The organism is Clostridium sp. CTA-1 (assembly GCF_054768215.1).
Genome location: NZ_BAAAAP010000019.1, coordinates 1 through 57,671, shown reverse-complemented (window position 1 = coordinate 57,671; position 57,671 = coordinate 1). Strand labels below are relative to the sequence as shown.

Below are 57,671 nucleotides of genomic sequence, written 5' to 3'. Positions count from 1 at the left end.
AGTTTTAGGCAAATATACATCCACTAAAGCTGTAGCTAAAGGCGTTTCATCTGCGGATAATATAGTTAATTTTTCTGTTGGATAGGTCATAGAATAAGAAATTGATTCTCCTATAGGTTTAATGGTATTACTATGAGCTAATTTGAAATATTTCGCCCCCGGTACTGCCTTTACCTGTTTTACAGCTAAATTAACCACACCATTTATAACTCCTGGAGTTACGTCTACATAAGCCTTTGGAAGAACTATTTTATATTCACTAAAAGCCTCATTCCACTCATATTCATATTGATTTCCATTTGGTGCATAATATAATATTTTATTTGCCCCTTCCTGATTACCTTTAGTAGTATTATTACCTAATACTTGTTTTATCTTTTCTCCATATTCTTTACTTATATAGGCTATGTAATAATTCCCATTAGAAGTTATTTCATTTGCTATAGAAGAATGCTTAGAAAGATACTCTACAGAATAAGCCTTATCTCCTATTACTATTAAACCATCCTCTATAGGAAGACCAGGATATTCATTGTCTCCTATAGTATTAAAGTCCATCACTGTTTCATAAGCAAGATTCTTAGATTTCTTGTTTTTATAAGCCTCACTCATAAGACCTTCTTTTGCAATCAAGGTATATTTTTTATCTTTTTCATATTTCCCTGTATAATGTACTCCATTATAAGTTCCACTTTTAAGAGCAATTTTTACATAATGCTTATCCACATCTAAAGATAGATCTATAGGCATTTCTTTTCCTTGACTATCTAGTATTTTTATATTTTCTGGATTTAATGTAGCTTTATCTACTTCTCTTGAAAATCTAATTTTCCATACTTTATCCAATGAAACATTATATTTTGTTTCATATTGTTTAGGTGAAGCTGCTTGTACATAATTATAGTTAAATATTGGTACAATAGCTAGAGAAGAATATAATAAAATCTTTGCTACAGTTTTTTTACTAAATATAGCAAACACCCCCCTTATTAAATTTTAAAAGTTAAAAAAATTTCATTTTAAAATAATTATCGTATATATATCTAATTTCTTAATAAATTCCTATATATAATATCCAAATATTATATATTAAATTATTCTGATTTGTATTATTTAATCAATAATCATAATACTCTTTATTTATTTTACTGCTCTTTGTATTCTTACTTTTTTTCCTTTTATTTTCATATCTTCACTGGCTTTAAGTACTATATTCCCTTTTCCTTCTAATATATCTACATAGGAGTGATTATCCTGTATATCTATTATACCTATATCATCTACATTAATGGTTTCTATACTAGTAATAGCACCTACAATATCTCCTGGTCTAATTTTTTTCTTTCTTCCTGCACTTATATATATTTTAGTAATATCCTTTTGTTTTTTATTATCTTTTTGTACTTTTATTTTAAGCCTATCTTTTATATTTTCTTCAAATATTTTTTTACCCTTATTTACTTCCTCTAAAGAAGGTTCTTCCCTTTTAGATATTTCTTTATCTATATAATCTTCTATATCTTTTAAAAATCTAACTTTGTTAGGCTCTATAAAGGTTATGGCTACTCCTTCTTTTCCTGCTCTTCCTGTTCTACCTATTCTATGAACATAACTTTCCTTTTCATAAGGCATTTCATAGTTTATAACATGGCTTATATTTTCTATATGAATACCTCTAGCTGCTACATCTGTACATACTAAAAACTGAAATTGTCCCTGTTTAAATTTTTTCATAGTTTCTAATCTATCCTTTTGTTCCATACCACCATGTAGAGCAATAGCGTTAAAACCTTCTTTCTTCATATACTTTAATATTTCATCTACCTTTTCTCTTGTATTACAAAATATAATAGAATTATCTACTACTTCTTTATATATTATTTTCTGTAAAAGGGAAAATTTGTTTTTTTCCTCTACTTCATAATAACATTGATTTATAGTTTTTGTAGTTATATTTTCTGGATTTATATTTATATTTTCTGGATTATTCATATATCTTTTACATAAATTCTCTATTTTATCTGGTATAGTAGCTGAAAACAACATAGTTACTCTATCTTTGGGTAATCTTTTGATAACAGCCTCTACTTGATCTATAAATCCCATATTAAGCATTTCATCTGCTTCATCTAAAATAAAATATTTTATCTTTTTTAAATTCAAATTTTCTCTTTCTATATGATCTAAAGTTCTACCTGGAGTACCTACAACTAAATGTACCCTTTGTTTTAGTTCCCTTTTTTGAAGACTCATAGGTTGCTTACCAAAAATCGCTGTACATCTTAATCTTTTATATAAAGCTATATTTGATATTTCCTCTTTAATTTGAAGAGCTAATTCTCTAGTAGGGGTAAGTACTAATACTTGAGGATCCTTTTCTTCTAGCTCTAATTTTTCACAGACAGGTATGGAAAAAGCCGCAGTCTTACCGCTACCGGTTTCAGATTTTACTATAATATCCTTATCCTTTAATATTAGTGGTATAACTTGTTTTTGTACCTCAGAGGGATTTTTATATCCTAGTTTTCTCAGGGATTTTAATATTTCATCACTTAATTTATAATTTTCAAAAGTTAATTTATTCATAAACTCAACCTCATTTTTATTTTATATAATTCTTTATTGTAGTTAATATATTTACATTTAATTTAAATAAAAATCTTTACACAAATTCCATAATTCTAAACTACAAAAATATTACTTAGTTTAATTAAATAAAAGCATCTACCTTTGGTTAGATCCAATATAGCAGATGCTCTTTCTTTTATTTAAGCTTAATGCCCTTTTCAATAAATTCTATTTTACCTTCTTTTAAAAGTCTTCCTACTGCTCTTTTAAATGCATTTTTACTCATGTTCAAAAGTTCCTTTATAGCTCTTGGATCACTATTATCATTTAAATAAAGCTTACCGCCATTAGAATTTAGCTTTTCTAAAATAGTATCTACATCCTCATCCATTTGTTTGTATGCTTTTTTTCTAATGCTTAAATCTAGTTTACCATCTTCCTTTACTTTAGTTACTCTAGCCTCCACTATATCTCCATATCTAAACTTTCCATATAATTCATTTTTAGGTATTAGTCCATGGTATTCATCGTCTACAGCAACAAAAGCTCCTATTTCTCTTTTTATATCATATATAAACCCTTTAACTTCATCATCCTCTTTATAAGGGGATTCTGTACTTAATACTCTATATACATTCATACTAGCACATAGTCTATCGCTTTTGTCTATGTATAAATAAACTAAACATTCCATTCCTTCCTGTATACCGTAAGTTTGTTCTTTAAAGGGTAAAAATAAATCTCTTTCTAGTCCCCAGTCTAAAAAAGCTCCCATTTTAGTTTTTTCTATAACCTTTAAAGGAGCTATTTCCCCAATAGTTATTTTAGGCCTATTTATAGTAGCTATCATCCTATCTTCTGAATCCCTATAAACAAAGACTTCTACTTCGTCACCTATTTTAGCATCTTTAGGCACTTGCTTTCCAGGTAATAATATATCATTTTCACTTTTATCCTCTTTAGAATTTAAATATACTCCCATAGGAGCCTCTCTTATTATTTCTAACTTTTGTATTTCACCTAACTTTATCATACTGCACCTTCTTTATTAATTAATTTAATACTATTTATGTAAAATAATCTATTTATATTAAACAATAATTTTTAAAATTATTAATTATTTACCACAATTTTACTGAATATATTTACCTACATAAGTATAACTTATACATTATACCATATAATTCTCATATTTATATATATTTAATTATTTTACTAATGTTTATTATTATTTTGTATATATAAGTAATATTTTATACTTAATAATACATTATCACTCTTTATATTTTCAAAACAAAAAGAGGAGCCTCAAAATAACTTTTATTTTAAGACACCACCTTTTTATTTATTAAATTAATACTTTTTCTTTTTATGGTTGTTTTTTGATTTATTTATAGAGCTACTTCTTTTCTTTTTATTATTATCTTTATGCGCTGAAGTAGATTTGTCTTTACTCTTTGGATAGCTGGAACTTTTTTCTTTAGAATTAATCAAAGTTCCCTTATAAATCTTTTTTTCCTCTATATTGATATTAAATTCTTTTTCATACTTTCTTATTAATGGTATTTCCTTTTCTGTTATTATGGAAATAGCAGTTCCTTCCTTAGAAGCTCTTCCTGTTCTTCCTACTCTATGCAAGTATTCCTTTGGGTTTTCAGGTAAATCTAAATTAAATATATGAGTTACGTCTTTTACATCAAGTCCTCTAGCGGATAAATCCGATGAAACTAATATTTGAATTTTTCCTAATCTAAAATCTTCTAAAGCTTTTTTACGTTGTTCTTTTTCTGCAGCACCATATATGCCATAGGCTTTAATTTTATGATATTGAAGTTTTAGTGTAGTTAATTCTATTTCTTCATTTCTATTTATAAATACAATAGCTCTTTTAGGATTTGTAGCTGCTATAAGTTTCCTTAAAATTTCAATTCTTTCTCTATGTTCTCCAGTAATATATAAATGCTTAATATTTTCATTTACAGTATTTTTTTCTTTAACTTTTACTATTTGAGGTTCCTTCATTAAATCCTTTGCAATATTTAAAGTAGATTCAGTTATTGTAGCTGAAAATAACATCAACTGTCTTTCTCTTAAAGTTGCCTTTATTACATCCTTTACTACTTTTAAATTATTTTTATCTAAAAGTTTATCCCCTTCATCTATAACTATAGTTTTAACTGTATGCGCAGTTATTTTTTTCTTCTTTATAAGCTCTAATATTCTTCCTGGAGATCCTACAATAATATGTGGTTTTTCTTTTAATTTTTCAATCTGTCTTTTTATATTTGCCTCTCCTATTATAGCCATAGATTTTACATCCATATTTGAATTTGAAGATATATTTTTTATCTCATTATTTATCTGCATAGCTAATTCATGAGTAGGAGCTAATATAATAGCTTGCATTTCTCTTTTTTCTGTATTTATTTTTTTAAATATAGGCAATAGGTAAGCTAAAGTTTTTCCAGTACCTGTTTCTGACTGACCTATTATATCTTTATTTTCCATAGCTAAAGGTATAGTCTTTTCTTGAATTTCTGTAGGTATATTTATATTTAACTTTTTTAGTCCCTCAATTAATTTAGGCTCCAAATTTAATTTATCAAATGAATCATTCATATTATTCTCCTTTATATAATGTATATAAATTATATTTATAATTAAAAACTTATATAAGTTTAAACTTAGGAAATCATTTTGTCAAGAAATTAATCCATCTTATACCAAGCAACTCATACAGCTAAATTACTACATTCACTTTAAATTCATAGTATCATCTATTCATAGTATCATCTAATTATTTTTTAATATTAAAATTTATAAACTTCTGCATCATTTAATTTATTGAACAAAATTACTATGTTATAATGTAATCACTATATATTACTTATTAATGAAACTCCTCATAAAAACAAGTAAAAATATAAAGTAATATTTTTTATATACGAAATATACAATAAATAAAATATAAGCATTTTTTTGCTATAATCCAGAAAGTGGGGTAATAAAATGGAGACTAATATATTATTAGAATCTGGTACAGGAGAAGTAGAAATAATAGAATTTTTAGTTAATAATAAACACTATGCTATTAATGTTATAAAAGTAAAAGAAGTAATAGAAGTAGATAATGTAACTAAGGTACCTCAAAGTGATCCAGCTATCGAAGGATTAATTCTATGCAGGGAAAAGATTTTCCCACTAATAGACCTTTCTTATATATTGGGTCAAAAGAATACTTCAAAGAAAAAATTTAAAACTATTATATGTGAATTCAATAGGGTTAGTGTAGCTTTTAAAATAGATGAAATAGTAGCTGTTCACCGAATAGGTTGGGATAAAATATTGAAACCAGATGATATAGCTGCTAATCCATTGGTCATAGGGAACATATTATTAAAAGATAAAATTATATTATTACTAGATTTTGAAAAAATAGTTACAGATATAAATCCAAGTACAGGTATTAGTGAAGAAAGAATAGTTAATGTAGATTACAAAGATAGATCTCATATTAAGGTATTTTTAGCTGATGATTCTTCCTTAATAAGAAAGCTTTTAAAAGACACCCTTACTAAAGCTGGATTTAAAAAGCTAACTATATTTGATGATGGAAAGCAAGCTTTAGACAAATTACTTGAACTAGTTGAGAAAAAAGGCGAAGATTTTACAGAGGATGTACAAATTCTTATTACAGATATAGAAATGCCCCAAATGGATGGACATACTCTTACAAGAAAAGTTAAAGAACACCCGATACTTAAAAGACTTCCTGTTATAATATTTTCCTCTTTAATTACAAAGGATTTAAAACATAAAGGAACCTCTGTAGGAGCAGATGCTCAATTAAGTAAGCCAGATATAGGTGAATTAGTAAGTATAATAGATAATTATATAGAATAAAACCTCACTAATTAAACAGAAAATTCAAATCGTAAGGGACTCACACCAAATTTGATATTTGGTGTGAGTCCCTTACTTTTGTAGTAAAAGAGTAGAAGTTTTATAATTATAAAAAAATATCTAAACTATATTAAAATAGGCAGAAGCTCACTGTATATCCCTATACCCTCATCTTTTTTTTATAATAATATAGCTTCTTCTACTCTTTCAAATCCTATTCTCTCTATCATTTTAGCTAATCTTTCACCGGGATTTCCCATTTCACTATATACATCAAAAATCCTTTGTACTAAAGCTGGTATTTCCTCTTCTTTGTACAATCCCTTTAATCTATTACCTATTCTATATTCCCTTCCAAATCTTCCACCTAAATATACTTGTAATCCTTGATCTTTAATGGCCATAGCTCCAAAAGGGCATACTGTAGCGCATTTACCACAATTTACACATAAGTCTTTTTTATATACTATTTTTTTATTTTCTACAGTAACAGCCTTTTGTCTACAGGATTTAGTACATATACCGCAGGCTTTACATTTTTCTTCATTAAGTTCCACATATGCCTGTCCCATAATTCCTATATCATTAATAGATGCCTTAGCACAGTTATTAGGACATCCTACTAGAGTTATTTTAAACTTTGATGGCAATTCATAGCCAAAGTATTTATCATGAAGCTCACCACAAAGTTTTTGTGTATCATATAATCCATGAACGCAAACGGTACCTTTACAAGATACTAAAGGTCTCACTCTTTTACCTGTACCTCCATGAGCCATGCCACTAGATACTATTTCTTTTTTTACTGCTTCTATATCTTTGTATTTAATCCAAGGAATTTCTGTAGCTAATCTTGTAGTCACTCCTAAATAGCCTTTTCCATAATTATCTGCTATTTCTGCCAATTTTATAATCTGTTTAGAAGTAAAATTCCCCGCTCTACTTAATATTCTTACAGAAAAATATCCTTCTTGTTTTTGAGCTAAAAATCCTTCACCTTTAAGTTTTGCAATTTCATTTTTACTTATCATTTTCATTAGTTGCCTTTAAAGTAACCCTTTTATGGTTATTTTAGCTTTAAAATTATTTTTAAATATAGATTTTTATTAATTTAATACTAAAATAAATATAAAATAGGTCAGTATTAAAGCAACAATTCACCTCCCCTTCTATTTTGTTCCATTATTAAATTAGTCTTTGTAAAAAACTTAAAACTTCTTTAATCTAAGATTACTTTCATAATTTTTAAATAAAAATTATATAACCTCCTATAATTTCTCAATTATAATATTACTATAATCTATAATAATAATAAAATAGTTATTTAATTATATATATAATAAGTATAACCTTATATATTTATTTTAATTTATCATAAAAATGTAAAAATAATACAAACCAAATAAGATGATGTCTCAAAATAAAATAGACTTAATTTAGCACCGCTATGGCAAAAGTATACTTTATCAACAAATTTATTTTGCTAAAAAGTTCTAAACCTAGCTCCATCAAAATTAAATCTACTTTGAGACACCATCTTTATAAAATAAACTTTATCTTATGATTCCACTCTGTAATCATCATCCTTCTAAAGTAGGATATAAGATCTTCCACACTTCTTATATATAAAACTTTCTATATTAAACTACTACATTTTATATTTATGTAAAATATTATAAATTTTAATATATTAAAGTTATTTACACACATCAATCCATAAACCCTTAGTTATACCTTCTAGCTCATCTAAGGTTACTTCTATTGCAGTATTTGCATTACCTGCTGCAGGGTATACTTTTTCAAATTCTTTTAATGATTGATCTAAATATATATCTATAGGATTTTCAAGCCCAAAAGGACATACTCCTCCAATGGCATGACCTGTTACTTCCAATACTACCTCTGGAGTCATCATTTTACCCTTTCCATTAAAATGAGCTTTAAACTTTTTATTATCTATTCTAGCATCGCCTTTAGCTACTATAAGCATATTTTCTCCCTTAACATGAAAAGCTAAAGTTTTTGCTATTTGACCTGGTTCTACTCCTAAAGCTTTTGCTGCTAATTCTACTGTAGCTGTACTTTCATCAAATTCTAATATTTTGAGATTTAAATTTTCATCTGTGAATTGTTTTTTTACACTTTCTAAACTCATAATCCTCACCTTCTTTTTATATCTAGTATACAAGGTATACTCCCCTTATCATAGCTATACATTACTTTTATTATATGTTTTTTCTTAAAATTTAACTTTAAGAATTAGAGTTGAATAATGATTCCACTCTTATAATGATTTTTATGTATATTATATCATATTAAAGTAACTAAGACTCCTGTTGCTTTTTATAAAATACTGCTTTAAAAATTAATTTTATTTAAAATAATTTATTAATTTGAAAAGTTTGAAAGATTAACAAATACCTTCTTTTTAAATGGCTTATTTTATGGTATAATGTCGCGAGAACATAAATTTTAGTAAAGGATGGTATAGACTTGATTACAGTAACAAATTTAAGTTTAAGATATGGGGACAAAAAACTTTTTGAAGATGTAAACCTTAAATTTACACCTGGTAACTGCTATGGTGTTATAGGTGCTAATGGTGCCGGCAAGAGTACCTTTTTAAAAATTTTATCTGGAGAAATAGAGGCTAATACTGGAGATGTATCTATACAGCCGGGAGTTAGAATGTCTATTTTAAAACAAGATCACTTTAAATACGATGAATTTCCTGTTTTAGAAACAGTTATAATGGGAAATGAAAGACTTTATCAAATAATGAAAGAAAAAGATGCTATATATGCTAAAACTCCTTTTACAGATGAGGATGGCATAAAAGCCTCTGAACTAGAGGGAGAATTTGCAGACCTAAACGGTTGGGAAGCAGAAGCTGAAGCTTCATCCTTACTTCAAGGCTTAGGAATAGGCACAGAGCTTCACGAAAAAAATATGAAGGATTTATCCGGTAGCGAAAAGGTAAAAGTATTACTAGCCCAGGCATTATTCGGTAATCCCGGAGTTCTTATACTAGATGAGCCTACTAACCACTTAGATATAAAATCTGTGAACTGGCTTGAAGAATTCTTAATAAATTTTGAAGGAACAGTTATTGTAGTATCCCATGATAGACATTTCTTAAATAAAGTATGTACTCACATGGCAGATGTTGACTTTGGTAAAATTAAACTATATGTAGGAAACTATGATTTTTGGTATGAATCTAGCCAATTAGCGCTTCAAATGGCTAAAGATCAAAACAAGAAAAAAGAAGAAAAAATAAAAGAGCTTCAGGAATTCATTGCTCGTTTTAGTGCTAATGCATCTAAATCTAAGCAAGCCACTTCCCGTAAAAAATTATTAGATAAAATCGATTTAGATAACATACAGCCTTCTAGTAGAAAATATCCTTACATAGCCTTTAAACCCGAAAGAGAAGTTGGTAATGATATATTAAGAGTAGAGGGTTTAACTAAAACTATAGACGGAACAAAAGTATTGGATAATATAAGCTTTATAATAGGTAAAGATGATAAAATAGCTTTTGTAGGAGACGAATTATCTATAACTACTCTATTTAAAATAATATCTGGTGAACTAAAACCAGATAGTGGTGAATATAAATGGGGAATAACTATAACAAATGCTTATTTTCCAAAGGATAATTCTGAATACTTTAATGATGTAGATTTAAATTTAGTAGATTGGTTAAGACAATACTCTGAAGAAAAATCTGAAAGCTATCTACGTGGATTCCTAGGAAGAATGTTATTCTCTGGTGAAGAGGCCTTAAAAGAGGTTAAAGTTCTATCTGGTGGAGAAAAGGTTAGATGTATGCTATCAAAAATGATGCTAAATAATGCTAATGTAATTATATTAGATCAACCAACTAACCACTTAGATCTAGAATCTATAACTGCACTAAATAATGGTTTAATGGACTATAAGAGTAATGTATTATTTACTTCTCATGACCATCAATTTATACAAACTATAGCCAATAGAATTATAGAAGTATCTGAAGCAAAATTTGTTGATAAAAAGGTTACTTATGATGAATATTTAGAAAGCAAATAAAAAACTATTTTGAAAATAAAAATCATAAAATCTAGAATGTATAACTAAATATATCGAAAACACTATCAATTTATTAAAATTTGATAGTGTTTTTTTAACAATAATAATTATAAAATAAATTTAATTCTTTACACTTTATATAGATTTAATAAAAAAATGAAGAGACATTAATAAAAATTTATTAATGTCTCTTCATTTTTTGTATATTGCAAACTTTTTAGTCTCTTAATTACTATTCTGTTTTAAATTTATTCATTTCATTTAACATATCCTGTGTCATTTCATTTAAACTTTGAGCTGTATTAGCCACTTCCTCTGAGGATGCACTCATCTCCTCAGAAGATGCAGATATTTCTTCTGCAGAAGCAGATATTTCCTCAGATATAGATGCTATAGTTTCTGATTTATTTAAAATTTCATTCTTATTTTTTTCTATAATATTAGCTGAATTATTTATATTTCTTATTTTAGGTATCATATTTGTAACAGATTTTGATATTTCCATGAAAGAATTCATAGCTTCATCTGCAGTAGATTTTTGACCATTTAATTTTTCATTTACTTCATTTGAACTTTTAACCATATCCTTAGTATCCTCTAAAACTCCATTTACTATGTTATATATGTCCTCTGAAGACTTTCTACTCATCTCAGCAAGCTTTCTTATTTCCTCTGCCACCACTGCAAATCCTTTTCCTGATTCTCCAGCACGAGCAGCTTCTATAGCAGCATTCAAAGCTAAAAGATTAGTTTTTTCAGCTATATCATTTATGAGATTAGTTATCTCATTGATTTTTTGTACATTAGATTCCATAGTCCAAATTTTTGTTTCAAAATTTTCAAATACCTTAGTTAAATTTTCTATAGAATTTAAAAGCTCCTTCATGTCTTTATTACTAACATTTGCTTTTTCATCTATTTCTTTAGACATTCCATCTATTTCTACTATGTTATTTACTGTAGAATTTATTTTATCGCTGAAATCATTAAGCATAGATACTATTTCAGTTAAAGCTTGTGCTTGATTAGTGGCACCTGTAGCTACTTCTTGTATTGCTGTTGATACATTCTCTGTGGTAGCTGTAAATTCCTCTGATATAGCGGCTAAATTATTTGCTTTATCATCTATATTAAAGGAATTGCCCTTTAAACTATTTATCATATTTCCTATAGAAAGCACCGTTTTAGATAGAGCCTTTGCCATATGACCTATCTCATCCTTTTCCTTCTCTATGTTTGAATTTACATTAGTTGTCAAATCCCCTGTTGCCACTATGTTTAAACTATCTCTCATGGATATTAAATTATTAGATATTTGTGTAGAAATAAACCATATGCAAACTAAAGCTATACCTATTCCTAAAATAGATACTATAATTATATTTCTTGTAATTTCAGCTACTTCTTTTAAAATTTCATTCTTAGGTGCATATATAGCTAAAGACCAACCGGTACTTTTCATTGGACTATAACTTATATATTTTTCAGCTCCTTTATATTTATATTGTCCAGTGCCTTCTTTTCCTTCAATCATTGACTTCTCTATAGCCGCTATTGGTTTTAATTCTTCATTACTTTGAGCATCTTTTATACTATTTTCTCTTTTAATAACAGATTCTTTATTTTTATGAGCTATTACTGTTCCAGTAGAATCTATTAAATATGCTCCTCCAGCTTCTCCTACCTTTATACTATTTGAAATATTACTTATATCATTTCCCGCTCTTACAGCTGTAAGTGCCCCCATAATAGTATTCCCATTTTTAATTGGGACTGTATAAATTATAACTACCTTACCATCAACTTTACTTACTATAGGTTCGGATATAGTACTCTTTCCTTCCATTGCTTTTTTAAAATAAGGTCTATCCTTTATATTAACTGTAGTACCATCAGTTTGGATTGACTGGCCCCCTTTACCAACTATACCCATTTTTATATGTCCATGTAATTTAATTTCCTCATCTAATATGGTTTTCTTTTTATCCCAGCCTAGCCTTGGATCTTTTATTGTTGGCATATTAGCTACAGTTTCTATTGAATCAAGAGTTCCATTAAGACGTGCTTCTATATTTTGAACTGCTTGTCTACTTACCTCTGACATAAGACTTGAAGCTTTTCTTTCTATCATTTTTTTGGACATGAAATATGCCATAAATGATATTGCAATACAAATAATTAAAAAAAGGGATAGAAAATATGTAAGCATTTTCCCTTTCATGGTTTTAAATTTCATTTATTACTCCTCCTTATAAAATATACTTAGTTATTACCTTTTATTATTCGATATTTTTTTCATAAATCTTTACAATATATTAATTATTTTAAAATAAATATAAAATATACAATTATATTTGTTATAAAATGTTGTTTAATTAAAGGTAACCCTTTCCATTTGATACTTTTTTGCTTTCAATATCTAATCAAATATATATAATAAAACACTAGAAAGGTTTAAATCTCTCTAGTGTTTATATAAATTACAATTATAAAATTTTATAAAATCATTAAAACATTATTCTATTTTCACTATATAATTTAACTACTTTTATATTTACTGAAACTAGATTTACTATACTAAAAAACTACAACTTGTTAATTATTATAAGTTTAATTTATTATAGCTTTTGAACATTTATAGCTACAGGCCCTTTTTCTCTTTCTATTATATCAAATAATACCTCTTCACCTTCATGCAAATCCTTATTATGAGTTTTTTCTTTTACCTGCATAGAATGAACATATACATCTTTTCCATTATTCCCTGATATAAAACCATATCCTCTTTCATTATCAAACCATTTAACTATTCCTGTATGCATACTCATTTATATCTCTCCTTTAAATATTTAGTACATATACTTACACTAATTCATCTCTATTTATATATTCTTTGCTTTTTATAAATTCCATATACCAAATAAACTTAATAAAAACTTTTAAAAATTTAAAGGTAGAATGGGTAAAAACAAATCTGTTTTTACCCACTCTACCTTTAAATTAAAATATGTTAAAGATGGATACTTAAAATACTAATCTAAATTTGAACTTTACTAATTATTTCATTTAAATTTAATACAACTTCTTTTAATGTTTCTGCCGCTTCCATAGTACTATCCGCTATTTTGGTTTGCTCTTGGGTAGATGCTGAAACCTCTTCTAACCCTGCTGCAGACTCCTCTGATATGGCTGATATAGAATGAATTGATTCCAATATATTATCTTTATCTTTAGATACTCTTGTTATATTATCATATAAATTTGTAATTTGATCTATTGTATTTTTTGTGCTATGTTCTATCGTATTAAATACTTTCTTAGTATCCTCTACTGCATTGTTCACTTCTAAGATTATATTTTCACTTTCATTCATGCTATTTTTAGAATCATTTACTTTTTTCTGTATCTCCTGTATTTCTTGAGATATTTCTCTTGTAGATTCTTCCACTTGCTCTGATAACTTTCTTACTTCTTCTGCTACCACAGCAAAACCTTTCCCTGCTTCTCCTGCACGTGCCGCCTCTATAGCAGCATTTAAAGCTAATAAATTAGTTTGCTCTGCTATATCTTGAATTTTCACCACTATCTCTCCTATAGAATTAGACTTAGTCCATAATTCATTTACATTTTGACCTACCATAAATAATGCAGTTTTATTTTCAACAAATTTTTTATTTAGTATATCTATACTGTCTCTTCCTTTAATATTTTCTTTTTCTGTTTCTTTAGAAAAATCTTTTACCTTATTAGCTGTATCTACAACTCCATTAAGTTCCTCAGAAAAACCAGATAAACTCTCAACTATTATCTGTGAATTTTTAGCTTGATCTACAGACCCTTTTGCTAATTCTTCTAGAGTTTTTCCTACAGCCTCTATAGAATCAGCTGTAGTTTCTGAAGATTGTGATAAAATTTGAGAATTTGAAAGTAACAAATTAGAATTATCTTTTACACTTTCAAATATATGCCTTAACTGTTCTCTTAAATCTACTACAGCCTGTCCTATTACTCCTGTCTCATCTTTAAACTTTAATATATTATTGAAATTTTCATCATCAACCAAATCAAAATTTGCAGTTTTTTCTACTAATTTTGTTATATGAAGTATAGGAGAAGATATTTTTTTACCTAAAGTTATCCCTGCCGTAATGGCTAATGATAACATTACTACCATCATTATTAAAAGAAAAGTAATCTTATTAAAAATTTGTTTTTCTAAACTTTTTTGCTCAGTTAAAATAATTTTATCTATAGTATCTATATAATTTCCTGTACCTATTACCCAATCAAAAGGTTTAAATAATTTACTATAAGATCTTTTTGGTAAAGCTTCACTTCCCCCTTCTTTAGGAAAATAATAATCCGTAAATCCACCTTCTTCTTTTTTCCCATTTTCTATTATTTCTTTTATTAAATATTTTCCTTTAGCATCCTGCATTTCTAATCTACTTTTGCCCTCTGTATCTTTTCCTAGCAAAACTACATTTATACCCTCTAAAGTATCTGCCCAAAAATACCCTTCTTTTCCATATCTCATGTCTCTTAATAAATCTGCTCCTAACTTTTTAGCTTCTTGTAATTTTAGCTCTCCTTTTTGGTAACGTTTATTAATCCCCTCCAAAACACTGATTGCACTTTCAACTTCATTTTGTATACCTAAATCATAAGACTGTACCATTATTTTTCGTTGATTTTCCAGCACTTTATCTTTTGTACTAAATAATTGATATATTGAGAAGCCTCCTATACAAAATGCTGTAATAGTAGATATTAGTATAGCCATAATTGCTATTTTGGTGCTTATTTTTTTCATCTCAAAATCCTCCGTCTCTTATTAAAATATATTTATAATTATATGTTATTATCGATAATGTTTTTATTTTTTTTATAAAATAATGTTTCTTTTTATAAAAAATATTTCTTTTGTTAGAATATTATGGATATTTTAATCATTTTTAAAATGCTTTTTAATAAATGAAATAATGWTTTTTATTTTGAAATTAATATATTACATCTATTTTATTAATATTTTTTTCTTTTTCATAATAACTATATATAAATATCAATTTTAGAATGGATAATTTAATAATTATGAATAATGAAAATAGCAAAAAAGATATTGATATAGAAGATATAGAAAATATAGATACTTTAATAAACCTATCTGATGAGTGTATAGAAAAGACCTTAAATAGGATAAAAAATATAAACGCTTTAAGAGATGAATTAATAAGACTTAAATTAAATCCAGAGGGATTAATTTATTTTAATAATGAAGTTTATCCTTTACTTTATACTTTAACGAATCTTAGCACCACCTCTCTAAATCTCTCTACTTCTGCTAATGTTCTATCCACTGCTATATATTTAAAGCCTAAGGATTCTAAGATTAAGGATACGCTTAAATTAATTTATGAAATAACTGAACAGTGTGAAGACATATATGATTCTTTAAAATATAAAATAGATACTCTTATATGTATATCTAAAAAATCCAAATAAAAAGGCTATATCTATTAAATAAAATTTAAGATATAGCCTAAATTTGTTGGTTACATATTAGTGTCATTTATAGAATCTAACCATACTTTAACAGGTTCTATAGTTCTTTCAATAGTTTCCTTCTGAAATGGATTATTCAGATTAGCCTCTTTAACTAATTCTAAGAAAGATTTGCTTCCTCCTTTTTTACATAAATTCAAATAATCTTCCCAAGCTTTTTCTCTATTTTCATTAGATTTATGCCAAAATTGCAATGCACAAATTTGTGCCAAGGTATAATCTATATAATAAAAAGGAACTGAAAATATGTGGGATTGTTTGAACCAAAATCCTCCTCTATTTAAAAAATCATTGTCTTCATAGTCTCTACTAGGAAGATATTTCTTTTCAATTTTTCTCCACTTATCTTTTCTCTCCAGAGGAGATGCATCAGGATTTTCATATACAAAATGTTGAAATTCATCCACTGTAACTCCATAAGGTATAAATATTATAGCAGAAGCTAAATGACTAAATTTATATTTTAATTCATCCTCTTTAAAAAACAATTCCATCCAAGGCCATGCAAGGAATTCCATACTCATAGAATGTATTTCTGCCGCTTCATATGTTGGGAATATATATTCTGGCACTTCATAATGTCTACTACAATAAGCCTGAAAAGCATGACCTGCTTCATGGGTAAGTACATCTACATCTCCAGAGGTTCCGTTGAAATTTGAAAATATGAAAGGAGATTTATATTTTGATATATAAGTACAATATCCCCCTGAAGCTTTCCCCTTTTTGCTTATAAGATCCATAAGTTCATTCTGCAGCATAAATGTAAAAAATTCATCCGTTTCTTTAGATAATTCTCCGTACATCTTTTTTGCTTTCTCTAATATATCAGAAGCATCCCCCTTTGGAACAGCATTCCCTGTTAAAAATTTCAAGGGTTCGTCATAATATTTAAGAGTTTTAAGCCCCAAACGTTGCTTTTGCCTTAATTTTAGCGACTCTGCTAAAGGAACTATATATTTTTCTACTGCATTTCTATAGTTTTTAACCATATTGGAATCATAATCTGATCTCATCATTCTTACATAAGCAAGTTCTACAAAATTATTGTATCCTAGTTTTTTAGCTATTTTATGTCTTACTTTAACTAATTTATCAAATATATTATCAAATTTCTCTTCATTTTCCGCATAAAAATTAGTAGAAGCTTCATAGGCTCTCTTTCTCATTTCTCTATATTTTGATTGAATAAAAGGTTCTAACTGTGCTAAATTCCTTTCTTCTCCTTCAAATACTATTCTAGCAGAAGCCTTTAATTTTTCATATTCAGTAATCAATTTATTTTCCTCTTTTAATTCCTCTAATATTCCATCTTCAAAGGTTTTAAGCTTCATCTCTGCCAATATAAATAATTGTTTTCCCCATTTATCTTCTAATTCATTCTTAAATTTTGAATTCACCAGCACTTTATAATATTTTGCTATAATCCCTTCGTATATAGGTATATTCTCATCCATAAAAGCTTTTTCTTTTTCATAAAGAGAATCTTCTGTATTTATAGAATTTCTTATATTCACAAGTTCTATCATACTTTCTACTTCATTTCTTAAAGTATTGATTTTTATTATTATTTTATCCTGTTCCTCTGAAGATTGAGATTTTTGAAAACCTTCTATTAACTTCTTAAATTCTAATAAAACCATCTCTATGTTTGGTCTTTCATATTTATAATCTGTAAATTTCAAAATATAACTTCCTCCTTATTTTAGATTTAATTAAATAATAGTTTTTCCCTTAATATAAATTTAATTACATCTTAGCATATTTTATCATCTTTATAGCATCAATTCCGAATATTAATAATATTTTAAATTTTTGAAATTATATAAAGTTATTTTATATAAAATTTATTTATTTTAACATTTGAAATATTGTTAATATTATGCTTTATAATAAAACTTTATTTCCATTTTTATTATAGGATATAAATGCACTTTTAAATTTAAACTATTATTGTAGAGAAATTTAAGGTAGGTGTAATAATTGAAGAAATTTTTATTTAAAAAAACTTTGTTCTCAGTGTTATTAGCTGGTTTTTTATGTATTTTCAAATGCACTAGTGTTTCTGCTGCTGATTATACTTCTTATACTGTAGTTTCTGGAGACAGCTTATGGAAGATTGCAGTAAAATACCAAATTGGACTAAGCAAAATAATAGAAGTTAATCCTCAAATCAAAAATACTTCTTTAATATATCCTGGTCAAAAGATAAATATACCAAGTATAGATACTATAAAAGCTTTAGAAAATGAAGTCATAAGCCTTGTAAATATTGAGAGAGAACAGGCTGGATTACCTCATTTAAGAACTAACTGCCAGGTTTCTAAAGTAGCTAGATATAAATCTCAAGATATGGCCACTAAAGGCTATTTCTCTCATACTTCATCAACTTATGGTTCTCCTCCTACCATGTTACAAAATTTTAATATAAAGTCTATTACCACTGGTGAAAACATAGCTTATGATAAAAAGATTCCTCAACAGGTTATGACTAATTTAATGAATTCTCCTGATGATAGAAAAAACATATTAAGCAATACTTATACTGAAATTGGTGTAGGTTTATATAAAAGTTCTTCTGGTGTATATTATTGGACTCAACTATTTATTAAACCTTAAGAATTAAATAAAAAGCTATGAATAGAGAATGTTTTATTCATAGCTTTTTAATGTTAAAATGAAATTTATTTTTGAATACTTTGTTACATAAGCATTCTATGTATTATATATTATATATTCTATATACTTATAATTACCCATATTATATGATTTAATTATAAATATTCTTCAACCCATTGAATATTTTTTATATTATTCTCTACAATATAAATTATCTATTTATCAAACAATCCACCAGTCTTTTTATTTCTAATGGCTTTCCTACTTCCTCCAATATTCTTTTGAGCCCTTAATTTAGAATTATTTTGTGAAGATTTATTTTTGTTTTCTTCTATTATTTTTTTCATTTTTTCTATAGTACTTTCCTTCATATTATTCTCCTCTAATTTCTATATTTTAATGATCACACAGACTTTCCCTTGAATATTATACTATTTTCTTAGAACAGTGAACACCCTACAATTTTGATAAATACAAATTTTTAACTAACTTTATTAACACAATACATCTGGAAATATTAATATTACATACTATCTTTCTATTTTTCTTTATAAATGTTTATAATTTTCACTGTAGCAAATCACTTATCATATCATATTAATTATAAGCATTTAGTGAGGTTTTAAATTTAAATGAATTGGAGAATAAAAAAACAAAACAGATACTTAAGAGAAAAGGCTGTAGCCTATGCTACAACTTATGCCTTAAATCCTAATCCCCAATATAGATACTTGCCTATAGTAAATAATAGTAGTGGTGATTGCACAAACTTTATATCTCAATGTCTATTAGCTGGTGGTGCGCCCATGAATTTTAATAGCGAGTATCCCTGGTGGTATAAACATAACAATACTATAAATGTAATGGATGATACCTGGTCTATATGTTGGGCTGTAGCTCATTCTTTATATTATTATTTAAAGGTAAACCAAGAAAAAGGTTCTTTTGGTGCAAAGGGATTAGAAGTTTACAATAAAAATGAATTAAATATTGGTGATCTAGTATTTTTTGAGGATAATAATAATCGTATATTTCATTCTACAATAATAACTTCTTTTCAAGGTAAAGAACCTTTAATATCACAGCATACCTTTAATGATTTAAATATTCCAATTAAAACTTCCTGGAAATATATCAAACCACATTTTTTAAAAATAAGTTTATAATTCTATGTGTGCTATTTTTAATACCATTGTAATATATTTTTTAGAGCTAATACTTAAGTTATATATTAGCTCTAAACTAATTTTTGTTAAAATATAAGTTAAAATTAGTTGTTTCAAAAAATAATTAGCTAGTATTTATTTATACTTATATTTAAGATTTTATACATATATAGCTATAGGCAAAGCTTGAATAGCTGGACCTTGTATACTTGTAATAATGTTATTTAAAGTTATAATATCATTATCGTTCAGTAGTTTTAAATGGGGAGTTATAGATTTTAAAAACTTATTGTAATAACCACTCATTCTAGTTTTTCTAAGCAAATCAATCTTATCTTGACTCTGTGCTATTTTAACAACCTTGCACAAAATTTTACAATTACAATAGGCCATATCATACATATATGGGTTTTCCTCAGAAAAATTATTTGTATTTACAGTTAATACTCCACTACAATTTTTTAGTCTTACTACAATATCTCTAGTATTATAACTGTTTAAATTTTCATTTAAATTTTTTAATTCTTTTAATACTACATTATAATTATTCATAAAGTGACTTTCATCTAATTTACTTTTTTCTTGAAGTAAATCATCTAATTTATTAACATCATAGCATTCCATAGTGTCTATTATACAACTTAATTGAGAAACTATACATATAGTATCCATATTAGCTTCAAACTCTACATAATCTCCACAATCTATATTATTATTTATAATATCTTTTTCTGTGATTTGTTTTATCATATTTTGGTTCATCATCATATTTTTTAAATTATGAAACAAATGAAAAGTAGTATATATTTTAGTAATTCCAAATTCTCTTATATTAGTATTTTTCCCATCTAAACTTCCCATAATATTAGATTCATCACTTAAAGAATTGCATTTGATTGATAAGCTTTCTTTATCCTTATTACATATGCTTTTTTCTCTGTTATGAAATTTATTTTTCTTTTTAGAATAAGTATCTTCATTTCTACAGCGTTTCTCCATCCCTTTTTGCAATCTAACAGAATCTGTTTTATCTGTAATATACTTTATACTTGTACTTTGTAAATATCCATTTATTAAAATAGAATGTAAATCCTGAATTAGCATCTTGTTTAAATAAATAGGCATGGATATCATAGGCTATCCTCATCCTTTAAATTATTTATACTATATATAATATTAATATACTATAATTTAGTTTACATATATGATGTCCTTAAAAAAATTATGCTTTAGCCTAATGCACATCTATTATTTATAAATTTTACTAAATTAAATAAGTTTTTGTCTATTATTTATCTGGTGCATAATAATAATTTGTAACTATTTGAGTAGATATATTATCCTCATCACCATAATAGTTTGAATTTATTTCTGGATTATTCTTTAAATCCAAACTATTTAATTGTTCTTTATTACCTCTTATTTTATTATTTTTAGTTTTCAAATAAACTCACTCCTTTTTAAATAGTTTTTTATTTTTAATAAAATTTTATTCATCATAAATTATATATATTTCCATCAACATAAGGTGATTTTTAAATATATTTTTCAAAAGTCCTGCATATTTTATTAATTTATTTGTATTTTTTTTATTATATCAAAAGTTTTTTAATTTATATAATATAAATTAAAAAAGATTAAAATAATATTAATATCTACTGTAATTTTTAAAACCTTATTACAGTATAATCGTAATATATAGATATTTTAAAATTACATTTATTTATTATAGTATAATTTTAGATTTAAAATACTTTTTGTCAAAAAAAGAAATATAGTTATTATTTATCTTTAATGTAAATCTATTGATTTTTATAGCAATTAATAATATTATTATAATTGAGTTGTTAAAGATGTATGACTAGTCTGTCAATTAGATAAAAGAATAGATTTTCATTTAATTTAAATTAATATTTATTCTTTTTATTATATTTTGTTATATATTAAGTTTTTAACTTAATCATATATGTTTTAACATTAAATTTTAAATAAGGGGGGTCTTATTAAATGGCAAAAACTGAAAATTCAAAACATCCTTCAGGTCTTTATATCTGTGGGATGACAGTTGCTTGGGAAAGATTTTCATTTTATGGTGTAAAATCTGTACTTATTCTTTTTTTAGCAACTCAAATTATTAAAGGGGGCTTTGGCTTAAGCAAAGCGGATGCAGCATCTTTGGTATCCACTTACGCAGCACTAACTTATTTAGCACCAGTAATAGGTGGCTGGATTTGTGACCGTTATCTAGGAGCAAGATACTGCGTAGTATTAGGTACTTTATTAATGGCTGCTGGTAACTTTGTTCTTTTCCTAAATCAAGGGAAGTTTGGGGTCTATGCAATGATTATATTAGTAACTATTGGTACTGGTTTTTTTAAAGGAAATTTAAATACAATGGTTGGTCTTTTATATGATCAAAATGATTCTAGAAAAGATGGTGCATTCTCAATTATGTATTCATTTACAAATATAGGTGCTATGTTTGGACCTCTTTTATTTGGACTTTTTGCAGATCAAATATTTTCTACAAAAGTTAATGGAGAAATAGCTCATTATGGATACAAAGCTGTTTTCTTAGGTGGAGCTATAGCCTGTCTTCTATCAGGTCTTTCCTTTGCCCTTGGTGTTAAAAAGACAATGGGGGATTCTGGTAAGATAGCAGCTGCCAAACTCGCTCCTTCTACAACAGGTGCGGATAATAAAAAACAATCAACTGCACCTTTAACAAAAGCTGAGAAAAATAGAACTATAGTTATATTTGTATTAACATTCTTTTCTATATTCTTCTGGACAGCTTATAATCAGGCCTCTACGTCTATAGCTCTATATACTAGAGATTTTATAGATATGAATATAGGAAGCTTTACTATGCCAGTACCTTGGCTGGATTCATTTAATGGATTTATGTGTGTTATATTAGGACCTATAATGTCCGCTCTTTGGATTAAACTTGAAAATTCTAAAAAAGGTGATTTAAACATAACACAAAAAATGGCTCTTGGCTTTGTACTATTAGCTGTTGGTTTTGTATTTATGATCTTTGCAGTATTACAAAGAGGCGGTTCCGCTGACCCTGCAGTAAAGGCTAGTGTAATTTGGGTATTATTATTTTATGTATTACAAACTACTGGAGAAATGTGTTTCTCACCAATTGGAAACTCAATGGTTAATAGACTTGCACCTCCTAAATATGCTTCTGTATTAATGGGAGTTTGGTTCTTAAGTACTTTTGCAGCTAACAAGTTAGCCGGATACGGCCAAGCGTTCATAGATAAATTAGGCCCATTACAAGTATTTATAGCTATTCCTGTAGCTCTTATTGCAAATGCTGTAATAATATTTGCACTTAATAGAAAATTAACTAATATGGCAGAACAATTTGATTAATATAAAAGCCCCACATTTTATTGTGGGGCTTTTATTATTATTGAATTTTTTTCTTTAATATTCCTAAAGCCAACATTCCTATCAAAGAACCTATGACTAGTGCTACAAAATAGCCAAATGGATTACTTATATATAACAGGTAATACAAATATTCCACCATGTGGAGCTCTTAAAGAACACCCAAAATCTATAAATAAAGCTCCTGCAGTTATTGATTATTTGCTAAGGAAGCTGTTCCAAATACATAGGCTACCTTTAGAATGTCATTAATTAGTAAACCACTTAATTTTAAAATCATATTATAATATGCTTAACTAATTTTATATTTAAATAAATCAATCTTACTTTATAGTATTTGGTTTAATATCTCTTTTACTTTTTCTTTACTAGCTAAGCCTTCTGAAAATGCACTAGCACTACCAGTAGCTAATCCCATTTTGAAGGCCTCCTCTAAATTATTATTTTTTAAATATCCTGATATAAAACCTGCTACCATGGAGTCTCCAGCTCCTACAGAATTTTTTAAAACTCCCTTAGGTACTCCACTTTTTATTACTTCTCCTTTAGATGAAATAAATATTGCTCCATCTCCTGCCATGGAAATAAGAACATTTTCCGCTCCCATCGTCTGTAATTTTCTACTATAACCTATTATTTCTTCTTCATTTTTAATTTCTACACCAAACAATTCTGACAACTCATGGTGATTAGGCTTAATTAAAAATGGTTTATATTTTAATACCTTTAATAAAAGTTTTCCAGTGGCATCCACTACAAATTTTATATTTTTATCTTTAAGTCTTTCCATTATAGTTTCATATATATTCTCTGGAAGAGTTTTAGGAATACTTCCCGCAAGTATCAAAAAATCTCCTTCTTTTAGATTATCTAATTTATTAAACAATTCATCTAAGTCCTCAGCATTTATAGAAGGTCCTGTTCCATTAATCTCTGATTCTTCCTTTGATTTTAGCTTTACATTTATTCTAGACATTCCATTTTTTAATCTAATAAAATCCGTTTTACATCCAAAGGATCTAACTCTTCTTTCTATTTCCTCCCCTGTAAAGCCAGCTATATAACCTAAAGCTATATTTTCTACATCTAAATTATTTAAGACTATAGAAACATTTATTCCCTTACCGCCTGCATAAATCTTCTCATAGCTTGTTCTATTTAAATTACCTGTTTTAAAATCATCTACCTTAGCTACATAGTCTAAAGCTGGATTAAAAGTAATAGTATAAATCATTATATTGTTACCTCCACTATTCTTGTTAAATTCTTGTATTTATCATCTAAAATTCTTGTTGTAATTATAGTAGCTTTACTAATATCGCCAAAGGTTACAGAGCTTATTTGATCGAACTTAGAATCATCAGCTAATACATAAGCATTTTTAGATCTTGTTACCACCTCTTCCTTAACTAAAGCTTCTCTAATATCAGGAGTTTTATCCATTATATTTTTCATTTAAAATACCATTTAATAATATATTCATCAAATCTACCATGGCTTGTTTCATAGTAATATTATTATTAGTTAAAAATTTATAGTCTAAAAATGTATCACTAACTTTTTCTAAAATTAAACTTACTATATTTATATTTATATTTTCTCCTATTACCCCTTGATTTTTACCTTCTTTTAAAATTTTTTTTACTAAATCTATTTTAAAATCTTTAAACTCTTGAATTTTTTTAAATTCCTCAGGATAGAATTTATAAGCTTCATCCAAAATCCTTACTGGTAATTTATATTTATGATAAGAATAAATTATATTATATAATTTTTCATCTAAAGGCATTTTCTTTTCTAATAATTCTAAAGTGCTTTTTTTATCACTATCTATTATTTCATTAAAATATTGACTTATTAGATCATTCTTACTTTTAAAATACTTGTATATGGTTTTTTTACTTATTTTAAGATCATAGGATATATCATCCATAGTAAATTTTTTCAACCCATATAATTCTATATTTTTAGAGGTTATATCTAGTATGTTTTGTTTCATTATTTTATTCTCCTTTATGTAAATGGTATATAATATATCATTTATTTTGTATACTAAAGGTTTTTTAATTAAGTATTTTTTCTTTATATTATACATCTATTAATAAAATTTTTCATTTTATGCTATAGTATCTAAAAACAATAACATTTCCCTAATTACAGCGTTTAAGCATAATTATCCCTAGAACACAAACTATTATAAGTAAAATCAATGCTATTTTTTCATAATTTACCCATAGAGCTGCCATAATAACTGAGCCAACAAAAGACCCTATATATTGAAAACTATTAACTATACCATTAGCTGTACCCCTATAGCTTTCCTCTGCTATTTCATTGGCAAGGGATGGTACTAATGTACATATACATATATATCCTGTCATAAATAATATAGTTCCTACTAATATAAATGTAAATGAACTTTTGTTAAAATAAAAAATCACACCTAAAGCAGTAACAGCAAAGGATATAATTAATAGCTTTATTCCATAACCCTTTTCTGAAACTCTTACAGCCCATGTCATAAAAGCTATAGCTATAAGAACTGAAGGCATAAATATTTTCCACATACCATCAATACCTGTAATACTTTCCAAATACTGTGGTAAAGCAAAAAATACTGCTGCCATTATAAAATTATTTAAAAAAGCTGCTATATTTAATTTTACAAATATATTATTGTCTAATAATATATGAAAAACTTCCTTAATGTTAATATTATTTTTAGAATATCCTTCTTTAGAATTAGTTTCACTTTTATGATGAGATTTTTCTTCTTTTAAAAATACTAATATTATAATCCAACTAAATAATATTAGCAAAGCACAATATAAGAACATATTATTTACAGATACATACCTATGTATTATAGGTCCTAAAGCAAAGGAAGCTGTAGCTGCAAAGCCCAATATAATCCCAACTATACTTATAGCTCTTGTTCGTTTCTCACAATGTACACTGCTAGAAATCCAAGAATATCCTACTGCAATTATAGCACCACTTCCCTGCAGGGCTCTAGCAATTATTAATAAATAAATATTTTTTGCAAAATAAGCCAATAATAGTCCTATAATTACTTGCATAAGCCCTATTAAAATAACTTTTTTATTCCCAAATTTATCACTAAAAACACCAAAAGGTATCTGAAAAAAAGCTTGCATAAGACCAAATATACCCAATGCTACACCAGCTAATACTGGAGTACTATAAGCTAAAGTTTTGCTATAAACAGATATAAAGGGCATAACCATAGTCATAGCCATCTGCCTTATACCTAAGGCAAACCCTAGTGTACATATAAACATTAATTCTTTTTTTGAAAACACATTCTTTTTCATAATACACCTCTCACATTAAAATTTACCAAAGAAACTAAATTGGTTTTTTAAGTTTCTGACATAAGCTTAATACTTCCCCTCCATGATTGTCAAGAATAATTTTTTTACCGTATACTTCTAAATTACTACTTGTATTTAAATTATATAAAATTTACTTAACATTGAAATTAGATTAAAAATATTAATTTATATTTAAAAAACCTTTATTTTAAAAATTTATGTAATCTTCACTTAAAATTTTTTAATATAGATAAATAAATCTTTATTTTTCAGACTTTGACTTTCTTTGACTTTAGATTTATCATATACATATAAACTTAATAATATTAATTAACAAGGAGGAGTTAAAGAATGTTTGATATGATACCTTTTAGAAAAAACAGTATAAACAAAAAAGATGACTTCTTTTCACCATTTTTAGATACTTTCTTTAATGATGAGCTCTTTTCACTAATGACTAACTTACAGGGTAACTTCAAAGTGGATTTAAAGGAAACAGATGAAAATTATTTAATAGAAGCAGATCTACCTGGAGTAAAAAAAGAAGATATAGCAGTAGAATTTGTAAATAATTATCTTACAATTACTGCAAAAAAAGATTCTTCTATAGAAAATAAAAAAGAAAATTTTGTTAGACAAGAAAGATATTATGGAGAATTTAACAGAAGTTTCTATATAGATAATGTGGATGAAAATAATATAGAGGCTTCCTTTGAAGATGGGGTTTTAAAAATTAATTTACCTAAATTAGATAAAGAAAATTTAAATAGGAAAAGGATCGATATTCAGTAAAAATATAAACAGCCTCTTGCAATTAATCATAAAATGATAGGTTATTTTTATAATAACAAGTATAACTAAAGGAGTGCTATAAAAAGTACTCCTTTACACTTATATATACGATTTGTAATATAGAAAAGAAACCTTCTCATACTATACATAATAAACAGTAAAAAAGCTATCTTATCTCGTTTTTTATTTTTCTCCCATTGCACATAACCAATTTTTCTCTTCTAAGGTTTCTATGGATATCTTCTTATATCCCGCTTTTTCTAATAAGTTTTTTATATAATTCACACTATATATTTTCATACCTGGTACTTTTTTTAGATATTCTTCATTTCTTTCTTTAAATTTTTTACTGGTATAACTGGCATTTACTATAATAAATTTTCCTGAAGGTTTTAATACTCTTCTTACTTCTTTAAAACTATCTAATAAATTTGGCCAAAAGTATGTAGTTTCTACTGCAGATATAATATCAAATTTATCATCTTCAAAGGGCATTTTATCTACACTACCATGAATAATCTCTACTTTCCCCTTTTCTATTAAATCTTTGTTATATTTTTTAGAAAAATTTACACAATCTAAAGAATAGTCCATACCAAAAACTTTTCCTTCTGGAACTTTATTAGAAAGTCTATTTACAGTTCTTCCTCCTCCACAACCTATATCTAATATGATATTACTATCTTTTGCTTTAAGTTTATCAAGTCCCCAAGTAGTTACTTCAAAGTGTTCTTTATTCATACTTTTTGCAATAAATTTACCCATCATTCCTTTAGGTCTTCTAAATTGTCCATAAAATTTATTTATTAAATTTTTCATAGTGTACTCCTTTCTATAAAAAAATTGTATTTTTACAATAATCAAGTAATTTTCAGATTCCCATAGTAGAATATTAAAAGATGCAGAAATTTTAAAAGCTAGAAAAGAAGGCATGTGGACTTATTATAGTATCACCAATAATAAAATTTTAGATATTATATCTATGATTGAAAATTTAAAATAAATTTTTTAAATACACTTTAAATATTAACAGCCCCTATTCACTTATAGAGGCTGTTTTATAATTTTACAAAATAAAAGTAATCTAAAAATTTAACTTCTATATTTTATATATATTTTTAAGTTACAAATAAATTATATTCTTAAATTATTGTAATTTATATCTTGAACTTTTGTTAAGTTAAAAGATGTAGTTTTTTCTTCTTTATCAGTACCAAAAATATTATCGAAGAAATCTCTAATCCCTTTCCATATTTTTCCAAAGAAACCTTTCGCTTCTTCACTAGTTACAACATCTTTTAATTTATTGCTAACCTGATTTAGCTGATCTTTTATTTGTTTAAAATCTAAATCTAATCCATTTATCTTATCCATTAAAGCTGTTATTTTTTGCATGTCTTCATCACTTAATTTATAATCATACTTATTAGTTGCATCTTTTACTATATTTTTTATTTCTTTTTCTGTTTTTGGTTTTTCCTTAACAACCTCTTTTTTAACTTCATTTATTAAGTTAGCTGCTTCATCTTGTCCTATTTTTTCTCCTAGGTTACCAGTAACCACCATTTCTTCATTGGCTACTTTCTTCTTCTCTTCATCTATTTTTTTACCGCCTTTACTACTTTCAAATCCCTTTAATATACCTGTAAGAGCCGCTGTACCAGATACGTTAAAAGGTGATCCTACTTTAACATTGGCATTTTCTACTCCTGCTGTTATTAAAGCATTTCTAATCATACTCTCAGTAACCCAATATATATTATGGGTAGATATGTTTAATCCACCTTTGTCTGTAGGTTCCACATAGGCACAAGATATAGATTTCGTTCCTATTTGTTTTCTTGTAGCCACCCCAGCTAAATACTTATCTTCTTCTTCTTTGTTAACTTCCATTACATTAGCTTCTTTTCTAGTTACTCCAAAATATTTAAGCATTTCTTCCTTTTGTTCATTAGTTAAATCTGCTCCTAATGTGACAACTTTAAAAGCATCTGCATAAACTTTATTGGCCGAAGAAGCAGATATTATTAAAGAAAAAGTAAACACTAAAACTAATAATTTACTAATCACTGTTTTGCATTTCATATTTTCAGTCTCCTTTATACTTTATGTGTAGTGATATATAAATCTATACTGTTAATTTCATAAATAGGATAGATTTATATTATCATCATATATTATACTACATATCCAAGTATAAAAAAGTATAAATATAGTTACAAATTACTTATAATTTTATTAACTTTTTATTATAAATTAAGATTAATTTTAGACTTTATTGGAAAATTCATATATTATATAATTAAGCAAAGTTTAATTATATAGTATTTATGACTATTTAAGTTACAGACTTATGTATAAAGGAGATTTGTTTTATGAAAAAAATTTTTATAGATACAGAAACTACAGGTTTAGAACCTGGTGAAATTATACAACTTACTTATTGTGTTTGTGATATAAACTCAAAGGGAGAGGAAAGAGTTTCCTTTTCTAAAAACTTCTTTTTTGATGTAGATTATATTGAAGAGTCTGCGGAAGCCATTCATGGTTTTAGTGTAGAAAAATTAAAAATTTTATCTAATGGTAAAAAATTTAAAGATTTAGCTTCAGAAATTAGCTCTGATTTAAAGGATGGAATATTTATAGCTCATAATGTTAATTTTGATAGAAAATTTGTTACTGCTGAATTTAATAGATTAGATGATATAAATTGGATTCCTAAAGAATTCTTTTGTACCATGGAATATTTTAAACCTATTGTTAAAGCAACCACTAGAACGGGCAAACTAAAAAAACCTAGACTAGAAGAAACTGTTGATTTTTTAAACATAGATAAAAAAGTAGTTCTAAAGGGAGCTAAAAAACTTTTTAATTGTGATGATGTTGGATTTCATGATGCTAGATATGATGTAGCTGCTCTTGTATCTTGTTATTATAGAGCTAAAAAATTAGGATACTCTTAATTAAGTTAACTCGTACTTTTCAAATAACTCTGAAATAAAATTTTAAGGGATACAGGTTATTTAGTATCCCTTAAAGTTTATTGATAATAAAAATATTTTCCCCTTTATTAGTGATCTAGTAAGTTGGACTTAACTTTCCTTAAAAGCTTCTCATAGAATATATAGCCAAACAAGCCACCTAGTGTATTCAATATTACATCATTTCATTTATATCAACAGTTCTTATACTTCCCCAATAAATTGCTATATATTGAAAACATTCAATAAATAAAGATGTAAAGAACAAATAGTCAATGTAATTTTAAAATTTCTAAACATTTTCCTTAATAAAGGTAAAAAAATTGATAATGCTATTAAAAGCGCTATATTTCCCATAATATTTAGCATATTAATCTTTTAGTACAAATATTTTTAGGATTATTTAAAACCTCCAAAACGGAACCAGCTTCTACAATTTCACCCTTACTCATAACTAATATTTTATCTGAAATCTTCTTAGCTAAATTTATATCATGGGTTATATAGAGCATAGAAAATCCATTTAAGTTTTGCAATTGCTTTAATAGTCTTAATATATTAGCCTTAGTGGATGGATCTAACATAGAACTTATTTCATCTGCTATTAAAAGAGTAGGTTCCATTATAAGTGCCCTTGCTATTGATACCCTTTGTCTTTGCCCTCCACTTAATTCATTACATTTTTTATTTACAAAGGATTTTTCTGTAGATAATTGTACTTTCTTTAAAACTTGTAAAGCTTTATTATTTCGCTCTTCAACTGATCCATCTTTTATTATATCCAAAGGTTCTCTTATAGCCTCCATTATAGTAAAGGAACTATTGATAGCAGACATAGGATCTTGGAATATAATTTGTATACCAAATTTTCTTGAAGTAAATTTATTACCTTCTAACTTTTCATTATTAAAATATACCTGACCTTCATCTGGCTTTAATATTCCAGATAGTATGTTTGCTAAAGTACTTTTACCAGAACCAGATTCACCTATTAAAGATACTATTTCACCACTTCTTATGTTTATATCACAATAATTTACCGCGGAAACTTTTTTATATTTAGTTTTATAAACTTTTTTTAATGAATGTGCTGTAAGTAAATTTACTATTCCACCTTTATTACAGCATATCTTTCTCCTATCTGATATTTCAGATAGATTAGGCTTTTTTTCTCTACACAAAATACCTCTTTGAACACATCTACCATAAAAAGCGCATCCTTTTTCTTCCGAAACTTCCTCATTAGGTATTCCCCATAAATCTCCAAAAGGATTTATTTCTATAGAAGAATTTATTATACCTCTGGTATAGGTATGCATCGGATTATTTATTATTTCTTTTGTGTACCCCTCTTCTAATAGGTTTCCCTTATATATAACCTCTAATTTTGTTGTTAATTTATCTATAACATATAGATCATGAGATATTACTATCATTGTCATATTATTTTTATTTTGCAATGCCTTTAAAAGCTTTATTACTTCATTTTTACTTATGTTATCTAAAGCACTAGTAGGCTCATCTACTATTAAAACTTCTGGCTCACAAGCTAATGCCATAGCTATAAGAACTTTTTGTCTCATTCCCCCGGATAAATTATGAGCATATTCTTCTCCGATATCTTCACTTAGTCCTACCATTTTCAATAGATTTTTTACTTTATTTAAAGCTTCTTTTTTATCAATATGTGAGTGTTTATAAATAGTTTCTAATATTTGTTCCTTTATATTTAAAACTGGATTTAATACTTCTGAACTATTTTGAAAAACTAGAGCTATTTTATCCCATCTATATTCATCTTTTTCTTCATCTTTTAACTTAAGTATATTTTTATATTTGTATATAATCTCACCCTGTACTTTAGAATTTGCTTTTAAAAGTCCCATTATAGCCATAGCTATAGATGTTTTACCGCTACCAGATTCTCCTATAACCCCTATGTTTTCTCCTATTTTTAATGTAAAAGAAACATTATCTACTGCTTTATATAACTTTTCATTTTCATAATAAACAGATAAATCTCTTACTGTTAACAAGTCTTCCAATAAAATTCCCTCCAATTGATATGTAATATATTAAAAATTTTCTATCTCTTTTCCTATAAAAGCAAAGGATAGTACCAAAATAATAATAGAAAGTAAAGGTGCTGTAATCCACCATTTCCAATAATTCGTAAAGTATATACCATCAAAATCTATGGCATGATTTAAAATCATTCCCCAACTTTTAGAAACAGGATCTCCTAATCCTAAAAAAGATAAGGAGGATTCTGCTATTATTGCTTTACTTATTATTTTTACCATACTAATGCTCACTAAGGGGAAAATCTGAGGTAATATGTGCTTTCTTAATATATGAAAAAAGTTTGCCCCACAACTTTTAGCGAATTCTATATAGTTTTCACCTTTTATAGATATAACCTTAGATCTTATTATTCTAGCAGGTCCTACCCAAGAAAATATACTTAATACTATTATTACATTTTTTAAATTAGGTCCAAAAAAAGCAGCAAGAACTATCATAACAGGAAGCTGTGGTAATACTAACATTAAATCTGTAAATCTCATTAAAAATTTATCAACTAATCCTCCATAATAACCTGAAATTATTCCTACAAAACTACCAAAAGCACCAGCTAAAATAGCTGTAGATATACCTAAAGTTATACTTATTCTTCCTCCATAACAAATTTGTGACCATATATCTATCCCTAAATCATCTGTACCTAAAATATGCTCTATTGAGGGAGGAATTAAGGAACTGGCACTAGGAATATTATAAGGATACTTACATAACAGGGGACATAAAATAGCTATACTTATAAAAATAAGTGCAACTAAAAAGGATAATTTACCCATACCAGAACATTTTTTAAAAATTTTACAATACTTTTTCATACGCTATCTCACCCTTGGATCTAATTTTTTGTAAAACATATCTGAAATCAAATTCATAAAAATAACCATAAAAGTAACTATTAAAAATATGCCTTGTATAAGAGGATAATCTCTTACACAAACTGCTTCTTTCATAAGTTTTCCAAGTCCAGGATAATTAAATACATTTTCAACTAATATAGCTCCCCCTACTATAGATCCTAAACTTAAAAATACTTTGGTTATTATAGGTAAAATAGAATTCCTAAGGATATGTTTAAATATAACTGTTTTGCTGCCAAGTCCTTTACTCTTTGCGGTTTTTATGTATTCTTTAGATATAACAGAAATAGCACTACTTCTTGCTACAAGATAAAACTCTCCTAACTTAGATATAGTTAACGTTATAATTGGTAATGCTGCATGATAAATTATATCTAGAAATTTATCCCCAAGGGAACTATAATCTTTAAAATCTGTTACAGCTCCAGAAAGAGGAAACAAATTTAATTTTCCTGCTAAAATAAATAAAAAAACTATACCTAATAAAAAACCAGGTATTTCAGATAAAGTCATAAAAAAGCCATATAATATCTTATCTAATCCTTTATTTTGATTAAAAGCTGATAATGTTCCTATAAGAGTACCTAATACAAAGCTTATAAATATAGAACTAATAACCAGCATAAAAGTCCACTTAAATCTAGCTTTCACTATATTTTTAACAGTATCATTGTAATAAATACTATATCCTAAATTACCTTTGCATAAGTTTTGAATGTAAGCTAAATATTGATTGCTTAAAGGTTTATCTAATCCATAATAGGCTTTATACTTTTCTATCTGTTCTTCTGAATAAGCTGATATTTCTGTTCCATTGTCTCCAGATAATATAACAAAAGGGTCCCCAGGCATAAGCCTAGGGATAAAAAAATTTAATGTAAGTATAATTACTATAGTAACCACATACTCTAGAATCTTTATAAACTTACTATTCATAATATCAACTTCCCTTATTTCCTTTGTAAGTAAGTTAATTTACTATGAGATACCACAAAGTGATCATACATATTCATATATCCATCATATTTATCAGTTTTGTGCACTGATATAGAAGATGTATTTATAATAGGTATCATAGGTATTTCTTCCGCTATTTTTTCTTGAAGCTGAAATACTATTTCTTTTCTCTTATCTGGATTCATTTCCTGCATTTGTTTCATACAAAGTTTATCTATTTCTTCATTTCTATATCCTGGTATACCATTTATAACACTGCCACCGCTTTTATCATTATTTGATTTGTAAAGTTCTCTTAAAACATCAGCATCTTTGCCCCAACCACCATGTTCAGTTATTATAGTTTCATAGTTTCCTGACTTTACCGCTGCATCTCTACTCTTCATATCCATACTTTTAATATTAACTTTTATTCCTGCTTTTTCTAATTGTAATTTTAAAAGTTCTGCCATTCTTAAATTATCCTTTTTATTTGAAACAATAATTTGGAAATTTATATTTTTTTCTTTTAAAAGTTCTTTAGCCTTTTCTACATTATAATCATATTTTTTTATATCTTTGTTATACCATATATGTTCCTTTGGTATATAAGCTGCACTTCCTTCTGTTCCTATTCCTCTCATAACTTTATCTATTATTTCTTTTTCATTTATAGCATAGGCTATGGCTTGTCTTACATTTCTATCTTTAAATTCTGGATTTCTATCCATATTTAAACATAATCTATACCCAAAGAAATTATGTCCCTTTATCAATTTATATTCTTTGTTATTTTCATATTTTTTAGCTATATCTGGTTTAACACTTTCTACTAAATCTATATCCCCTTTTTCAAAAGCAAGTATAGGATCACTTACTGGAATAAATTCTATAGTTTTAACATTTTGTTTTGGTCCCCAATAATCTTTAAAAGCAGTAAATTTATAAGAACCTCTTTCTTTATTATAATCCTCTAACATGTATGGACCACAACCTATAAAAGCTTCCTTACCATCAAATTTTTTAGGATCCTCTACCTTTTCCCAAATATGTTTTGGTATTATTCTAGTAGTTCCTAAGTTTTCTAAAGAAGCTGCATTTACTGTATTAACTGTTATTTTGATATAGTTATCTTTGAGCACTTCTACCTTATCTATAAAACATTTTTTACCTATGTATATACTTTTGCTTACTGGTGGATGTTTTTTGTAATAATCAAAGGTAAATTTAACATCCTCTGGAGTAAAATTCTTCCCATCTTGCCATTTTACTCCCTCCCTTATTTTAAACAAATATTCCTTACCATTGTTTTTTATCTCCCATTTTTCTGCAAGCCATGGTATAATTCCCTTTTCATCCTTTTCTATAAGAGAATCATATATTAAATTAGTCTTAGACGTTCCTGGACCTCTAGGATATGTTCTATATGGATTTGGTTCTCCCCAATCTCCCCCTTCTAATTTAAGGCTTACATCTCTTTTTTTTGTTTTATTATTTGCATTTGTAGTTTCTTTTGCTTTTTTATCTCCTCCACAACCTGTAAACAAAAAGCTTATAGCTATTAGCATTGTAAATACTAACAACATACTCTTTTTAGATAACCTTTTCATATTAGCCCTCCTACATTACTATAAACAATCTCATATTAATCTGTATTTATTTTTTAACTAAATAATACAATCTATTATTCCTGTTAAAAAAATTTATTATTAAATACTATACTTATCTTATTATTGACTTTACAAAATAGATCTAAAGAACCCTTGAATATTCTTTAAAACAATCAGAGCAAACCATTTTTCCATCCATTATTCTTATTCTATGTTCTGCGGTACTTTCTTTACAGATTTCACAGGTAATGTTTTTAAATAATTTAGCTCTTTCTGGTAAGGAGTAACTAGGTTCTTTGAATTGGAAAAGTTCCTTATAATCTTCATTTAATATGTAATTCATATATTCATTTCTATCTTCCCTTTTTTCCTTAGGACTAAATATTATTCTTATTGCCTCCCCATTTTTTCTATTAAAAAAAGAGAAAGCCATCTTTCCAGAATCCTTATGAATAATATTACCTTTTCCTAAGGAGCAACCTAATAACACTTGTATTGCATCTACTCCACAGGCATCATTTTCTGTAACACAAACTATTTCTTCATCCTCTGAAAATTTTATATTCATAGTTTCTATAGCTGCCTCTGCAGCTTTGTAGCCTATGGCTAGCCCAGGACAAGAATGCCCATGAAAATTTGTGCATTTTTCCCATAATCCTTCTTTCATTTTTATACCTCCAAAAATATTATTATTTACTAATTGAGCACTTTACTTCGTTAAAAACACAATATAAATGAACATATTGTGTTTTACTTTGAAGGTGCCATATAAAAATAGATTTGATTTTATATTTGTGGTATAAAAATTAACTCTATTTTATATAGCCCCTTTTAATCATGAAAATTCTCAATTATCCCATAAATACTTAATAGCAATTAATATGCCAAGAACATAAATAATAGTAAATGTGCATTTGCCAATAAAATCATTAAATTTATTCTCAAAATGACACTTCTTTTGTTTCATTTTGATATTTTTATCACTTTGATACATTTTTATCTTATTTTTCCTAAATTTCGTCATATTTCTTTATTTTTTCTTATTTATATTTTATACTATACTTAATAAAAACATTATTAACTTTTGTACAGTTTCCTTAATAAGAAATGTAACTATATATACCACGATTAACATTAATTATTATTCTCAAGAGTATTTTAAATACCTGTAGCTAAATATTTATCTAATAGACTTATGGAAAAAAGTCTATTAGAATTGTTAATTGTAAAATTTATTGAAAAGGAGAATGAAGTATGGATCCAATAAACTTAAAGCCTATTGGATATGTAAAATCGCCCTTTAAAAGTCTTGAAGAAATACCTCCTCAAAGTATTTATGCAAAGGATGAAAAAGCTACAATAGAAATAAAAGAAGATTTGGTAGATGGGTTAAAAGATTTAGACAAAAATTCGCATATAATAATTCTTTTTTATTTTAATAAATCTAAAGATTTTAATCTTATAACAAAAACTCCTTGGAGTGATGAAAAGAAAGGTGTTTTTTCTACTAGATCACCTAAAAGGCCTAATGCTATAGGCTTATCTATAGTAAAACTAATAGAAATAAATAATAATAAAATAATAATTGAAGGGGTGGATATGTTAGATGGCACCCCTGTATTAGATATAAAACCCTATTCAGACAAACTAAATCCTTAATTAGATAAAAGATTTCATATTCGTTATAATAACGAATATGAAATCTTTATCTAACAATAACTTTTTTTATTGATCTTCTTTATATATACTTTCTACTACTTCTAAGTATAGATGGCTGTGCTCCTTTTCTTTGTACTGCAATGGCTGAAACCTTATTCCCAAATTTAACAGCTTCTAATAAGGATTTAAGCATAATATTCTCTGAATTTATTTTTGTACTTAATGCACCTATAAAACTATCTGCTACTGCTTGATTGGCACCCTTTCCCCCAGGTATTTTTTCAAAGGAGTTGCATAAAAACATCTTAAAATTTTAAAAGTTCTTCAATTTCCTCCTCTGCCATATTGGATAAAAGAACTTCCTCTCCTAGATTTTTATCTATTACCTTATCTATAATTTCTTTCTTTTTTTGTTGTATTTTATATATTTTTTCTTCTATAGTTCCTTTAGCAATAAGTCTTATAACCTCTACAGTTTTCTTTTGACCTATTCTATGGGCTCTATCTGAAGCTTGGTCTTCTACTGCTGGATTCCACCAAGGATCAAAGTGAATCACTATATCTGCTGAGGTTAAATTTAACCCTGTTCCACCTGCCTTTAATGAAATTAAGAATATGTCCCCCTTACCATTATTAAAGTCTTTAACTAAACTTCCCCTTACATTAGCCTTTGTACTACCATCTAAATATAAATAGTTTATATTATTTGCTTTAAAAACTTCTGATATATTTTTTAATACAGAGGTAAACTGAGAAAACAATAATATCTTATGCCCCTCATTTATATTACTATTTACAATATCTAAAAGGGTTTCTATTTTTCCGTTACTCCCCTCATAATTTTCTATAAAAGTAGATGGATCACAACATATTTGTCTAAGCCTTGTAATTATAGATAATATTTTAATTTTGCTTTTATTAAATCCCCTTTCTTTTATTTCTTTATAAAATTCTTCTTTTGCACTTTCTGCAAAGGATGCATATACTTTTTTCTGCTCTTCTGTCATGCTAACTATTATATTATGTTCAATTTTAGGTGGTAGTTCTTTTATTACATGTTTTTTTAATCTTCTAAGAATAAAGGGTTTTATATGATTATTTAGCTCTCTTAAAGCTTCTTCATTTTTATCTTTAACAATGGGAGATTCATATTTAGCATAAAATCTTCTATAATTTAAAAGGTATCCTGGCATTATAAAGTCAAAAATGGACCAAAGCTCTGTTAGCGAATTCTCTATAGGCGTTCCTGTTAATGCAAAATAGTTATTAGCTTTTATACTTTTTACACTCTGAGCATTTAAAGATTGAGGATTTTTTATGTTTTGTGCTTCATCTAAAAAACAATATCTAAATTTAACTTTTTCATATTTATCAATATCTCTTCTTATAAGAGCATAGGAAGTTATAACTACATCTGATGCGTCTATAGCTTTTATATTTTCTTCTCTAGAATCTTTATCCCCTGATACTAGCGTACATTTTAAATCAGGTTGAAATTTCTTTATTTCATCTTCCCAATTATAAACTAGAGAAGTTGGGCAAACTACTAAAGAAGGCATAGGTTTATTCTTATTTTCCTCCACCTCGGATTTTATAAAAGCTATAGTTTGAAGGGTTTTACCAAGTCCCATTTCATCTGCTAATATTCCTCCAAACCCACAACTTGCTAAGGTTTTAAACCATTTAAATCCAAACCTCTGATAGGGTCTCATTATGGATTGAAGATTTTTAGGGACCTCATAATCTATATCCTTTATATCCCTTATGCTATTTACTAATTCTTTAAATTTCTTATTTCTCTCTACAAAATATATTTCTTTTTCTTTAAGAGAATTATCTATGTAAACTGCATTAAATTTTGGAAGGGTTACAACATCCTTTTTAAAATCTGAAGCTTTTATATTTAAATAATCTATTATACTGCCCATATTCAAAATTTCATCATTATTTAAAGGTATAAAGCCCCCATTTTTTAATCTGTAATACTTTTTCTTTTGTTTTACTGCATTAAATATATTAAAAAGCTCTTTTTTATCTACTCCTTCTATACTAAAACTAAATTCTAAAAGGTCTTCATTATTAAGTCTAACATTGGATTTATAACTAGAAGAATTATATACTTTTATGTTTTTAAATCCTTCTGAATAATATACTTCTGCACACTGCTGAAGTTCTTCCATACCCTGTACTAGAAAATCTAAAAGTTTTTCTTCCTCTTCAAGTTCATAACACTCCACCATTTTTTTAAAAGAAAATCTCTCTAATAAATTAGTGATCGCTTTTTCTTCTTCTATATTTCTAACTAGAACTTTATGGTCTAATCTATTATTATATTGAAAAGGGTTTAGTTTAACATCACCATATGTAAATATTATATCTACTGTTACTTTATCATCTTTTTTATCAAAATAAACAGTGCTTATTAATTCCTCCTCATAAAATCTTTTTTTAAATTCTTCTTCAATATATAAAGTTTTACTTATTTTCTTTAAGGATGGAATCACATAAGAGGCTATATCTTCACTAAAACTTTCGTCAAAGCTTATCCCTATCCCATCTTCTTTAGTAAAACCTTTAACAAATCCTTTATATAGATTAATTTGTTCTGAGGAAGGCTCATAAATTTTATCATTATAAAAAAAATATTCTTTAGTAATGGTACGAGGTAAACAACCTGTCTGTTTTAAAACTAATTTATCCTTTTCCTTTTGAAGACTAAATTCTAAAGGGAAATCCTCCCTTACAATGGAAACCCCTTTAAAATTTTCACCATCTAATTTTAATTCTATGGTATCTTTATCTATTATATTAAAAAATCCTTTAATCATAGTTTCTGAAATATAAGCTTTTTTACCATTTAAAAATGAACTTATATTTGAAAAATTTATATTTTTTGCAAGTTGGTCATATTCATATACTTCTAATAACATATTTATTATTTTTTCATCTTTTTCCGTAAATCTATGTACATATGGATTGAAAATAAAATTCTTTCCAAAAGCTAATTCATGTTTTTTTGTAATAGCTTCTAAAAATCCTCTCATATTTTTTACTACATAAAATTTATCCTCCCCCAACTTAAGTTCTAGTGATATATATCTCTCATTTGGTGTACTATCTATACATAGTTTATAACTTACAGATAAATTTTTGGGCTTTGTATCTATAGTTACTTCCTTTAAAAAATTTTCCTTTATTACCTCTATGAAGTCCCTTTTTCTTCTTTTTTCGCTTTCTTTTAAGATTATATCTTTTTCATTTATATATTTAATAAGAGTGGCTACAGAATGTTTGCAATTTATTCCCCAATATTTACATTCACAATTACTACTTATATAGGTACCACCCCTTAAAACTTTTATAGATACCTCATAGAAATCTTTACCTAAAGAAGATCTTACCCTAGATCTAATATTTAAATCACCATTTTTCTCATATGCTTCTATATATTCTACTTGATTATTAATATAACAATTCAATCCTCTTTCATAGATTTTTTCTCCTGCAGCTATTCTAAGGTCTTTATTTGTAATATTCACAAAAATCTTCTCCTTAAATATGTTTAAAACTTTTTATTTATATAAGTATTATACCACCTAGAAAACTTATATAAAATAATCTTACTTACCATTAAAAATAATCTTATTTCAAAAATACATATAATACTCATATTAATTTCACAATTATTGTAAATCATTATACTATTTTAGTATAATAATATTTTTTACAATAATTTTCTTTAATTTTATTTACATATTTTCTAGACACATAAAAAAAGACATATTAAAATAATACTTATAGAATAAAAAATACTGACATCTATAATAAGCTAGAAAATTATTTTATATTATAATTTTTTATCTATTCTTTTAAAGGAGAGTTGCTATGAAAAAATACAAACAAATATATATCGTCCTATCATTGACAGGTTCAAATTTTGGACATCTTATAAAGTTTTATACAAAGGAGCCTTACTCCCATGTTTCCTTAGCTTTTGATAAAGAATTAAAGGAAATGTATAGTTTTGGTAGGAAATATCCTAATAACCCCTTCATAGCAGGGTTCGTTAAAGAATCTTTGGACAAGGGTGCATTTCTTAAGTTTAAAAATGCTGAATGTACCATATATTCCTTAGATATTACGGAAAGTAACTATTATAAGTTAAAAGAAATAATTGAAAATTTTAAAGAGGAAAGTGATAAATATAGTTATAACCTTCTAGGTATATTAGGCCTAATAATTGGTTATCCATTAGAAACAAAGTATAAATATTTTTGTTCTCAATTTGTTTCTCATGTACTTATGGAATCCGGTGTACAATTATTTAATAAACCTCCTGGTCTTACAACTCCTCAAGATTTTAGAATATATGAAAATAAAAAAATTATATATAGCGGAAAGCTTAACGAATATAATAATTATGCTTACACCCTTTAGCAGAAAATAAACTATATTTTCAAAATTATAAAATAAGAAATATTGTAAATATGTTTTTTTAATATAGAGATTTTTTATAAAAATAAAATCCCTATTCAGTTATGACTTTGACATAACTAAATAGGGATAAACAAATATAAAAAATATTTTTATTAAATATTTTTCACTCCTAAATAAGTTCCATTCTCATCTATATATTTTACTCTATTTTCAAATTTAACCTTTGCCACTCCATCTACAAATTTTTCTGCTTTATCATAAATAGGTTTGATGATAAATTCACCTTCCTTATCTATATATCCCCATTTACCTTCTATTTCTACAGCTATTAAACCTTCAGTAATATCACCTACAGCATCAAACTTTAATGGTATTATCTCTGTACCCTCTTTATTTATAAAACCATATTTTTCTTCAAGACTTACCGCTGCAATACCTTCACAAAAATCAGCTACCCAATGATATTTTGTAGGTATAACTATCTCTCCATTTTTATCTATAAATCCATACCGTTCCATAAGTTCTACTGCAGCTAGCCCTTCTTTAAAAGTATGAGCTTCATAATATTTAGGCTTTATCGCCATATTTCCTGATTTATCTATGTATCCATATCTATCTCTTAACTTAACCGGAGCTAAATCTTCACTAAATTTTTTACCATAATCATAGTTAGCTTCTATAACCTTATTTCCTAGTTTATCTATATATCCTACCTTTCCTCCTGGTTGAACCATAGCTAAACCTTCACTAAAATCGCCAGCATCAAAGAACTCAGCCTTAATAGCAAAATCGCCTTTTTTATCTATATATCCCCATTTATATCCCAATTGTACCGCAGCTAAACCTTCACTAAAATCATTAGCTTCTTTAAATTGAGGAGCTACAACTATATTACCCCTAACATCTACATAACCTAATTTTCCTCCTTTATCTACTGCAGCCAATCCTTCTACAAAATCATAAACATCATCGTATTCAATATTAAGTATTTCATTCCCTTTTTTATCTATAAATCCAAAATAATCGTCTATAGCTACTACTGCTAACTCTCCTATGAATTCTTCAGCATAACTATACTTATTTTCTATACAAGTTTCGCCATTAGCATTAACATATCCATATTTACCCTTTGACTTTATTGGGAAAAGTTTTGTATCCATTGTCATATTTTTAAATCTCCTTTTTATATCTCCTTTAGCCTACTAAAGGAATTGTATTTGATTATTTTACATATAAATTATCTTTAGCTTCTAATAAGGTTTATTTAAAGGTAATATTCAAGCATTATAAGCAACTTCTTAGAGGTTTGGTTTCTTACCGAAATAGCTCTTATTAACCTTGTTTTTAGAAAATCTTATACTCTAATAGAAAATCCTTGTGCTTTTGAAATTTTTCATTCACAACCGCAGCAACCAATATACATAGCATAATTTTCATAATTTTAAAACTCAAAAATCTTATATTTTTTTATAAAAAGAGGTGAAAAGTTTTGTGTTATATTCGTAAAACAAAACTATATGCAGATATACTTACTTATTCTCGAAAAATTATACCATAAAATGAATTTTAAAACATCAAAATTATCAAGGTTCATTTTTCTATTAGAATTCTATTAGAAAATAAATTATTTTTACAATATTTTATTTATTCTGAATATTGACTTTTCTATGCATATATAGTATCATTTAATTAATCAATAGATAATATTTAATAAAAATTTTTCTTAAATTTAAAGTTCCTATCTATTGATAATAAAAAAGATTGGAGTGATTCCACCAAATAATTTAAACTTTATTCAATATTTTAAACTGTAGAAAGAAGAGGTATAGACCAATGGGAATTTAAACTTTAAAAATTATTTAAGTAAGTTCTAATTCAAATTATATATTCCCTGAAAAAATTATTTTATACTTTAAGTTTTCTATAATTAAATTAACCAGATATGTGTATATATTTGGAGTATTGAATTTGTTTAATGTTAAATTAGAAAAATTAGATTTATGTTTGCCTGTCGGTTGTAATTAAGATTTTAAATAAATTTTATAGAAAGGATGGTTGTTCATATTCAAATAGTTGAAAATGAGTTTATTAAATTAGAACTTACTAAGTAGCTAGTTTATATATGATAAGTACATATATAAACTAGCTACTATTATTTCTTTAGAATATTAAAGTCAATATAATAAATTCATATTTGTACTACATAAAAAAACAAAATAAATAAGAAGATTTGAAACCATGCTCATATTATTGAAAAACCCCATGGATTCCCATGGGGTTTTATAACACCTATTTAAATTTCAAATTTATTTACTACAGTATCTAATGTACTTGCTATTTCTTTTAAGTTTTCTGCAGTTTGAGCTATGCTTTCCATAGAAGCTGCCTGCTCTTCAACGGTAGCGGACACTTCCTCTGTGGATGCCGCAGATTCTTCTGCTATAGCAGATATGCCTTGGATAGCTGATAAGACTTCATCTTTATCTGAATCTACCTTTTTAACATTCTGCACTAATAGTTCTATTTGTTCTACTATACTTTCTATGGAATTTGTGATGTTATCAAAGGATTTTTTAGATATATCCATAGCCCCATTCACTTCCTCTACTACTCTTTGAGATACATCCATATTATTCTTTGTTTTATTGATTTCAAATTGTATTTCCTGCACTATATTCTCTATTTCTTTAGTGGAAGTAGAAGTTTGTTCTGCTAGTTTTCTTATTTCTTCTGCTACTACTGCAAAACCTTTTCCCGCCTCTCCTGCCCTAGCTGCTTCTATAGCTGCATTTAAGGCTAATAAATTGGTTTGCTCTGCAATAGATTGGATAGAACTTATTATTTCTCCTATAGAGCCAGACTTATTTGCTAACATATCTACGTTATTTCCTAATTCTTTATTCACTTTATTGTTTTCCTTAAATTTTTCTATAGTCTTTTCCATGGTTACTATGCCCTTTTGGCTATTTTCCTTTGTTTCTAAGGAATATTTTTTTACTAAATCCGCACTTTCATCTGTTATTTTAATCTCTTCTGCTAAAGTAAATAATCTTTCGGAACCATTTTGTGCATCTTTAGCCTGATCTACAGAACCCTGTGCCAATTCATCTACAGTTTTTGATACTGCCTCTATAGCTTGTACTGTTTCTCCTGTAGATTCATTTATTGATTGTGAATACTTTAAAACATCATTAGAAGAAATTTTTAATTTTTCTATAATATTTCTTAACTCTTCCCTTAGATGAATAACTGCTTTACCTATAATTCCTATTTCATCTTTATATGAATTTATATGATCATAATTATTGTTATCTTTTAAATCTAAACTTTTAGTTTCATTTACCAATTCAGTTATTTTTAAAATAGGATCAGATATTTTTTTAGCTGAATATATTGCAAATAATGTGGCCCCTATTAAACATAAAATCGTAATTGATATAAATGCAATTATTATATTATTTAAAGGTTTTTTAAACTCTGATAAAGGCACAGAAAACCCTATAGACCATTTAGCTGATGGTATCATTGTCCTTGCAAAAGCTTTCTCTTTTTTATCATAATCTTTTAACATTAAGACTTTATTACTACTTGAATTTAAGGAACCTATGTCTTTTAAAGATCCATCCATAACTTGAGTTACATTAAATTTCTTTTCTTCATTAGGTTGAAAATCTTTATTTGCATGAACTACAAAATCATTATTTGCATCTAATAAAAATCCATAACTATTTTCTACAGGTGTAGCCCTTTGAACTATATTTTTAAGATCCTCTAAACTTATATCTATAGCTAAAACACCTATTACTTTCCCAGAGCTTTTAATAGGTTTTCCTATAGTTACTACCATTTTATTTACTGTTTCATCTATGTAGGGTGAAGAATAAGATATACCATTTTTTTGTATGACCTCTTTATACCAATCTCTTTCAGAACAATTATAGTCTGCTGATGGAACCCATCCATCACTAGATGCAAATTTATTATCATTAAACCCTGCATATATACATATAATATCTTTATTTCCTTTAGCTTGCTCTATAAAATATTTCTTTAAATAATTAATATCATATTTATTATTATATTCAACATCTACTACCATAGAATCTATAAACTTTGTCTTTGTTAAAAGCCATCCTTCTATGATTTCTGAATACTTTTGTGATGCCATAGCAACTTTATTAGTTGATTCTTTCATTATTGCCTTATATGAAAAATAATAGCTTACAGAAGAACATAAAGCTACACTCACTATACAAACAATAGATATAATAAACAAGACCTTTGATTTTATACTTTTCATGATTTCCCCCTCTTTTGTTTAACAATTAATTTTTATACATTTTATTAAATCGTTATAAAAATAGGGTAGTTTATATATCAAATTATAGTGTTTTTTCTTATTTTTATAATTTTATTAAAATATTACCATTACTATTTTTCTTTATTTACTTTTGTCATATTATAATTTACAATTACTGAATTTTAACATTTACACTATTAGCAATTAACTAACCTAAAAAAACTTATATAAGTGTAAGAATTTTTTCATGTATAAATACTAATAATAAATGATATAACTCTATATTTATTAAACAAACTATGTAAAATACAACAAGACTTAATGAAAGGAAGATATTATATGAATGAAGATTTGAATTTTATAAACAGTTTCCCTAAATCTGTACCTGGTCAAGAACAACCAAAACAACCTGGTATAGAAGCTATTATGAATCCTAAACCTATTTTTGACAATCCTAACTACAAAGCTTCCGAAAAGCTTATAAATAAAGTTTCCTTAATTACAGGTGGTGATAGTGGCATCGGTAGAGCTGTAGCTATAGCCTTTGCTAAAGAAGGGGCTGATATTTCCATTGTGTACTTTGATGAACATGAAGATGCAAAAGAAACTCAGGCTATAATAGAAAGTTTAGGTAGAAAGTGTTTATTAATTTCTGGAGATATTACGGATGATAATTTTTGCATAGATGCTATAAATCAAACTATAAATACTTTCAATAAACTAGATATCTTAGTAAATAATGCAGCTGTTCAATACATTCAAAATAGCATAGAAGATATAACAAAGGAACAATTAGAAAAAACCTTTAAAACTAATATATTCAGTATATTTTATTTAGTAAAGGCAGCTTTACCTCATTTAAATAGAGGTGCTTCCATTATAAATACAACATCTATAACAGCCTACAAAGGTCATGAAATTTTAATTGATTATTCTTCTAGTAAGGGTGCAATCGTAAGTTTTACTCGTTCTTTAGCATTATCTTTATGGAATAAAGGTATAAGAGTTAATGCTGTGGCACCTGGGCCTATTTGGACTCCTCTTATACCATCTTCCTTTGATACTAATTATGTAGAAACCTTTGGTTCTAAAACAACTATGGGAAGACCCGGTCAACCAGTCGAATTAGCTCCAACCTATGTATATTTAGCCTCTAATGAATGTTCCTCCTTTGTATCTGGTGAAGTAATACATATAAATGGAGGAGAAATCATAAATGGGTAACTACTATATATAATAATTTTACTTGTAATACTTTAACAATTTTAGGTAAGTATGAAATAGTAAATCATTTTAATTTAATTTTATATAATTTAAAATTAAAAAGCCTATGAAATCCTTAAACTTATAAGGACTTCATAGGTTTTTATCTTTTAAATCATCAGTACACATTTAAAAGCACCAATAAACAAAAAATTTTATTATTTTAATTATAATGTACTTATTGCTTCTTCAGCATTACATTCATTGTTCTTCTTTAGCTCATCATAAAAAACAGCTTCAGCAGATTTTATATAAGGAGTTATCCATAAAAATGCAATACTTATAGTTATAATTCCTAATAAATACCACAATATAAAACTTAAATATAATAAAAGTAATCTTGTCTTGTTTCCTTTCATCATAGCAACACTTTCCTTAATTGCTTTCATAGCTCCCATATCAGGATTATCAATATAGATATAATAAGTCATAGCATATCTAAATAAAATCATTGATAAGGCCACAGTTAAAACTATAATTAAAAGTATAAAAATTGCTATCATCCATCCACTAAAATCATTACCATTACTATAAAAATTCATATTAGTTTTTGAAAATTCTCTAATTACCATAACAAAAATAATTACGAAGAAAGGTATAAAAAGCAATAATGACCATAAAAAACTGTATATACCTAGAACTATATTCATAATGAAAGTTCCACTAAAATGTTTAAACCCCTCAAATATATTTTCTATTTTATGGCTTTTATCTCTAACTAAATTCATAGAAAATCTAGTTATTCCATAGGTCATAGGACCTGCTAAAAGCAATTTTATAAAAAATATAATACCAGATGCTCCAAAGCCTGTATTCTCTCTAATTAAATAAGGATCATGTATATAATTTGAAATTTGATTTATATTATATACATAAGTTACAGAATACATTACTATATTAAATATAATGAACGTAATAACTGCTGTACCCCAATTCCCCTTTAAGGCTTCTTTAGCTTTAGACTTTATTTGAGAATTAGATAATATTGTCTTTTCTTCCATATTCGTCTCCTTTTGTGCATATTTTTTTCTTATTATACCATATTTTTTCCCCATTTCAAATAGTATTAAATTTTGTATTCATTTACAATAAGTATACAAAATAATCAGAAATTAATATTATACAACTTTTTATAAATATTTGAAACAAAATTAAAACTCTGTTTAGTTATATTTTTCAATAATTAAACAGAGTTTACTATTTATTTTTAAAATAAACAATTATAATTTCAACTTACTGCATGCAATATAAAATTTAACAAGAACATAATTGAAATTATATACATTGCATAAGAAATCTCCTTTGATTTTTTCCCTGATAACTTTACAATTGGATAAGCAATAAATCCAAAAGCCATACCATCTACAATACTAAAAGTTAGTGGAATCATAACTATAATTAAAAAAGCAGGGAATCCTTCTGAAAAATCATTAAAATCAATATTTAAGACATTTTTTATCATTAATCCTCCTATAACAATGAGTATAGGAGAAATGGCACTATTAGGTATAATTTTTATAATTGGAAGTAAAAATAGAGATACTAAAAATAAAATCCCTGTAAAAATAGATGTTAACCCAGTTTTTCCTCCTGCTGTTATGCCAGCTGCAGTTTCTATAGTAGCTACTGTAGGACTTGTTCCCAAAAATCCACAAGTAATAGCAGATAATGAACAGGCCTCAAAAGAATTTTTAAATTTATTTTCTTCCTTTAACATAACATTTATATGACCATGTAAAAGCCCTAAATTTTCAAATACAAGCACTAGTGTTAATGAAAATACTCCTATCCAAAAGGTTATAGAAGTAATACTACTAAAATCCATTTTAAAGAAAAGCTCTTTATAAGCACCTAGTGAAAAGTTTGAAAAAGTAAGCTTTGCTATATCTAAAAGTCCAAAAAAATATGATATAATCGTTCCAACTATCATACTTATTAAAAAATTTCCTGGCACATTTTTTATAAATAATATTAATGTAATTATTGAATTAATAAAAGTTACATACACCATTGGATTATTAAAATGTGCTAATGCAACAAAAGTTGTATTACTTCCTATTACAATTCCACTTTTCTGTAATCCTATAAATGTAATTAAAATCCCAATTCCCACAGTTATAGCTTCCTTTAAGGAAATTGGGATCGATTCTGTAAGGGTTTTAGAAAACTTTGTAAAGGCTATTATGGAAAATACAATTCCTGATACAAATACCGCGGCTAATGCTTGCTGCCATGAAAGCCCCATAGAACCTACAATGGTATAGGAAAAAAGAGCATTAACTCCCATGCCTGGAACTAAAATTAGTGGAGCATTACTTATAAATCCTACCAATATACATCCTACAAAGGAAGATAATACGGTAGCTATTATTGCACCTTCTAAAGGTAGACCTGCATCAGATAATATAGATGCATTTACAGCAATTATATATACAATTGCAAAAAATGAGGTGAGACCTGCTAATATTTCTCCTTTAACTGTAGTGTTATACTCTTTAAGATTGAATAAACTGTTTAATTTATTTTTCACTTCTCCTTCGTCCTTTTCTTTTTATCCCTCTCCCACCCACATTATATTTTTATAATGCATTAAATATTATATTAAAAACAATTGATATAATCAATTATATTTCATGGATCCTTTATAAAATTCAATTATTACAAAACCAAATTACCCTCTTTATCAACTTCTGTGGCAATGGATTTTATATTGGACAGCATATTTATAATTGTTTGTGACAACTGTGTGGCTTTTTTGCTATTTTCTTTAGCCTTCTCTGTGTTTCCATTCTTTATATCGTTTTTTACAACTTCCCCTACTTTATGTAACTCTTTATGTATATTATCTATTTTAATCCAAATTTCTTTTATTCCCTCATGTCTTGGCATGACAGAATTATAGAAATGGCCAAATCCACATTTTTGTCCATCCGTTTGTATTGGCTTTATTTTATTTTCCATAGCCATATTTTGGAGCTGCTCTACCCAATTTTCATGGGCCTTTATAGCATTATTTATGGCCACAATAAAATCTTTATTTGTAATCTTAAAGTGATTTTCCCCAGTTATATCACCACTTAGTTTAGCCAAATTAGACATTTCATCATCTATTTTATCCATTTCATCTGCTAGATATTTTATTTCTAAAGATTTTTCACTTAAGGCAGCAGCTTCATTACTTACTTCTTGTACATTTTCACCTATAATATCCATATTACTATTTATCTCTTCACTGGAAGCATTTATTTCTTCCATACTTGCAGCCAAAAGTTCTATGCTCTTTACTTCAGTATCTATAGATTCTCTAACTTTAGAAGATGATGCAGATATAGCTTCTGTATATTCTCCTAATTTATCTATACTTTCTATTGTATCCTTTACACTTTTGCTACTATTAGTAGAGCAAGTTCCTATATCATTAACAAATTCCTCCATCTTTTCTAATTGTTTCGATGTACTTTCGGAGAGCTTTCTAACCTCCTCTGCTACCACAGCGAAACCTTTTCCAGCTTCTCCTGCTCTTGCAGCTTCTATACTAGCATTTAAAGCTAATAGATTAGTTTTTGATGCTATTTCACTCATACCAGTAACTATAGTTTTCATATTTTCCAATATAGAATTTAACTCTGTCATATCTTTTTCCATAGATTGAGCCTTAAATTCCAATTCTTTATTTACATTTTTTACAAGTGCTAAATTCTTTTTATTTTCATCCATATGTTTTATTAATTCTATATTACCACTACTTATGTACTCAACGGTTTCTGCGTCATCTTCAATAGCTAATGTTATCTGCTGCATAGCCTCCTTTACTTCTTTAATAGATGAGTTTAAAACTCCAGAAGAATTATATAATTTATCCGCTGATTTTTTAAGATGCTCTCCAGAATAATCTAAGTTCACAGAGAATGTACTTATTCTAGTAGTAATTGATAATATTCCATTTATCATTTTTTTTACCTTAGGAGATATAACTCGTACTATTTTAGCTATACCCGCAGTAAATCTTACTATTTTATTTTTACTTGTAGACTTTTCTACTTCATCTAAAGCATGTACATTTTCATCATGAAAATTCTGTGATATTTTTATTATTTCCTTTTCAATGGTATTCTCTTTAAATATTCTCAATGATTTCACTCCTATTTTGCATATTTATTAATTACTTTTTAATTATACAAGAATAATTATTTGCTTTCAACTGCAATTAAATATCAATTTTAATTACAGTTTTACTTTTTATATAAAAAGAAAGTATGTATAAATATATTTAATTTTAATATATTAAATAAAAATATAGTAGACCTATGAATGAACTTTAGTACTCCTTCTTAATCTAAGAAGATTACAAATTCACCTAATTCCTCATAATATTTGAAGAATTAGGTGTAAAGCTTTAAGCTATATAATTTTTAACTTTTATAATATTTCTATTTTTAATGTAAACCCTTGGCACTCTCTTACTTATTATAGACATAATTTCTCCACTAGTCATGCCTACCTGAGATGATATATCCTCTGCATCATATTTTAAATTGTTAATATAATCCTTACCAATAATTATTGCTTCATCTCCTACTTTAACCTCTTTAATATCTGTAACGTCTATCATACATTGATCCATACATATGTTTCCAATAATAGGAGCATATTGCCCATTTATTATAACCTTGCCCCTATTTGATAAAAATCTAGTATATCCATCTCCATATCCTAAGGGAAGAATAGCAACCCTACTCTTCCTTTTAGTTTTAAATTTTCTATTATAACCAACATATTTGCCTGAATCTATGGTTTTTATATACACAATATTGGCTTTTAAAGTCATTACTTGTTTAATGTGCAGATTTTCTTTATTTACCTCCATAGAAGGATAATATCCATATAATATTATTCCAGCTCTTACCCCATCTAAATAGGTATTAGGAAGATCTATAATTGCTGCACTATTAGCCATATGATGAATAGGGATTTTAATATTCATTTCTATTAATTTTTTTCTAAAGTGTTGAAACCTTTTAAATTGATATTCTGAATAACTTTTATCCTTTTCGTCTGAACTACTAAAATGAGAACATAGTCCTTCAATTTTAATATTAGATAGATTTTGTATCTTTTTTATTTCTTCTAAACTTTCTACTGTGGGATCAACTCCTAGCCTTCCCATTCCAGTATCAACTGCAATATGTGTCTTTACTATCCTGTTTTTCTGGCAAGCTGCTTTTGATAATTGGTATGCATAATCATAGGAAAAAACAACTGGTTCAATATTATAGTTTATTATATCCTCAAATAAGGTTGAAGGAGTAATTCCTAAAATATTAATAGGACAAGTTATACCGCCTTCTCTAAGCTCAATAGCTTCACTAAGACAAGCAACTGAAAGTCTAGTTGCACCGTTTTCAAGTAAAGTTGAAGCTATATCTACCGCGCCATGGCCATAACCGTTAGCTTTTACAACTGCAAAAATTTCTTTACATTTAACTTTATTTTTAATATTTTTCATATTATAAGATAGATTGTCTAAGTTTACTTCTTCCCAAACCGGCCTATGATTTCTAAACATAAATATCATTCCTCTTTCTTTCATATTCTTTTAGTTGTCTGCCATAATTTAAGAGCAAAAACCAATTTTGTGAAAGGATTGACTATATTCTATTTTATAATATTTATTTTAAGTTCAATATTTCTATACTAATATACGCTTAATACTTATCCAGTATTGTACTCCTTTAATATTGTACCTATTCTTTGTATTATCTGTATTGAACTGATTTTATATGAATTCGTTATTACATAGTAAATGTCCTCTTTTTTGTAAAATTTTATGTTTTAAATAAAAATAAAATCATATATTGCTAGAATTTCTAAGTTTATTTAAATAAAATTCTATGCAACATATGATTTTTAATAAATAAAAGGATTATTATTATAACAATTTTTTAAAGTTCCCTATAATTCCGAAACCTCTTTAAATAAAATTTATACAATTATTCTTATATTTATTAATAATCTTTATTTAAGCTTTTCTTCAAGTTCATAAATTAGGTTTATATATTTATCTTGTATACCTTTTTCTTTAGCTTCTTTTTCAATTCTTTTACAATCCTCATCTAATTTTTTTAAAGTTTCTTTAGATAGATTCCTTTCTGCAAATTTGTAAACTACATCGTCCTCTTTTTCTATATGCCTATACAATAAATCCGTATATGAAACCGCATTAGCTATTATATCTATTTTAGCTTCTTCTTCACCATTTTCTAAAGCTTTAAGAGCCTTTTCTAGATTTTGCATATATAGTCTCCCAAGATCATGTTCTACTAACATACCATGTTTTACTAACTTTTCTGTAGGTCCTTTAATTTCATCAACCATCCTATTAAATAAATAATCTTCTTCTTTTCCATGATGATGCTTATCTGCATAATTTCTTACAAAATCAATAATTCTATAAAAATCATTATAATCTACCTCTTTGTTTTTTAATACTTTAAAGCAATACTTTCTTATAACTGCTAACATACGCTTTATGTTTTTATGCTCATTTACCATAAGTTCAATTGAATTCATTTTTATTCCTCCTAAATTATTCTACAACTATTCTATTTTTTTATTGAATAAGTGTAATTTCCTAGGGATTCAAAATGGAACTCCTTATTTAAGGAATTTATAAAAGCAGCTATCCATGCTTCTCTTAAGCTATAAAAGTTTGCTACTTCACCACCTACAGCCTCCCAATGAGTAGTATGAAGACACTTATTAGCTTTCCAAGATATTTCATTTTCATTAGAATCTAAAATAACATTTACTCTATCACAAGGCATTCCTTCTAATATATAATCATTTAAAGCATTATACATATCCTCAGCATACATGGGATTATTTTGTTCTCTATACTCTAATGCACACTTTTCTCCTTGCTTTTTAAATATGTCCATTAAGTTTTTCTTATATTCTTTTTTCTCTTTCAATATAGCTGTAACCCAAGCCGCCTGTCTTACTTCTGCTGCATAAATTTTGTTTTGAAGCCATCCATGAATATTAGAAGTATCTATTATTTCCTCTAATGGTTTATTTTCAGTAGGATCACCATATTTTGATATAATTTCTTCTTTCCACTGTTCCACAGGTAAATTTTCACTCTCACCAAAATTTATTATTTCCTTTTCTAACTCTTCAAACCAAGTTATTTTATTATATAACCAATAATGTACCTTTCCTAAATATAAGCTCATAACAATACCTCCATATATGAAATTTTTCTAAAGCTTAAAAGGAGCCTACTTATAAGTAATACCTCACTCCATTTGAGCCTTATTTATATTTTCTCCTTAATTTTATGTTTATATTTTATATCACTTAATAATTTAATTCTGTAACAGATGTTACCAAAAATTTAGATGGAATAAAACTTTATCTAAATTAAGGTTCACTTTATATAACTAGTATAAGTAAAAAGAGTTTGATATACTCTAAAAACTTTAAGATTCTATAGTATCAAACTCTTTTATGTTATTTATTAAATGTGAAGTTATTAATCATTTTATATTATATTTTTTTATTTTTCTATATAATGTAGATCGACCAATATTTAATAGTTTTGCAGCTTTAGCTAAGTTTCCATCACACTTTTCTATAGCATTTTGAATATTTTCTTTTTCTAATCTTTTCATAGGAATAATATTTATATCTTGATTTTCATTATTTATTTCTTTAAATACATTTTCTTCAATATAGTAAGGTGAAATAGTATCTAGATCACTTAAATAATAATCTCTTTCCACCACATTCCTAAGCTCTCTTACATTACCTGGCCAATCATAATCCTTTAATTTATCTATATATGATTTTTTAACTCTTTTATTTTGTTGTAAATTTTTTTGGTTAAGATTTCTTACAAAACTGTTAACCAAAACTTCTATATCTTCTTTTCTATATCTTAGTGGTAATATTTTTATGTTTATTACACCTAACCTATAATAAAGATCCTCTCTAAAATTTTTCTTTTTCATCTCTTCCTTTAAATTTCTATTAGTTGCTCCTATAACTCTTACATTTAATTGTTTTTCATAAGTTCCTCCTACTCTTATAATCTTATTGTTATCCAACACCCTTAATAATTTTGATTGTATATCTAAAGGTAATTCTCCTAGCTCATCCAAAAATATCGTACCTCCATCTGCTAGCTCAAATTTTCCAGGATGCCCTTCCTTTGAAGCTCCAGTAAAAGCACCTCTTTCATATCCAAAAAGTTCACTTTCAACAAGTTCTCTAGGTATAGATGCACAATTTACAGCTACAAAAGGCCCTTCTTCTCTCATACTATAATTATGTATAGATTGGGCAATTACTTCTTTTCCCGTGCCACTTTCTCCTTCAATAAGTATATTGCACTGACTTTTAGCAGCTTTCTTAGCCATTTCGATCATTTGGATCATTTTATCATTTGCAGTTAATATATTATTAAAAGTATAAGTGGCTTTATATCCAATTACTTTATTAACTAATTTATGAACTAAAGTAGCCTCTCTAAAAGTTATAACAACACCTGTAACTTCTCCATTAGCCTTTATGGGAACTGCATTTATAATACATTTAATTCGATTATCTTTTATATAGAAATCCCCCTCTATGTTACTATAACTTTTATAACTTTCTTTTAAAATTTCTTTAATACTAATATTTTTTAATATACTGTCAATATTTATACCTAAAACATATTCACTACTTATAAATAAAATTTCTTCAGCTCTATGATTTAATCTTTTTACATTTAAATTTTTATCTAAAATAATCATACCCTCAGAAATAGAATCAAATGTTATATTTATAAGATTATAAGACATAGTTAAAGCCAATTGTTTTTCTATAGCTTGTGCAGAAGCTGTCACAATACCAAGTGTATGAGAATGAGCATTATAATAATTTCCAGACATATTTAAACATCCTATTATATTTCCACATTCATCATGAATAGGACAGGCTGAACAAGTCCAGGAATGCTGATTTATACAAAAATGCTCTGAACCAATAGTTTGTATAGGTTTATCTAAATAAAGAGCTGTCCCTATGGCATTTGTTCCAACAGCTTCTTCAGTCCAAAGAGCACCCTTTACAAAATTCAATTCATCTACTCTCTTCATTATGTCTTTATCTCCAATTACTTCAATTATATATCCATTCTTATCTGATAACATTATTGCAAAATCAGAACCTTCAACAATATTATATATACCTTTCATTATAGGTCTTGCCACTGAAATTAACTCTGCATTTTCTTGAACCTTAAATTCTACTGGAACCTTATTTTTACTATTCCCCCGACCATTCATGTGCTCTACACCGTAATTTCTACATCTTTTCCAAGATTCTGCTATTTCAGGCCTTACTTTATTATCTACATATTCAGTTTCAATAAATTTTTCCCAAGCATTATGTATAAATTTTAAGTAATCCTGCACACTCTCACCTCGCAAAATAATTTTAAATATTGAGTAAATACTCAATTATTCATGAAACAAATCTAATTTTACAAATACGTATATAAATCTATCAAAATTTATAACTAATATTTTAACACACCCATATATACTATATTATATCTAACAACATTTATAAAATAAATTTTTAAAATCATTATTAAAATAAAAAACTTCAACGGTATTTTGTTGAAGTTTTTTATAATTAATTTATTTACTCAAATATTCATCTATAGCGTTAGCAGCCTGTTTTCCTGCTCCCATAGCTAAAATTACAGTGGCAGCACCTGTTACTGCATCTCCTCCTGCATATACTCCTTCTCTTGTAGTTAATCCTGTTTCTTCTTCTGCTACTATACATTTTCTTTTATTTGTTTCTAATCCCTTTGTAGTAGAAGATATTAATGGGTTTGGAGAAGTTCCAAGAGACATTATTACTGTATCCACATCCATTATATATTCTGAGCCTTCTATCTCTACTGGTCTTCTTCTTCCAGATTGATCTGGTTCTCCTAGTTCCATCTTTATACATTTCATTCCTTTTACCCAGCCCTTTTCATCCTCTAATATTTCTACTGGATTTGTTAAAAGGTTAAATATTATTCCTTCTTCCTTTGCATGGTGTACTTCTTCTACCCTTGCT

At 26.8% G+C, this 57,671-nt stretch carries 47 protein-coding genes (1 of these 47 running past the window's edge); 11 read left to right on the top strand and 36 right to left on the bottom strand.

The window, feature by feature from the left end; all coding sequences use genetic code 11:
- From ACYUEW_RS14340 to ACYUEW_RS14325, 4 genes are all read right to left on the bottom strand, one after another.
- On the bottom strand, nucleotides 1–981 hold the start of the coding sequence (locus ACYUEW_RS14340) for a DUF5050 domain-containing protein (protein WP_460277018.1). Its footprint begins 3,444 nt before the window's first position; 981 of the gene's 4,425 nt are visible here — the first part of the coding sequence; its start codon is at nucleotides 979–981; the stop codon falls past the left edge of the window.
- Nucleotides 982–1,140: 159 nt separating this feature from the next.
- Nucleotides 1,141–2,586, bottom strand: a complete 1,446-nt coding sequence (locus ACYUEW_RS14335; protein WP_257413497.1) for a DEAD/DEAH box helicase — start codon at nucleotides 2,584–2,586, stop codon at nucleotides 1,141–1,143.
- Nucleotides 2,587–2,764: 178 nt separating this feature from the next.
- Complete coding sequence (locus ACYUEW_RS14330; protein WP_003486067.1) at nucleotides 2,765–3,601, bottom strand: CvfB family protein; 837 nt, start codon at nucleotides 3,599–3,601, stop codon at nucleotides 2,765–2,767.
- A 320-nt stretch (nucleotides 3,602–3,921) separates the two neighbouring features.
- Nucleotides 3,922–5,187 (bottom strand): DEAD/DEAH box helicase, encoded by a 1,266-nt coding sequence (locus ACYUEW_RS14325; RefSeq protein ID WP_003486070.1) that lies wholly within the window; start codon nucleotides 5,185–5,187, stop codon nucleotides 3,922–3,924.
- Between the two features lie 390 nt (nucleotides 5,188–5,577).
- Here ACYUEW_RS14325 and ACYUEW_RS14320 point away from each other — a divergent pair, with 390 nt between their 5' ends.
- Nucleotides 5,578–6,471, top strand: coding sequence for a chemotaxis protein (locus tag ACYUEW_RS14320; RefSeq protein WP_030035032.1), 894 nt, complete (start codon nucleotides 5,578–5,580; stop codon nucleotides 6,469–6,471).
- Nucleotides 6,472–6,650: 179 nt separating this feature from the next.
- Here ACYUEW_RS14320 and ACYUEW_RS14315 read toward each other — a convergent pair whose 3' ends face one another.
- On the bottom strand, nucleotides 6,651–7,508 hold the full coding sequence (locus ACYUEW_RS14315) for a 4Fe-4S binding protein (protein WP_003486077.1): 858 nt from the start codon (nucleotides 7,506–7,508) through the stop codon (nucleotides 6,651–6,653).
- A gap of 659 nt (nucleotides 7,509–8,167) precedes the next feature.
- Nucleotides 8,168–8,626, bottom strand: a complete 459-nt coding sequence (locus ACYUEW_RS14310) for a YbaK/EbsC family protein (protein WP_460277015.1) — start codon at nucleotides 8,624–8,626, stop codon at nucleotides 8,168–8,170.
- A 338-nt stretch (nucleotides 8,627–8,964) separates the two neighbouring features.
- Between ACYUEW_RS14310 and ACYUEW_RS14305 the strand changes: the two genes are divergently transcribed.
- Complete coding sequence (locus tag ACYUEW_RS14305; protein ID WP_061327694.1) at nucleotides 8,965–10,545, top strand: ABC-F family ATP-binding cassette domain-containing protein; 1,581 nt, start codon at nucleotides 8,965–8,967, stop codon at nucleotides 10,543–10,545.
- Nucleotides 10,546–10,777: 232 nt separating this feature from the next.
- Here the strand turns inward: ACYUEW_RS14305 and ACYUEW_RS14300 are convergent, their stop codons facing one another.
- The 3 genes from ACYUEW_RS14300 to ACYUEW_RS14290 all read right to left on the bottom strand — a co-directional run bounded on the left by ACYUEW_RS14300 (nucleotide 10,778) and on the right by ACYUEW_RS14290 (nucleotide 15,358).
- Complete coding sequence (locus ACYUEW_RS14300) at nucleotides 10,778–12,781, bottom strand: methyl-accepting chemotaxis protein (protein WP_460277012.1); 2,004 nt, start codon at nucleotides 12,779–12,781, stop codon at nucleotides 10,778–10,780.
- A gap of 382 nt (nucleotides 12,782–13,163) precedes the next feature.
- Entirely contained in the window at nucleotides 13,164–13,373 is a 210-nt protein-coding gene (locus ACYUEW_RS14295; RefSeq protein ID WP_003486084.1) for a cold-shock protein, read from the bottom strand.
- 209 nt (nucleotides 13,374–13,582) lie between these two features.
- On the bottom strand, nucleotides 13,583–15,358 hold the full coding sequence (locus ACYUEW_RS14290) for a methyl-accepting chemotaxis protein (RefSeq protein ID WP_460277010.1): 1,776 nt from the start codon (nucleotides 15,356–15,358) through the stop codon (nucleotides 13,583–13,585).
- A gap of 278 nt (nucleotides 15,359–15,636) precedes the next feature.
- Here ACYUEW_RS14290 and ACYUEW_RS14285 point away from each other — a divergent pair, with 278 nt between their 5' ends.
- Entirely contained in the window at nucleotides 15,637–16,047 is a 411-nt protein-coding gene (locus tag ACYUEW_RS14285) for a hypothetical protein (protein ID WP_460277008.1), read from the top strand.
- 50 nt (nucleotides 16,048–16,097) lie between these two features.
- Here the strand turns inward: ACYUEW_RS14285 and ACYUEW_RS14280 are convergent, their stop codons facing one another.
- Entirely contained in the window at nucleotides 16,098–17,750 is a 1,653-nt protein-coding gene (locus ACYUEW_RS14280) for a M3 family oligoendopeptidase (protein WP_265204216.1), read from the bottom strand.
- Nucleotides 17,751–18,090: 340 nt separating this feature from the next.
- Here ACYUEW_RS14280 and safA point away from each other — a divergent pair, with 340 nt between their 5' ends.
- Nucleotides 18,091–18,726, top strand: a complete 636-nt coding sequence (gene safA / locus ACYUEW_RS14275; RefSeq protein ID WP_042385024.1) for a SafA/ExsA family spore coat assembly protein — start codon at nucleotides 18,091–18,093, stop codon at nucleotides 18,724–18,726.
- Between the two features lie 215 nt (nucleotides 18,727–18,941).
- Here safA and ACYUEW_RS14270 read toward each other — a convergent pair whose 3' ends face one another.
- A complete protein-coding gene (locus ACYUEW_RS14270) occupies nucleotides 18,942–19,097 on the bottom strand; it encodes a hypothetical protein (protein ID WP_003486098.1) in 156 nt (51 codons plus the stop codon).
- Between the two features lie 261 nt (nucleotides 19,098–19,358).
- Between ACYUEW_RS14270 and ACYUEW_RS14265 the strand changes: the two genes are divergently transcribed.
- Entirely contained in the window at nucleotides 19,359–19,892 is a 534-nt protein-coding gene (locus ACYUEW_RS14265) for an amidase domain-containing protein (RefSeq protein ID WP_106900521.1), read from the top strand.
- Between the two features lie 159 nt (nucleotides 19,893–20,051).
- Here ACYUEW_RS14265 and ACYUEW_RS14260 read toward each other — a convergent pair whose 3' ends face one another.
- Together ACYUEW_RS14260 and ACYUEW_RS14255 are read right to left on the bottom strand one after the other, a co-directional pair.
- The gene (locus ACYUEW_RS14260; RefSeq protein WP_460277005.1) at nucleotides 20,052–21,026 is read right to left on the bottom strand and encodes a DUF6414 family protein; all 975 of its coding nucleotides are present in this window, start codon (nucleotides 21,024–21,026) and stop codon (nucleotides 20,052–20,054) included.
- Nucleotides 21,027–21,180: 154 nt separating this feature from the next.
- Nucleotides 21,181–21,336: a hypothetical protein gene (locus tag ACYUEW_RS14255; RefSeq protein ID WP_003486104.1), complete on the bottom strand. Its 156-nt coding sequence runs from the start codon at nucleotides 21,334–21,336 to the stop codon at nucleotides 21,181–21,183.
- Between the two features lie 563 nt (nucleotides 21,337–21,899).
- On the opposite strand from ACYUEW_RS14255, the gene ACYUEW_RS14250 reads away from it, so the two are divergent.
- Entirely contained in the window at nucleotides 21,900–23,279 is a 1,380-nt protein-coding gene (locus ACYUEW_RS14250; protein ID WP_003486107.1) for a peptide MFS transporter, read from the top strand.
- A gap of 346 nt (nucleotides 23,280–23,625) precedes the next feature.
- Here ACYUEW_RS14250 and pfkB read toward each other — a convergent pair whose 3' ends face one another.
- The 4 genes from pfkB to ACYUEW_RS14230 form a co-directional block, all read right to left on the bottom strand.
- A complete protein-coding gene (gene pfkB / locus ACYUEW_RS14245) occupies nucleotides 23,626–24,531 on the bottom strand; it encodes a 1-phosphofructokinase (protein ID WP_003486111.1) in 906 nt (301 codons plus the stop codon).
- On the bottom strand, nucleotides 24,531–24,752 hold the full coding sequence (locus ACYUEW_RS14240) for a DeoR/GlpR family DNA-binding transcription regulator (protein WP_003486113.1): 222 nt from the start codon (nucleotides 24,750–24,752) through the stop codon (nucleotides 24,531–24,533). The genes pfkB and ACYUEW_RS14240 overlap by 1 nt, the downstream gene beginning before the upstream one ends.
- Nucleotides 24,733–25,296 carry a TetR/AcrR family transcriptional regulator gene (locus tag ACYUEW_RS14235; RefSeq protein ID WP_042385034.1) on the bottom strand — a complete coding sequence of 188 codons (564 nt, stop codon included), beginning with the start codon at nucleotides 25,294–25,296 and terminating at the stop codon, nucleotides 24,733–24,735. Before ACYUEW_RS14235 ends, ACYUEW_RS14240 begins: the two co-directional genes overlap by 20 nt.
- A 151-nt stretch (nucleotides 25,297–25,447) precedes the next feature.
- Complete coding sequence (locus ACYUEW_RS14230; protein ID WP_460277001.1) at nucleotides 25,448–26,632, bottom strand: MFS transporter; 1,185 nt, start codon at nucleotides 26,630–26,632, stop codon at nucleotides 25,448–25,450.
- A gap of 351 nt (nucleotides 26,633–26,983) precedes the next feature.
- Between ACYUEW_RS14230 and hsp18 the strand changes: the two genes are divergently transcribed.
- Nucleotides 26,984–27,424, top strand: coding sequence for a heat shock protein Hsp18 (gene hsp18 / locus ACYUEW_RS14225; RefSeq protein WP_003486120.1), 441 nt, complete (start codon nucleotides 26,984–26,986; stop codon nucleotides 27,422–27,424).
- A gap of 183 nt (nucleotides 27,425–27,607) precedes the next feature.
- Here the strand turns inward: hsp18 and ACYUEW_RS14220 are convergent, their stop codons facing one another.
- Both ACYUEW_RS14220 and ACYUEW_RS14215 read right to left on the bottom strand, forming a co-directional pair.
- Complete coding sequence (locus ACYUEW_RS14220) at nucleotides 27,608–28,243, bottom strand: class I SAM-dependent methyltransferase (RefSeq protein WP_045516394.1); 636 nt, start codon at nucleotides 28,241–28,243, stop codon at nucleotides 27,608–27,610.
- 315 nt (nucleotides 28,244–28,558) lie between these two features.
- Nucleotides 28,559–29,509 carry a DUF1002 domain-containing protein gene (locus tag ACYUEW_RS14215; protein WP_003486123.1) on the bottom strand — a complete coding sequence of 317 codons (951 nt, stop codon included), beginning with the start codon at nucleotides 29,507–29,509 and terminating at the stop codon, nucleotides 28,559–28,561.
- 290 nt (nucleotides 29,510–29,799) lie between these two features.
- On the opposite strand from ACYUEW_RS14215, the gene ACYUEW_RS14210 reads away from it, so the two are divergent.
- Nucleotides 29,800–30,387 carry a 3'-5' exonuclease gene (locus ACYUEW_RS14210; RefSeq protein ID WP_043031903.1) on the top strand — a complete coding sequence of 196 codons (588 nt, stop codon included), beginning with the start codon at nucleotides 29,800–29,802 and terminating at the stop codon, nucleotides 30,385–30,387.
- 380 nt (nucleotides 30,388–30,767) lie between these two features.
- Here ACYUEW_RS14210 and ACYUEW_RS14205 read toward each other — a convergent pair whose 3' ends face one another.
- The 5 genes from ACYUEW_RS14205 to ACYUEW_RS14185 all read right to left on the bottom strand — a co-directional run bounded on the left by ACYUEW_RS14205 (nucleotide 30,768) and on the right by ACYUEW_RS14185 (nucleotide 36,557).
- The gene (locus ACYUEW_RS14205) at nucleotides 30,768–32,450 is read right to left on the bottom strand and encodes an ABC transporter ATP-binding protein (RefSeq protein ID WP_460276997.1); all 1,683 of its coding nucleotides are present in this window, start codon (nucleotides 32,448–32,450) and stop codon (nucleotides 30,768–30,770) included.
- A 30-nt stretch (nucleotides 32,451–32,480) separates the two neighbouring features.
- Nucleotides 32,481–33,302: an ABC transporter permease gene (locus ACYUEW_RS14200; RefSeq protein ID WP_460276995.1), complete on the bottom strand. Its 822-nt coding sequence runs from the start codon at nucleotides 33,300–33,302 to the stop codon at nucleotides 32,481–32,483.
- Nucleotides 33,303–33,305: 3 nt separating this feature from the next.
- Nucleotides 33,306–34,280, bottom strand: a complete 975-nt coding sequence (locus tag ACYUEW_RS14195; protein ID WP_265204024.1) for an ABC transporter permease — start codon at nucleotides 34,278–34,280, stop codon at nucleotides 33,306–33,308.
- Between the two features lie 14 nt (nucleotides 34,281–34,294).
- On the bottom strand, nucleotides 34,295–35,890 hold the full coding sequence (locus ACYUEW_RS14190; RefSeq protein ID WP_265204023.1) for an ABC transporter substrate-binding protein: 1,596 nt from the start codon (nucleotides 35,888–35,890) through the stop codon (nucleotides 34,295–34,297).
- Between the two features lie 142 nt (nucleotides 35,891–36,032).
- Nucleotides 36,033–36,557, bottom strand: a complete 525-nt coding sequence (locus ACYUEW_RS14185; protein ID WP_003486137.1) for an FmdE family protein — start codon at nucleotides 36,555–36,557, stop codon at nucleotides 36,033–36,035.
- A gap of 587 nt (nucleotides 36,558–37,144) precedes the next feature.
- Here ACYUEW_RS14185 and tsaA point away from each other — a divergent pair.
- Nucleotides 37,145–37,549 carry a tRNA (N6-threonylcarbamoyladenosine(37)-N6)-methyltransferase TrmO gene (gene tsaA, locus ACYUEW_RS14180; protein ID WP_460276992.1) on the top strand — a complete coding sequence of 135 codons (405 nt, stop codon included), beginning with the start codon at nucleotides 37,145–37,147 and terminating at the stop codon, nucleotides 37,547–37,549.
- A gap of 79 nt (nucleotides 37,550–37,628) precedes the next feature.
- Here tsaA and ACYUEW_RS14175 read toward each other — a convergent pair whose 3' ends face one another.
- On the bottom strand, nucleotides 37,629–37,853 hold the full coding sequence (locus ACYUEW_RS14175) for a ribokinase (protein ID WP_003486142.1): 225 nt from the start codon (nucleotides 37,851–37,853) through the stop codon (nucleotides 37,629–37,631).
- A 1-nt stretch (nucleotide 37,854) separates the two neighbouring features.
- Nucleotides 37,855–41,088, bottom strand: coding sequence for an SNF2 helicase associated domain-containing protein (locus ACYUEW_RS14170; protein ID WP_460276990.1), 3,234 nt, complete (start codon nucleotides 41,086–41,088; stop codon nucleotides 37,855–37,857).
- A gap of 346 nt (nucleotides 41,089–41,434) precedes the next feature.
- On the opposite strand from ACYUEW_RS14170, the gene ACYUEW_RS14165 reads away from it, so the two are divergent.
- Nucleotides 41,435–41,986, top strand: coding sequence for a hypothetical protein (locus tag ACYUEW_RS14165; RefSeq protein WP_003486145.1), 552 nt, complete (start codon nucleotides 41,435–41,437; stop codon nucleotides 41,984–41,986).
- 152 nt (nucleotides 41,987–42,138) lie between these two features.
- On the opposite strand, the gene ACYUEW_RS14160 is transcribed toward ACYUEW_RS14165, so the two are convergent.
- Together ACYUEW_RS14160 and ACYUEW_RS14155 are read right to left on the bottom strand one after the other, a co-directional pair.
- Nucleotides 42,139–43,152 (bottom strand): WG repeat-containing protein, encoded by a 1,014-nt coding sequence (locus tag ACYUEW_RS14160; protein ID WP_043031899.1) that lies wholly within the window; start codon nucleotides 43,150–43,152, stop codon nucleotides 42,139–42,141.
- Between the two features lie 1,127 nt (nucleotides 43,153–44,279).
- Nucleotides 44,280–46,286, bottom strand: coding sequence for a methyl-accepting chemotaxis protein (locus ACYUEW_RS14155; RefSeq protein ID WP_460276987.1), 2,007 nt, complete (start codon nucleotides 46,284–46,286; stop codon nucleotides 44,280–44,282).
- Nucleotides 46,287–46,625: 339 nt separating this feature from the next.
- Here ACYUEW_RS14155 and ACYUEW_RS14150 point away from each other — a divergent pair, with 339 nt between their 5' ends.
- The gene (locus tag ACYUEW_RS14150) at nucleotides 46,626–47,510 is read left to right on the top strand and encodes an SDR family oxidoreductase (protein WP_265204022.1); all 885 of its coding nucleotides are present in this window, start codon (nucleotides 46,626–46,628) and stop codon (nucleotides 47,508–47,510) included.
- A 206-nt stretch (nucleotides 47,511–47,716) separates the two neighbouring features.
- Here ACYUEW_RS14150 and ACYUEW_RS14145 read toward each other — a convergent pair whose 3' ends face one another.
- From ACYUEW_RS14145 to ACYUEW_RS14110, 8 genes are all read right to left on the bottom strand, one after another.
- Nucleotides 47,717–48,550, bottom strand: coding sequence for a DUF975 family protein (locus ACYUEW_RS14145; protein WP_042385048.1), 834 nt, complete (start codon nucleotides 48,548–48,550; stop codon nucleotides 47,717–47,719).
- A gap of 227 nt (nucleotides 48,551–48,777) precedes the next feature.
- Nucleotides 48,778–50,079 (bottom strand): NCS2 family permease, encoded by a 1,302-nt coding sequence (locus tag ACYUEW_RS14140; protein ID WP_265204021.1) that lies wholly within the window; start codon nucleotides 50,077–50,079, stop codon nucleotides 48,778–48,780.
- Between the two features lie 128 nt (nucleotides 50,080–50,207).
- Nucleotides 50,208–51,680 carry a methyl-accepting chemotaxis protein gene (locus tag ACYUEW_RS14135; RefSeq protein ID WP_043031895.1) on the bottom strand — a complete coding sequence of 491 codons (1,473 nt, stop codon included), beginning with the start codon at nucleotides 51,678–51,680 and terminating at the stop codon, nucleotides 50,208–50,210.
- Nucleotides 51,681–51,945: 265 nt separating this feature from the next.
- Complete coding sequence (gene alr / locus ACYUEW_RS14130) at nucleotides 51,946–53,115, bottom strand: alanine racemase (RefSeq protein ID WP_460276983.1); 1,170 nt, start codon at nucleotides 53,113–53,115, stop codon at nucleotides 51,946–51,948.
- Between the two features lie 449 nt (nucleotides 53,116–53,564).
- Complete coding sequence (locus ACYUEW_RS14125) at nucleotides 53,565–54,119, bottom strand: hemerythrin domain-containing protein (protein WP_003486155.1); 555 nt, start codon at nucleotides 54,117–54,119, stop codon at nucleotides 53,565–53,567.
- 32 nt (nucleotides 54,120–54,151) lie between these two features.
- Complete coding sequence (locus ACYUEW_RS14120) at nucleotides 54,152–54,784, bottom strand: hypothetical protein (RefSeq protein ID WP_003486156.1); 633 nt, start codon at nucleotides 54,782–54,784, stop codon at nucleotides 54,152–54,154.
- 303 nt (nucleotides 54,785–55,087) lie between these two features.
- Nucleotides 55,088–57,010 (bottom strand): sigma-54-dependent Fis family transcriptional regulator, encoded by a 1,923-nt coding sequence (locus ACYUEW_RS14115; RefSeq protein ID WP_043031892.1) that lies wholly within the window; start codon nucleotides 57,008–57,010, stop codon nucleotides 55,088–55,090.
- 228 nt (nucleotides 57,011–57,238) lie between these two features.
- A partial coding sequence (locus ACYUEW_RS14110) for an FAD-dependent oxidoreductase (protein WP_460276980.1) occupies nucleotides 57,239–57,671 on the bottom strand: 433 nt, incomplete at its 5' end.

Bases quoted from the DNA above. Each gene is read 5' to 3' on its own strand.
- ACYUEW_RS14155 (WP_460276987.1), bottom strand. From the start codon at position 46,286: ATGAAAAGTATAAAATCAAAGGTCTTGTTTATTATATCTATTGTTTGT.
- ACYUEW_RS14125 (WP_003486155.1), bottom strand. From the start codon at position 54,119: ATGAATTCAATTGAACTTATGGTAAATGAGCATAAAAACATAAAGCGT.
- hsp18 (WP_003486120.1), top strand. From the start codon at position 26,984: ATGTTTGATATGATACCTTTTAGAAAAAACAGTATAAACAAAAAAGAT.
- ACYUEW_RS14210 (WP_043031903.1), top strand. From the start codon at position 29,800: ATGAAAAAAATTTTTATAGATACAGAAACTACAGGTTTAGAACCTGGT.
- ACYUEW_RS14220 (WP_045516394.1), bottom strand. From the start codon at position 28,243: ATGAAAAATTTAATAAATAAATTTTATGGACAATTTAGAAGACCTAAA.
- ACYUEW_RS14260 (WP_460277005.1), bottom strand. From the start codon at position 21,026: ATGATATCCATGCCTATTTATTTAAACAAGATGCTAATTCAGGATTTA.
- ACYUEW_RS14165 (WP_003486145.1), top strand. From the start codon at position 41,435: ATGAAAAAATACAAACAAATATATATCGTCCTATCATTGACAGGTTCA.
- ACYUEW_RS14120 (WP_003486156.1), bottom strand. From the start codon at position 54,784: ATGAGCTTATATTTAGGAAAGGTACATTATTGGTTATATAATAAAATA.
- ACYUEW_RS14235 (WP_042385034.1), bottom strand. From the start codon at position 25,296: ATGAAACAAAACATACTAGATATAACCTCTAAAAATATAGAATTATAT.
- ACYUEW_RS14315 (WP_003486077.1), bottom strand. From the start codon at position 7,508: ATGAAAATGATAAGTAAAAATGAAATTGCAAAACTTAAAGGTGAAGGA.
- ACYUEW_RS14145 (WP_042385048.1), bottom strand. From the start codon at position 48,550: ATGGAAGAAAAGACAATATTATCTAATTCTCAAATAAAGTCTAAAGCT.
- ACYUEW_RS14310 (WP_460277015.1), bottom strand. From the start codon at position 8,626: ATGAGTTTAGAAAGTGTAAAAAAACAATTCACAGATGAAAATTTAAAT.
- ACYUEW_RS14280 (WP_265204216.1), bottom strand. From the start codon at position 17,750: ATGGTTTTATTAGAATTTAAGAAGTTAATAGAAGGTTTTCAAAAATCT.
- ACYUEW_RS14160 (WP_043031899.1), bottom strand. From the start codon at position 43,152: ATGACAATGGATACAAAACTTTTCCCAATAAAGTCAAAGGGTAAATAT.
- ACYUEW_RS14270 (WP_003486098.1), bottom strand. From the start codon at position 19,097: ATGAAGGAAAGTACTATAGAAAAAATGAAAAAAATAATAGAAGAAAAC.
- alr (WP_460276983.1), bottom strand. From the start codon at position 53,115: ATGTTTAGAAATCATAGGCCGGTTTGGGAAGAAGTAAACTTAGACAAT.
- ACYUEW_RS14265 (WP_106900521.1), top strand. From the start codon at position 19,359: ATGAATTGGAGAATAAAAAAACAAAACAGATACTTAAGAGAAAAGGCT.
- ACYUEW_RS14195 (WP_265204024.1), bottom strand. From the start codon at position 34,280: ATGAATAGTAAGTTTATAAAGATTCTAGAGTATGTGGTTACTATAGTA.
- ACYUEW_RS14190 (WP_265204023.1), bottom strand. From the start codon at position 35,890: ATGAAAAGGTTATCTAAAAAGAGTATGTTGTTAGTATTTACAATGCTA.
- ACYUEW_RS14335 (WP_257413497.1), bottom strand. From the start codon at position 2,586: ATGAATAAATTAACTTTTGAAAATTATAAATTAAGTGATGAAATATTA.
- ACYUEW_RS14250 (WP_003486107.1), top strand. From the start codon at position 21,900: ATGGCAAAAACTGAAAATTCAAAACATCCTTCAGGTCTTTATATCTGT.
- ACYUEW_RS14285 (WP_460277008.1), top strand. From the start codon at position 15,637: ATGAATAATGAAAATAGCAAAAAAGATATTGATATAGAAGATATAGAA.
- ACYUEW_RS14320 (WP_030035032.1), top strand. From the start codon at position 5,578: ATGGAGACTAATATATTATTAGAATCTGGTACAGGAGAAGTAGAAATA.
- ACYUEW_RS14330 (WP_003486067.1), bottom strand. From the start codon at position 3,601: ATGATAAAGTTAGGTGAAATACAAAAGTTAGAAATAATAAGAGAGGCT.
- tsaA (WP_460276992.1), top strand. From the start codon at position 37,145: ATGGATCCAATAAACTTAAAGCCTATTGGATATGTAAAATCGCCCTTT.
- pfkB (WP_003486111.1), bottom strand. From the start codon at position 24,531: ATGATTTATACTATTACTTTTAATCCAGCTTTAGACTATGTAGCTAAG.
- ACYUEW_RS14290 (WP_460277010.1), bottom strand. From the start codon at position 15,358: ATGAAAAAAATAAGCACCAAAATAGCAATTATGGCTATACTAATATCT.
- ACYUEW_RS14150 (WP_265204022.1), top strand. From the start codon at position 46,626: ATGAATGAAGATTTGAATTTTATAAACAGTTTCCCTAAATCTGTACCT.
- ACYUEW_RS14325 (WP_003486070.1), bottom strand. From the start codon at position 5,187: ATGAATGATTCATTTGATAAATTAAATTTGGAGCCTAAATTAATTGAG.
- ACYUEW_RS14300 (WP_460277012.1), bottom strand. From the start codon at position 12,781: ATGAAATTTAAAACCATGAAAGGGAAAATGCTTACATATTTTCTATCC.
- ACYUEW_RS14230 (WP_460277001.1), bottom strand. From the start codon at position 26,632: ATGAAAAAGAATGTGTTTTCAAAAAAAGAATTAATGTTTATATGTACA.
- ACYUEW_RS14295 (WP_003486084.1), bottom strand. From the start codon at position 13,373: ATGAGTATGCATACAGGAATAGTTAAATGGTTTGATAATGAAAGAGGA.
- ACYUEW_RS14240 (WP_003486113.1), bottom strand. From the start codon at position 24,752: ATGAAAAATATAATGGATAAAACTCCTGATATTAGAGAAGCTTTAGTT.
- ACYUEW_RS14185 (WP_003486137.1), bottom strand. From the start codon at position 36,557: ATGAAAGAAGGATTATGGGAAAAATGCACAAATTTTCATGGGCATTCT.
- ACYUEW_RS14200 (WP_460276995.1), bottom strand. From the start codon at position 33,302: ATGAAAAAGTATTGTAAAATTTTTAAAAAATGTTCTGGTATGGGTAAA.
- ACYUEW_RS14175 (WP_003486142.1), bottom strand. From the start codon at position 37,853: ATGTTTTTATGCAACTCCTTTGAAAAAATACCTGGGGGAAAGGGTGCC.
- ACYUEW_RS14215 (WP_003486123.1), bottom strand. From the start codon at position 29,509: ATGAAATGCAAAACAGTGATTAGTAAATTATTAGTTTTAGTGTTTACT.